The following is a 57,671-nucleotide window of genomic DNA, read 5'->3' as shown; positions in this document are numbered from 1 at the left end:
ATCGACTGCGGCGGTACTGTCGTATCCTGATTACTCTTTGCAGAGCTTGCCTTTTTGTCAGTAACAGTACTAATAACAGCCTTATCAACCCAGATATCCATAGGCTGGTTTTGACTAAAAGGAATATTGACCTGTCCCTTTAAATCAATACTATCGAGTAACACACGCCAGTGATCCCTCATCGTCAACAGTGAGACATTTATTTTTTTCAACGCTTGATCTGCGGCAATCAACTTATCAACACTGAAGTTACGAACCGTGACTGGCTTAATTGCAGGTGTACTCTTGCTGTCAAAACCAGCCCATAGTGATTGCCACTGGCTAACATTGAGCACAGGTAACCAACCTGCTACCTGAATACCTCTGGGTATTGGAGAAATCAACCCACTTCGTCCAACCAGCAAATTGGCTGAGACTACCCCCTGTTTTCCCAGCAGCAATGCGGCACTGAGCTGATTGTGCAACATCACCCTAAGTAATAGAGGCTCTTGAAAGCTAATGTTCAACTGTAAAGGACGCTGCTCATAAGGTGACTTTTCAAAAGGCTCGGGTAGATTTAAAGCAATCCCTTGTAAGTCAGTTTGAATACTTAACTGTGGAGCACGTTTTTTAGTGTCATAAACATTGAGTTCAGCCGTAATATCCGTTTGGCCTTTAACCCATTTTTGAATAGGTTCTGGTGCTCCTAACCAGCGTAATAGCGGCGTTGTTTGTATTGGAGCTTGCAGCGAAATACTTTGCACTAACTGTTTTTTTTCTTTTTTAACGTCAAGCTTTGCTGTAAAGGTATTTTCTAAAAACTTGCCTTGTAGTTTCTGAGCAAACATGCCCTGCCCAGCTTCGTAACGCAATGCCCCATGAATCTGATCAAATGCGATATCTTGTTGTGGGAGTTTTATTTGACCATTATGTACAGCAATATCTACGGTACCTTTTGGCTGAGCCTTTTCTTGCAATGGTATGCTTAAGCCTAATTTGACATCATAGTCACCAGCAACAGTCCAAGGTACTTCAACATCATTTAGCGCATCTGCAATAGGACTCTCATGAAGTAACTTATTGGCCTCCTCACCTCCCACTTTTGCATTGCCCTTCAAATGTAGTACTAAAGGTTGGTCATTTTCCAGCTCGGTAAAATCTGCGGTGACTTGTAACCCATCAATTTTACTTTTGCTGTAAAGCCTTCCTTCTTCAACCTCAACATTCAAGTGATCGCTACTGACATGTACCAGTGCATTCAACGCATTAGCGGTGGGCCAGGCAGGGTCATACTGTAAGGTTCCATGACGAATTTTGAAAAACAAACCAAAGTTACTGGCGGCTGCCAAATCATCTGGGTCAAGCGACCCGTTATAAACAAAGGCACCTGACTCAATATCTGCTTTCTTAATACTCTGATCAAGCCAGGTGACCAACTCCTCAGACATCGCGCCTCGTGCGGGCAAATACTGACCAGTGTATTGCGCATCCCCTTCAGTCACACCAACCGTTAATGCCATTTGTGGGGGTCTATCATCAAAGGGAAATTGAAGCCGGAACTGTCCTTTGAAATGCCCATCGTCTCCTGTTAAGGCAACATTATGTGTATACAACTCATATTGGTTATCAAAAATACGCCACTCTAAACGCCCTGAGGCCTGGTCGTAGTACCAAGTCCGACGAAACAAGCTCTCTAGCCCCAGACTAAATCGCTTAGCGTCCAACAAAATCACACCTTTTGTTGGCGTGATCAGTGTGTAACCAGAGATACCTGATCCTGAAGGGGCATTCTCCCAAGCATCAACACCTACTTCATGCAGACGTGCACTGGCCACAAAAGCTGAAGGTTGACTTGGCTGCCAGTCCAACCAAACTTGTCGCAGCTTCCCTACCGGATTTAACGTACTCAGCAACTGATGTGCTTCTTTAGGGAGCCACTGCGTGGAAAGCGTTATTTTTTTCAGTGCCGCCAAATCAATCTCAGATAATGCCAACGTAATTCTTGAAGACTGCGTATCAGATGACTTAAGAGGTGTACCTCCCTCAGGACGACTATCCAACGAAATATAGGGTAATGTTAATGGTGGTTGATCATTAACAGCCAGCGCTAAGTCTTTTGCACGCCACTGCCACTGTTGATTAGAAGACCATTGAATTTGACTGTTCTTCGTTCTGAAGTGTTGTATTGTTGGTAGTTGGTGATTAGCCCAATGCCCAGTCACTTCAGTAAAATCAAGTGCACTGTGAGCATCTAACTGTTGACCATTCCAGGTCAGCCAAAGCTTCCCATCAAGCTGCTCGATATTTAACTGAGTTGACTCAGGAAGAAACATTGCCAACCACGGGGTTAAGTGTATATTTTCAATATCAAGCATGGCGGAAAGCTTTGTATCCTGCCAAGTATTACCCCATTTACTCAATTTTACCGCAACCGAAATTTCCCCAGAGCGCTGATCTGTATAACCATCCTGAAGAGAGCCCGTCACATGAATACCCTGCTGGGTATTTTCAATAGTCAGCTGCACATTTGTCAGTGCTTGAGCCGAACCTTGTTCAGGCTCAAAGACGACGGTACTGTCCAATAAATGCAGACGGTTTTGCTGTAAAATAAGGCCTGAAATCAGCTTAAAATCACTTTTCTCTGATGGTGCTGCCTGGAAACCACGCAAGTGCCACTGTTTCGTTTGTTCTTTCAGCTGGATATTAGCCCCTGTCACTTCCAGCTGTTCAAATACCAAAGACCCCGCGAGAATAGACCCTAACGTATCAAACGATAAAATAAGTTGCTTGGCGGATAGTGCATTCTGCTGAGGATCTTGTGGACTTTTAATCACTACATCAGTAGCAACCAATGCTGGATTAAATCCACGCCAACTACCGGCTAATTGTCCTATCGATACCTGAGTATTAAGGTATTCAGCAAGTCTCTCAGACAGTTCTTCACGATAGTCTGTTAATCGAGGTAACAAAAAACGTCCAGCACTGACATAAAGTGCCATAAGCACAATCAAGGTGACCACAAGCCACCAAACAATTCGAGAAAACCAACGGGCAATCCAAAGCATTTAGCTATCCAAAACAAAAACACCAGGCTTGTAAAAATTACACGCAATTTGCCTTACACGAGAACAACATCAAACTGTTCCTGGGTATACATAGGCTCAACTTGAATACGTATATTTTTTTCAATAAATTCTTCCAAGTCAGCTACGTTGCCAGAATCTTCTTCCAGTAAACGATCCACAACGGTTTGTGCAGCCAACACCAGGTAGGTATCACTATCATAAGCCCGGGCTTCCCTAAGAATCTCCCGAAAAATTTCATAACAAACAGTTTCTGGCGTTTTTAAGGAACCACGTCCCTGGCAAGTGGGGCAAGGCTCACACAAAACATTTTCCAGGCTTTCACGGGTCCGTTTGCGGGTCATTTCAACTAATCCTAACTCAGAAACCCCTGTAATATTGGTTTTTGCATGGTCCCGCTCCAGGTTTTTTTCTAACATCCGAAACACTTGCCGCTTATGCTCTTCATCTTCCATATCAATGAAGTCAATAATGATAATCCCACCGAGATTGCGTAAGCGGAGCTGGCGTGCTATTGCCGTTGCTGCTTCCAAATTCGTCTTAAAAATAGTCTCTTCCAGATTACGGTGCCCAACAAAAGCCCCCGTATTCACATCAATCGTCGTCATAGCTTCCGTCTGATCAATAATCAGATGACCACCTGATTTAAGCGGTACTTTTCGGCTCAGTGCTCGCTGTATTTCATCTTCAACGCTGTATAAATCAAAAATAGGGCGCTCGCCTGGATAGTATTCAACACGATCTTCAATTTGCGGAATTAATTTCTTAACAAATTTAAGCACCTTCAAATAGGTTTCTTTAGAGTCAATACGCACCTTTTCAATGATAGGCTCAACCAAATCTCTTAAGGTACGCAAATAAAGAGGAAGATCTTCATAGACTGCAACAGGCGCTTTGGTAGAAGCAATACTTTCAGAAATAGAGTCCCACAAGCGGTGTAAGAAAAAAATGTCATTCAGAATTTCCGCTTCGCCAACACCCTCTGCCGCTGTCCGTAAAATAAAACCGCCTTTATCCTGAATCCCATGCTCTTCAAGCAGCTTTTCCACCATGACCTTTAAACGCTCACGTTCCTGCTGGTCCTCAATGCGTAGAGAAATACCGACATGATTGGTATGAGGCATATACACTAAGTAGCGGGCAGGAATAGAAATATGAGTTGTTAATCGAGCACCTTTTGTACCTAATGGGTCCTTCGTAACCTGAACCACAATGGACTGCCCTTCATGGACTAAATAACTGATATGAGGCTCAGATTCATTGCTTGAGGCTGTTTCGTTCTCCTTTGCATCATTATTTTTAGGGATAATCTCACTGGCGTGAATAAACGCGGCGCGCTCTAAGCCAATGTCGACAAAAGCTGCCTGCATCCCTGGCAATACTCGGACTACTTTGCCTTTATAAATATTACCAACAATACCACGACGTTGAGTGCGTTCGATGTACACCTCTTGCAGTACACCGTTTTCTACCACAGCCACTCGAGACTCCATGGGTGTGATATTCATCAGTATTTCTTCACTCATCTGCACGCTCTAGTTGTTTTCTCCAAGATGAAAGCCCTGTGGGAACATCCATTAACTGGAGTAGCTCAGCCGTTTCGGTCAAAGGCAGCCCCATCACTCCAGAGTAACTGCCCGCTAAATGTTGTACAAATATGGCTCCTAGCCCTTGTATAGCATAGGCACCTGCTTTATCTAAAGGTTCACCACTGCGGATATAGGCTTGTACATCAGTATCTGTCAGCGCACGAAAAGTGACATTGCTGACACTCAAACGGGTTTCCATCTGCCTACGGTTTTTTAAAGCAACCGCTGTGATTACCTGGTGAGTTCGATTGGACAAACGCATTAACATCGCCTTTGCGTCTGACTCATCTTTCGGCTTCCCCAAAATACCGCCATCAACAATGACACTGGTATCTGCCGCCAAAACACAAGGGCTGTTCTCTGTTGAAGATATAATGCTCTTTTTCTCTGCATGTAATATCTGCCATCCAGCCTCAGCCTTTTCCTTAGCCATCCGCAGCACATAGGCATCACCTAGCTCATCTGTATAGGGAGACTCATCGATAGCAGCAGGAATAACGATATAATTAACACCTATCTGCTGTAACAGCTCTTGCCGTCTGGGTGACTGAGAAGCGAGGTAAATCATCAATGCCTCTTTGCGCAAGCACAACCGTTATTTACAAAAATGTTCACGAACTGTATACGACTAACCAGTATAAAATACGACAATTCTCGCCAATACACCGCATACCCTGCCAACTAACAATTAATCCTATGAATATAGAAATAGGGCAAATGCTCAAGCACGAAGCGAGTAGACTATAGATTTAACGCGAAAGTAACGGAAAGAACAACTAACAATGTTCCCTCAAACAATACTCAACGTACTGTATAACTAGCCCTGGTATTGCTTATCCTTGCACGACAGGCAGATTGTGAGGGAACGCAGTTTAACAAGCCTAGGACACTTTATAGCGTCTTCTAATATCTCGAAGAATAATAAACAACCATGGCCACAACACAGCACTGACCACAGCAGGCATCATAAACAGTAAATTAGGCGGCATACGACCAACCACAGATCGAGCCCATAAACTAATCAACTGATAAATACCCACTAACACCAGAATAAAAAGTGACTGCTGTAATAAAGGAAAAACACGTATACGACGATGTAAACGTAATGCGACATATGCCACAACCACCATACCCAAAGCATTTTGCCCCAGCAACACCCCCTGCATAACATCAAGCAAGATACCCAGTGTCCAAGCCGTGATAATGCCAATGCGTTCTGGCAGTGCCATTCCCCAATAAATAACAACCATGGCTAACCACTCGGGCCGGCCAATAGCTAACCAGGAAGGCATGGGTAATAAACACAACACGTAGGCCATAAATAAAGTGGCCCAGATAATCCAAGAGCGATTAGCTTTCTGTAGCGTCACGTTGGTTTTCCTGTATAAACTCATCAGCTAGCGCTTGTGTTTGATGATGGGTAAACACCAACAACACATGTCGACTACGGTCTAACTTAGCAGCGGGCCTCACTTTTATCACGGCAAAGGGTTTACCAGGATCATGAACGACCGAAATCACTTCCCCCACAGGATAACCCACAGGAAATTTTTGCCCTAATCCAGAACTCACCAAAATATCACCTTGGCGAATGTCTGTAGTATCTGGCACATGTCTTAGTTCCAACTCATCCAGCTTACCTGTCCCCACCGCAATAGCACGCACACCATTACGATTTACCTGCACAGGAATACTATGGTGAGTATCGGTTATGAGCATAATTCGGCTGCTAAAAGGACTGACTGAGATAACCTGCCCCATCAATCCCTTAGCATCCAGCAGTGGCTGCCCAACATACACACCATCAAGCGAGCCTTTATTCACAATGACCTGATGGGTATAAGGATTAGGATCTATGCCCATGAGCTCAGCAATAAGCACTTTTTCATCAATGGAACGGGAAGAATTCAGTAGCTCACGAAGCCGAATATTTTGTGCAGTCAACGCCGCCAGTTTTTGCAACTTTCGTTCTAATATAAGATTTTTGGCTTCCAACCGTGCATTCTCTTCCAATAACTCAGCACGGGTTTGTAATGCATTATCCGCCATACCCCACATCCGTGCAGGAATATCCGCTACCCACTGAACGGGTGTCACTATCACTGTCAGCCAGGCACGTACGGTATCCAGATAATTATATTTGTGATCAACGACCATTGACGCCACTGAAAGCACAACACACAAAAACAGTCGTGCAGTCAAAGACCGCTGTTTAACAAATAACGACTTAATAGGTAAGACCTCTTAATGATCAAAAAGTCAACGGATAAAAGCCCAATACCTGATCGCCAGATATTGGGCAGTTAATTATGGTCTAGATGAGCAGCCAGATGCACAAACCTGACTCCATTCAAACATACTACTATCGTCTAGTTTTTACGGGGTAAATAGCACTGTCTATCCAGATACCCATAACGTAGGGTATAACTTACTCAGTTGAGAGCAGATCGATAGCATGCTTATCCATAATTTCGAGCGCTCGACCACCACCTCGTGCCACACAGGTCAGGGGATCTTCAGCAACCACCACTGGTAAACCAGTTTCTTCACTCAGCAGCTGGTCAAAACCACGCAATAATGCACCACCACCGGTCAGCACCATACCTCGTTCAGCAATATCCGATGCCAGTTCTGGTGGAGATTGTTCTAATGCACTTTTAACGGATTGCACAATGGCAGACAATGATTCTTGCAGCGCTTCCAGAATTTCATTGCTGTTTAAGGTGAAGCTACGTGGTACACCTTCGGCAAGATTACGACCACGGACGTCTATTTCTCGTAATTCTTCTGTTGGGTAAGCACAAGCGATTTCTTGTTTAATGCGTTCTGCCGTTGCATCACCAATGAGGCTGCCATAATTACGACGCACATAAGTCACAATAGCCTCATCAAAGCGATCCCCCCCAACCCGAACGGATTCAGAGTAAACAATACCGCTTAAGGAAATAATCGCAATTTCAGTGGTACCACCACCAATATCCACCACCATAGAGCCCCGCGCCTCTTCAACAGGCAAACCAGCACCAATCGCTGCTGCCATAGGCTCTTCAATCAAATACACTTCGCGAGCACCAGCGCCAAGCGCCGACTCACGAATCGCACGTCGTTCGACTTGCGTGGACTTGCAAGGCACACACACCAGCACTCTGGGGCTAGGTTGAATAAAGCTGTTCTCGTGTACCTTATTAATAAAGTGCTGAAGCATTTTTTCAGTCACATTAAAGTCAGCAATGACACCATCTTTAAGCGGCCGGATAGCCGTTATATTGCCAGGGGTCCGGCCAAGCATTCGTTTCGCATCCATCCCCACCGCAGCAACACTCTTTTGGTTACCATGATGACGAATCGCTACCACCGAAGGCTCATTCAGTACAATACCTTTATCGCGAACATAAATGAGGGTATTGGCGGTCCCCAGGTCTATCGACAGGTCACTGGAAAAAAATCCCCGTAATTTTTTTAGCATGCGTCGCTATCTTCCCAACAAAAAAACTAAAACCAATGCTGCCGAACTCTAACAACGGCAGCAAGTTTGAGCAAGTTCAATACACATTCATCGAGGTATAGACATTTTTCGGCTTGAGATTATGTATTAATACCCCTAAATTAAACTGCTTATATCATTCGCTGTGGCATATAAGAGAGTGGATGAGTTATTCACCGAATAGGCTCACACACTCATAAATCATGTAATAACTATATATTCAAATTTCGTACTGTATCTGTATGCTTTTCACTTTAGCCTGCAGGCATAATTGTCTATGATACGCAATTCTCAACCTATTTTGTGGAGATACTCATGGCGCTTGACCGCTCAGATGTGGAAGGTATTGCCCACTTGGCTCGCATCGCGATCAATGAACAAGACATTGAAAACACCACCGCTACCCTTAAAGACATTTTACACATGGTTGATCAAATGCAGGCTGTCAATACTGACAATATCGAGCCTTTAGCCCACCCGCTTGAGCTTGTTCAGCGCTTGCGTACTGATGAGGTAACTGAAACAAACCAACGAGACCACTTTCAACAGCTGGCCCCTCAAACTGAAAATGGGCTATACCTGGTGCCTAAAGTGATCGAGTAAAGCGTTATCGAATAACCGAAACCAATATGTTTTAACATTACCGCAAAGTAATTACCGCTACACCAAAGATAGATAAACCATCACTTTTTTTCATCTAGCTGTTACATACCCTACTCGTTGGGTAATTTATAGAGTGAAATACGGCACTCACCATCACTCAATGAGCTACTGCTAAAAGCAGCTACTGATCAAAGGCTAATGGTTCAACAGGATATTGCTGCAATGCACGAACTGACAATCGCTGAGCTGGTTCAAGGTCTGGCTGATAAAAAATTCTCCAGCGTCGAACTTACGCAACACTATATCTCCAGAATTAATCAACTTGACAAAAAATACAACAGTTTTATTACGGTTAACGAAGATGAGGCCCTAAATCAAGCCAAACAGGCTGATCAGCTCAGAGCGAATGGTCAAGCGAATCAATTTGCAGGTATCCCCATTGCCCATAAAGATATTTTCTGCACCAAGGGTATAAAAACAACCTGTGGTTCAAAAATGCTGGCTAACTTTATTGCGCCTTATGAGTCGACCGTCACAGAAAAGTTCAGTCAAGCTCACTTTATTACCCTGGGTAAAACCAATATGGATGAATTTGCCATGGGTTCATCCAACGAAACCAGCCACTTTGGCTCAGTTTGTAACCCCTGGGATACCAAACGTGTACCTGGAGGCTCATCCGGTGGTTCCGCTGCAGCAGTAGCAGCACAACTTACTCCCGCTGCGACAGGAACCGATACGGGTGGCTCAATTCGCCAGCCAGCAGCACTGTGTGGAATTACGGGCATTAAGCCTACTTATGGGCGTATCTCTCGCTGGGGAATGATTGCCTTTGCCTCTAGTTTAGACCAGGCTGGTCCAATGACGCGTACCGCAGAAGATGCCGCACTGCTGCTTAATGTGATGTCTGGTTTTGATAGCAAGGACTCAACCTGTGTTGATCAACCCATACCAGATTATACCGCATCACTCAATCAGCCTCTGACCGGTCTAACCATTGGCTTACCCAAGGAATATTTTTCTGCAGGTATTGATAGCAACGTCAGCACAGCTATTCATGCAGCACTTGATGTCTACCGGCAGTTAGGTGCCACCATTAAAGAAGTCAGTTTACCGCATACAGAATTATCTTTACCGGCTTATTATGTCATCGCGCCTGCAGAAGCTTCCTCTAACTTATCACGCTTTGATGGCGTTCGTTATGGCTACCGCTGTGAAAGCCCAGAAAATCTGGAAGATCTTTATAAACGCAGCCGAGGTGAAGGATTTGGCGCAGAAGTCAAACGTCGTATTCTGGTAGGAACTTATGCATTATCAGCTGGCTATTACGATGCTTACTACATCAAAGCTCAAAAAATCCGTCGTCTGGTAAAGCAAGACTTTACGAATGTATTTAATGACGTAGATGTCATTATGAGCCCAACGGCCCCAACTACAGCCTTTACCATTGGCGAAAAAATGGATGATCCCGTTGCTATGTATGCCTCAGACATTAATACCATCGCCGTGAACCTGGCCGGTTTACCCGCCATGTCAGTTCCCGCAGGTTTAGTAGATGGCTTACCTGTAGGTCTGCAACTGATTGGTAACTACTTTGCTGAAGCCAAGCTGCTCCAAGTTGCCCATCAATTCCAACAGGCCACCGATTGGCACCGCCAACGCCCAGTAACACTGGACTAATCCAACAAGGTAAACAGGTTTAACACGAGGTTATAGCAATCATGCAATGGGAAGCGGTTATTGGGTTGGAAGTTCACGTACAGCTTGCAACTAAATCAAAAATTTTCTCTGGTGCCAGCACAGCGTTTGGTGCTGAACCAAACACGCAGGCCTGCGCGGTGGATTTGGGCCTGCCTGGTGTATTGCCTGTACTCAACGCTGAAGCGGTGCGTATGGCAGTGATGTTTGGCTTGGGTATCCATGCACACATTAATCAAACCAATATATTTGCTCGTAAAAACTACTTTTATCCAGACCTCCCCAAAGGCTACCAAACCAGCCAAATGGATTTGCCTATTGTCGGTAAAGGCTATGTGGATATTCCTTTAGAAAATGGTGAAATGAAGCGCATTGGGGTCACTCGGGCTCACCTGGAAGAAGATGCAGGTAAATCACTCCATGAAGATTTTCATGGTATGACCGGCATTGACCTCAACCGTGCAGGCACACCGTTGTTGGAAATTGTGTCTGAACCAGAGCTATGTTCAGCGAAAGAAGCTGTGGCTTACTTGAAGTATATCCATGGCCTGATTCGTTACTTAGGCATTTCTGATGGCAACATGGCTCAAGGCTCTATGCGCTGTGATGCCAACGTATCCATTCGCCCCAAAGGCGAAACCACCCTCGGTACCCGTGCCGAAATTAAAAACGTCAACTCTTTCCGCTTTATTGAAAAAGCCATTAACTATGAAATTGAGCGGCAAATTGATGTGTTGGAAGCAGGCGGAAAAGTAGTTCAGGAAACACGTCTTTATGACTCCGAGCGTGATGAAACGCGTTCCATGCGTGGCAAAGAAGAAGCCAATGATTACCGCTACTTCCCCTGCCCAGACTTGTTACCCGTTGTCATTAGCGATGAGGATTTGCGATCAATAAAAGCGGCATTACCAGAACTGCCTGAACAAAAACGCCAGCGTTTTATGGATATGTTTAAACTAAGCGAGTATGACGCAACAATCCTATCGGAAGAGCGGGAGACTGCGGAATATTTTGAACAAGTAGCAACGCAGTGTGGCGACGCCAAACTGGCAGCAAACTGGATGATGGGTGAATTAGCGGCAAGGCTGAACAAAAACAATTTGGAAATTACTGAAAGCCCAGTACCTGCTGATCGCCTAGCACAATTGCTCAGCCGTTTAAAAGATCAGACCATCAATGGCAAAGGGGCGAAAACAGCATTTGAAGCTTTATGGGAAGGTGCAGATGATGTTGATGCAATAATCGAAGCAAAAGGATTAAAACAAGTCACCGATACCAACGCCATTGCCGCTATCATTGATGACATTATTGCTAAGCATCCTGATCAAGTTGAACAGTATAAAGCTGCTGATGATGTCAAACGGAAAAAAATGATTGGCTTTTTTGTGGGGCAAGTAATGAAAGCCTCTAAAGGCAGTGCAAACCCAGGTCAGGTGAATCAGCTTTTACAGCAAAAACTTTCTTAACCAGAAAGTTCGGATTAAACCGACTTTAAAGCCTGCCAATAAGCAAAAAAAAAAGAGATACCATAAAAGGTATCTCTTTTTTTTCATCACTAGAAAAAGTGTTTTTTAACGATGGCCTATATTCGTTCAACGGAATAAATAGCACCAGAGGCTTTCATTGCCTGCAACTTGCTGATATCAATATAAAAGGGTTCACTATCATAGTAAGCATCATCTAATGCTTTATGACTACGAATATCCTTTCTTACCCCCGATGCTTTGTTATAAGCCATTTTACTAATTTTAAGCTCCATTTGTGTCGAGGATAAGTGATCTACTCTCATCACACCATACTTATAAGTTGTATCAGCATCTTCAAAGATTTTTGTGAAATTAACAATATAAAGATCATTGACTGCTGGCTGTTCAATCATCGAAGTTTCTTTAACATCAGATTGATGTGAAGCGTAAACTCCAAATAAAGCAATACACGCAATGATGATTAAACCAGCAAAGAATGGAAGGGTATTTTTTTTAGTAAAAACGTGAGATTTAATTTCTTTCGCCAGATCCTTAGGGATCTCTTTATCAACGAATGCACCTTTGCAGTGCGTGCACTCAATACCGACCTGTTTCGAAGTGACGAGTGTGGGAATCCAGTACAAATGAAAGTAACGCAAAACACCAAAAGTAATAAATTCGTCTTTACCACAGGAAGGACATTCAATGCCCTGAATAACTTGGCCTGCTACCGTCTTTCCTCTTGTACCAAATATAATCATACTTCCTCCACAACGACTACTTATGAGATAAGCAACCCTGATTACTGGGTTGGCAAGCCAAATACACGTTTTTATAAAGAACGATGTCTAGTCTATTCTGACAAGCATAAAGGTGCGCAGATAATAATACAGACACTCATAAATTAAAACAAAATTATTGTTTTTAATTGACCAACATCAGCTATATTAATCCACTATATAGCCAGTGCGTTTTTATGAAGAGAATTTAATGAGAAAAAATAATAAGATTAAACGAAGTGATCTAAACCCAACCGTAGTCATTTATTTTTGGAGTTAATACAACAAGTAACTCAAATTATTTATTTAACCAATCTATCGCATCATTTTTATTTTCAAAATACTGTACTTCACCGGTTACAAACCAAGAACCTATTTTAGCCGCCGTCTTTTGCCAGTTTTTATTACCATAAATAGCCACCTTCTCAAACTCATTTCTATGTTTTAAACCAAGCTTCAAATCATCCCACATTGCTCTAGGCTCAAAGCCTTCCAGCTCAGTAGTATCTATAACCGCTTTTATTTTTGCATCTTTGGCATCAGCCAGTGCAGAATCAAGCTCAGGGTTAAATTTTTCATAGTCGTCATGTGTCAGCTTTCCAGTCGCTTTAAGTGATAGGTAAGCGTTCTCATCATAAGTGACTCTATTAATGGATATACCATGATCATCGTGGTTCATATTATGACTACCTTCTAATGCTTGATAAACAGTTCCCCCCTTAAAAGAATCCTTTCTATTTAAGGCTTAAACCATAGTCGCTCGTCATCCACAGGCGTTTCAGGCGGCAACATAGGATTCGTTATTTTAATAATACGCCGATTTGCAATATTTGCTTTACTCACCGCATCGCCACTGTACTTATTAAAAATATCATCAAACGAGCCATCCGCCATCATGGTATCTAGCCCTTCACGTAAACGATCTGCAAGTTGAGTGTCATTTTGATTTGTAAAAAAATAGTATGGCCATGGATAAACGATTAAGAGTTTTTGCTCAATCGCAATATTTTTATTTTCATCTTTCCTAGCCTCATACTCAGCAAAAGCTTCATTAATGCCACGGGGAAACAAGTCAAAGCGATCAGCATTAAGCATTTTAAATAAAGACTCATAACTCGCTGTTCGCACTTTTATGTTATTTGCCTCATAGATAACAACATCCCCCCAGCCCGTACCTTGGCCTATCGTTACTTTTTGCAAATCAGCAAGGGTATTCAATTGGTCAATTTTTGCTTGATTACTTTTATTAATTAACGAAACCCGATAACCTAAAATACCTTTACGTAGAGGAATCCGTATAGGTAATAACTCACGCTCTTTATCTGGAGATGTTGAAGACCAGATAACGTTGACACTTCCTCCTTTTTTAAGCTCTTCAATATAACGAATTTCCCTCATGACCGTTTTATAGGGCATTAACTCAAAACCACCATACTTGTCTTCGGTCTTTTTGAGCGCCATTTCCAGAATCTCAATTAAATCTGAAAAGCGCGTATCATTTTCTGACTCTGGCGGAGGATATACAACCTTTACTGCTGCTAAACTTGGTAGAGAAAAAATTAAAAAGCAAATTGTTAATAATCGCCTCATAGTGTATACAACCTCCCAATTTACTACTAAGCACATATATACCCTGAACACTAATATTCCCCAGTATATACCCTTCACGAATCATTTTTAGGGTTTGTTGTCTGCGATCTTCACCCCAGTCACTTATTAATATAACCGCCCAGCAGCGCTGTTATATCAATTAAAGTCGCTACCGCAAGTTTCACAGTAGTAAACTTGCCCTGGGGCTTCATCACTTGACGGCCGCACCCTTGTGCCCTAGGGGTATAAAAACCCTTCGTTATGGGTATAGAATAGTAAACTTAAACAATGTCAGTATTGTAGTGTTCAGGTAAAGATAATATTAGCCTGCAATCCACTCTTTACGAAGTCGTATCACCTTAAAAACCAAAGAGAAGGGTCATCTAGGGGCGTCTGCTTAGGTAAAAGCGGATTTTCAATATGGATGACGTGCCTTTTCAGCAAGTTTGCTTGCTCAATGGCAGCCTGGTGATATTGATGAAAAATTTGATCAAATGATCCATTTTTAATCATCATTCGTAGCCCATTTTCAATCCGTTCTGCCAGGCGATTATCTGCTTTATTCGTAAAAAAGTAATATGGCCAGGGATATACAATCAAAAATTTTTGCTCAACAACAAGATTTGGATAACTGGTCTTGAAGCGTTGGTATTCATCAAAGACTTCATTGACACCTCGTGGAAAAAGATCAAAGCGTCCAGCATTCAACATTCTAAACAATAATTCATATCGAGCCGTACGTACTTTAATATCATTCTTTTTATAGACAGCTATATCTCCCCAGCCGATACCCTGCCCCACTTCAATCAAACGTAACGCTTCAATAGTTTTTATTTTTTCAATCTTTGATTGATTATTCTTATTAATTAATGAAATTCTGTAACCTAATAAACCTTTACGTAAAGGAATCCTTATGGGACGTAAGGTTTTTTCTTTCTCAACCGAAGTTGAACTCCAGATAACATTCAGGCCTATGCCACTCTTTAAACGCTCAATATAACGGCCTTCGCTTATTATATCTTTATCAGCAACCAGCTCATACTCACCATATTCAGGCACAGTGACTTCCAACGACTGCTGTAAAAGTGAGATTAAGTCTTTATAGCGTACATCATCTTTAGCTACAACAGGATAGATCACTGTAATCGCCATAGCCTGATGTGAAAATACCCACAGCAATATACAATAAATTAAAAAACGAATACTCTTTTTCATAAATATGGATAGACAAATAAATTTCTCTATCCATTAACTATATACCTTTAACTTATCTTTTCACTAAACGGTATTCTCTGGGCAAGGTATCCCCCACTGATCATTAACCTTTGCGGTTAAAATATGATCGCGCCACTGCCCATTAATGTTCAAATAAGCCTTTGCATAACCTTCTTTTTCAAAGCCAAGACGTTGCAAAAGACGTCCACTTCGCTCATTCTCTGGAATATAATTCGCCATAATTCGATGCAGCTTATGTTCTTTAAACATATATTCAATGGTATTGGATAACACCTTAAACATCAGTCCCTGCCCTTGATAACGATAATCCACAGAGTAACCTAAGTGGCATGCCTGAAAGGCACCTCGGACGATATTACTATAATTACAAACGGCCAAAATCCGTTTACGTTCCGCATCAAATACTGACCAGTATACGCCACGATCCGCCTGATAAAGAGCCAAAAACAACTGAAGACGGTTTTTCCAAGCCTGTAAGGTATGATAACGACTCTCCCGGATAGGCTCCCACTGAACCAAATGATCGGTATTATCCAGATAATACTGTTGAATAATACTTGCTTCACTCGGCTCAGGAAGCGTTATGATTAAACCATCCATAGTAAGGTAAGGTACTGGCATCGTCGTCACTCCATTATACTGCTTTTGTTTATTTTCTATGCTAATTAATTTTATACCAAGTATACTGAAGTTTAATTTGTGAACTCAACTAATAAATGCAAGACACTTTTAACAATGACTTTACTGCTACTCCCTTGCTTACCGTATTTTAACTTATTATTAATCTTTCTTTAATGTCATCATAAATTGATAGCTTAATTTTCTTTTCTAATTAAGTTTAATTTCTAAGTTACCTTTATTTTCCTACTTAGTAATATTCTCCTAATACATAACTTTCTTTAACTATTCATGCTATTGACACCCAGCACACATCAATTCAAACGTTTGTTTACCCTTCAATTTGACATAACTACTAAGCACTCGAATAATTTTGATATATTACTTTACAGATGGTATTAGCATTCTTTGCAGGGTAAAAAACAATCAATTAACTATTGTCATCATAGGATAATGATCAAAAAGTGAACTCAACCACCTCCTCAGCACCAATGTCCACCTCATCCATATGGACCGCCAGACTCGCCAGTTTAGTCATCATAGCGGGATTATTTATTGGTTGGAACAGCCTATGGATTTACCCTTTCCAAATGTTAACGGTCTTTTTCCATGAACTTTCCCATGCCATTGCTGCACTCTTAACGGGTGGTGAAGTGCTTGAGTTTTTTCTTGATCCTCGTCAAGGAGGCCATGTCATTCATCGGGGAGGTAATTTGATTATCACCGCGACCGCAGGTTATCTTGGCTCTTTAATCTGGGGAGTAGTATTGTTTTGGGCTGCCCATTTATCACGCTTTGATAAAGTGATTAATGGTTTTCTTGCTTTGATTATTTTGATTGTTCCTTGGTTGCTGAAGGGACAAGGGTTTGCATTAATATTTTGCTCTATTTTTGGAATCTGTTTATTAATTACCAGTATTAAAGCTTCCCAATGGATTAATGATTTTTTGCTCAGACTAATTGGACTTTCGTGTGTATTATATGTACCTGGTGATATTTACAGTGATACCATTGCACGTAGTGGTACCATCATTTCAGATGCGACACATATTGCAGAGCTGCTGGGAGGCAGTACTATGCTTTGGGGAGTAATTTGGTTAGTGATATCGCTTGTCATACTACTCATTATGTTTATTCAACTATGGAAATCACCTGGCGCTAATTAAAAATACGTTTACCCTTCGTATAGATTTACATCGAAGGGTACACAGTACTCATTTATATCTTCTACTTGATACCATTCTCTCAATCCACAGTAGCAATCAAATATATTGATTTGTGTAGCACCACATCTATTGTGTTAATTTGCTCTTTTATTTAAAATTTTTCTTTAACTTCAAAAAAACACACCATTATTTGTGTATTCAATCGCGTCTTACCTCGTTATTTTAATTTAAAGTAATGGATATTGTGATCTGTAAAAGCCTGTTACACTTCAAATCCATCATCGATAAATTTTGGTAGTGTATAAAACGAGGCTTCAAGTGTGGTTACTTGTGGCACAGTAGGAGGTGCAACAGAAACTTACTTTTTATTCATGTAGTTTCTGTCGTTCATCATTTAACGGACTCATAGACACAGTTCAATAAAACTGTAAATCAGATCATAACTTTGTATCACAAAAAACGTTAAGTGCTTCTAGATATATAAACTGCATTAGGCATTTTTTCGTACATCACAATTTATAAGCTGAAGAGTCCACTATGAAGAAATCGTTATCTCAAAAAAAATCTGTAATACCATTAGTTCCATTACTTTTAACAACAGCAATTCAAGCCCCTATTGCATTAGGAAACAATTCTTCGTCACAGGCTATAGCCCCTACAGAATTATTTTCCAATGAAAATAATGTTTCCTCAACCGCAGCTTATACCCATAATATTCACAGCTCTTTCGTTAAACATGCCGATTATTTTCGCGAAGCTAATCTAAAACTAAAACAAAGTAATGGCAAGTACTATTTCCCTGAACAAATCACACTTAATTTATTTTCGGGAGAAGCATTTGACTTGCGGGTTGTCAACCGTGAAACCACTAATGGTTCTCTTGAAGTCATTTATGGTCAGGTTTTCGATAGTGCTTTTAGCCATCTGGAAAACTATAGCAATGCCATTATTACCTTGAACCATTTAACAGGAAAAATAACTGGTATTATTGAAAATGAGTTAGGCACCTATCTCATTCAACCACAAGAAAATGGTCGTTACCTGCTTATAAAACAAAAGCAGCCTGAACATTTTGACGAAGTATTACCTCCTACCAGTCAGTCCGCGCTGTTTTCAACAGCAGAAGCCAAAGAAGCGAAAGGTGAAAAAGATAAAAACGGTAATATTGTTATTGACGTTTTTCTAGGTTTCTCAGACTCTGCAGCCAAAGAAGTGGGAGATATACAGGCCACAGCCACCACTTATGTAGCCTCAGTGAATAATGGTCTGAAAAACTCTGGCATTAACAATATCAAGCTACGTCTTGTTGGTACGGGTGTAACTAATCATAATTTGGGTATTATTCCTGACGTACTTGGCAAAGTAGAAGAGTGGTTTAAAGCAGACATTGATAAGTTGGCTCCAGACTTAGTGGGTGTTGTTCAAACCCCAACGGATGCACCAAAAAGTGCTGCGGGATGGGCTGGTGTAACGGGCTATACACAAGTGGTTGGTGCACCTTGGCCAAACGCTTGGCGTCATGAAGTGGGTCATAATGTGGGAGGCTTACATTGTAGCAAAGATGGTGGCGCTCAGTGGAAATATGCTTATGGCTTTGACAACGGCAAATCACGCACTCATATGTGTGGTAACTCATCTAATTTTTACTCTACCCCACTGGTTAAAGATGCAAATGGCTTAGCATTAGGCGATACCGAAACCGCTGACATGGTTAAACTGTGGAAAGAGCGCGCAGCGATTATGTCCGAACATCGCACACATACTGTACCTTTCCCTGATGAAGATCCCGATGGTGATAAACCTGGTGATGGTGATAAACCTGGTGATGGTGATAAACCTGGTGATGGTGATAAACCTGGTGATGGTGATAAACCTGGTGACGGTGATAAACCTGGTGATGGTGATAAACCTGGTGACGGTGATAAACCAGGTGATGGCGATAAACCTGGTGACGGTGATAAACCCGGTGACGGTGATAAACCTGATGACGGCGATAAACCTGATGACGGCGATAAACCTGATGACGGTGATAAACCTGATGACGGTGATGGCGATACTCCAACAACAACCTGTCCCAAGCCTGATTTATTAAAAGACAACATCATCCAACATCCTGATTTTAACCAGCTCACACAATGGCGAGCTTATTACACATCAGATGTAAAACTTGAACAAAAATCTGAAACCAAGGACTGTGGTACTGATTACAAAGTCAATATCACAGGCCGTAATAGTTACTACGACGGTGTTATTCAGAAAATACAAACTCCACTGAAAAAAGATACTACCTACCATTTCAGTGCTAATTTCCAGCTTGCTGCCGACCAGGAAAAAGACTTTGGTTTAGCCGCTTTAGCACTTAAGAGTGAGTTAGGCATTTTCTACTATCAGTACTTAGCGATCGATCAAATAGATCAAACTGAGAAAAAACTCAGTGGTGACTTCCAATTAAATGCTCTGGGTGAAATAAAAGCAGCTCATTTATTGCTCTTTGGACCAAAAGGTAAAAAGTCACTCATAATTGATGAAGTAAAAATAAGTGAAAAAGATAATAACGTGCCAGATCCAAATATCGTTTTCGAACACAGTTTTGAAACAGATACTCAAGGATGGCAAGCCGCTTGGAAAATGGGCACATTAAGCCAAAGCCAAGACCGTAGTAAAGATGGTCAGTTTAGTTTACATATCAATGAACGAGACCATTGGTATGCTGGCGGTCTTCTCGCAGGGACTGAGCTTATTGAAGCTAACCAGGCTTATACACTCTCATTATCTGCCAGCTTAGGAAAAGACGTTAAAGAGGCTCAAAAGCTGGATATTCAAATATTTTATGTAGATGATGAAGGCTACCACTGGCAACGTGTTAATACCAGTAAAATACCTGTAGGTGATGCTTGGTTTGATATTGCCACTGACTTTGCCATTAAGCCAGAGGGTACACTAAAACGTGCTGATTTGTATGTCTTTGGTCCAGAGCCTGGTACCGATTTCTATATTGATGCCGTGAAACTGGTTAAAACAGATAAAGACCCTGGTGGTGATGACACGCCAGATGACGGTGATACACCATCCGACGGTGATTCTGATAATGGAGATACACCTGATGATGGCACAACACCTAGCGATGATAAATAACCCAAATACTTTTGCTCTTGAGTGAAAGCTATCAGTAAAAATCGTCAAGAGGTACTCAGTTACCTCTTGACGTATTTTTACAATGTATCCTTCACTATCAGCATATTTAAAAACTAGTCTTTACGCTATATGGCTTTTTTAATGAAAAATAATGTCTGCAAATTTACCTTATTGTTTTCACTGGTCTCCCTAAGCCTAATGACTAATGCAGGCTCTTCTTCTCTCTATACTTATACCCCACAATTTGACCAATGCATGCAACAATCAAATTATGCACCAGAACGTGAACTTCAATGCATTGATCGAGAATATTTTTACCAAGATGGTCAAATGACAGAAATCTATAAATATCTTTTTAGAACACAACCTTATAATGTACGCAAAGCATTAAAGCGATCACAAAGCTTATGGTTAAAATTTCGTACCTATCACTGCTTAGTGTTTAAAGCGCGGGATGGCCATTCACTGCCAAATAGAGACTTAGCCGCAAAACTGGCAATACGTCGTTGTGAACTAAAAATGACTGTCACTCGATCAAATGAACTGGCTGAAATCTCTCCAAATAAAACAATTAATATCCGTTAATGTAACTAATAATCACTAATGATCTTTATTACACAGCTTATTGAGCGAGCATCTCTAAATTTATACCTACCATTTTCGTAGTACTCACCTGATAAGACAATCAATAACAACAACCGTTGTTTTAAAAGCGTTCGCAGAGCTGTCAAAGTAAGCACTAAGGATAGTACACACAAAAATCATTCGTGAAAGGTATATTCAAAATTCATCTCTTGTTCAACCGATCTATACTTACTCTTAATTCATTATGGAGGTTTATTTTGAATGTCCGAAGAACATGGTATTGAACAACGCCGGCACCCCCGAAGAGCGGTAAAATGGAAAGCGCTTATTCGCAATAAAGCTAAAGAAGTCACGGTAGGACGAACGATAAACGTTTCTGTAAGTGGAGCACTTATTGAAGTTCCACAAAAGTTCAGTATGAATGAAACAGTCGATATACAAATCCAGGCCAACTACCTTGGTAAAATTGTAAAAATCCTCACTCGCGCCTATGTTCGTCACACTGTCGTTAGAACCTCTGACTTTCAAATAGGTATTGAGTTTAATGGCCTAAAACCTGAAATGGAGCAGTTCTTATCTGACTTTACTTCTGGCATGATTTAATATGTATTTTTTTTCGTTTAAATTATGTATAACCTTTCTTTAGTTAACGTATTTTCTGCACGATGCATTATACATAATAATTCAGCAGTACTTCATCTTATACATATGATATTATTAATGTTTTTCAAAAAATGTAGCATAAATGCATATAAGTATGAACAAGTTTACATAGTTAAACATCCTTCCTCGTTATAGTCTCATCACGCATATGCCTTTGGCAAAGTTTATTCCTTTGTTAATGGTATCAACAAGCCTGTATTTTACCTTTTTAGGTAAAATACAGCAGAAATAAATAATTAAAAACACATACCCTCAAATAAAGGGTATAAAGAAGATACGAGCCGTATAATGAAATACTCATCCTTGCTATTGATTGCGTCATTAGCATCAAGCTGTGTGCTAATGAACAGTTATGCCGATAATCTCCATCAAACTGAAACACTCAAACCCATTAAAATTGCGGATAAAATTGACTCAAACTTATCATTAAGCCCAAAACAAGGATTTGATTCTAATTCCACTTTCACCGTTTCAGAACCTGGTGCCAGTTACATTAAAGTTCACTTCGCAGAATTTAATATTCCTGATGGTGCCGTGGTTGAAGTTCGAAGTCCAAATGGATCTGAACGATACCGTTACAGCAATGCTAAACGTGATGGTTTTACCTACGACCCAGAGCTGGGTGAAAATGGAAAATCATCGTGGGCCAGTATGTCAATCTCTGGCGATACAGCTATTATTCAGCTCATAATGCCTGAAAACCTAAAAGCATCGAATGCATGGGATGATACCAAACATAAAATTAAAATCGGCCACTATATGCGCGGCTTCCCCGAAAACGTTATTGAAAACTTAATGACGCAGGAGTTTTCAACCTGTGGAGGTAACGAGCGTAAAGATGCTGTGTGTTATAAAGACTCTCACCCTACTGAGTTTGCTCATAGTCGCCCTATAGCACGACTGGTGATGCGCGGCAGTTTATGTACAGCATGGCGGGTAGGGCCTGACAACAAGATGTTTACCAATAACCACTGTATTAGTACGCAGTCATCAACAACAACATCAGAAGTCTGGTTCAATTACCAGCGCAGCAGTTGTGGCGGCAGCAAACCCAATAACATAACCAAAGTTGCTGCAGATAAAATGCTCACAACCAGTCGTAGCAGCAGTCTCGACTATACCCTCTTTACTGTAAAAGATTTTAGCAAAATAGCTTCTTTCGGTTATTTAGGACTTGACCCCAGAGATGCGGAAAAAGGCGAACCTATTTACATTCCACAACATGGTTCAGGTAACCCCAAAGAACTTGCGATTGAAAGTGATTCAAATGACGGCAACCGTTGTCAAATTGATGCCCCCAATAGCAGTAGTAAAAACCTTGGCTATTATTGCGACACCATCGGCGGTAGCTCTGGATCTCCCGTTATTGCCAGTAACACAAATAAAGTCATCGGTTTACACCACTGGGGTGGTTGTCCCAATGGCCCAAACCAAGCAGCACGAATCAAAGACATCTGGCCTGAAGTAGCACAATACTTCAATAACAAAGTACCAGGCAGCAGCCCAAATGGTGATGACGACCCAGGTAAACCAGACACACCCGATAACCCAGATGATCCTAACAAGCCTAATTACTCACCGTTAATGAACAAGTTAAATGCTTGTTTAGGCTCTAAATCAAGCAAAGTCACAGCCTCCCAATGTGACAACAGCAAAGCTCAACAATGGCATATAGACAGTAAAGGGTTAATGCACCCCGCAGATGCACCCAACAAATGTCTCCAGTTACCTTCTTGGTATAAAGGCACTAACCGTGCTGTGGTTGGTAGCTGTAACGAAGATAAACTTGATATGCGCTGGGTAATGGAAAACGGCAGAATTCACAATGTGGCTTACCCAACACTTTACCTTAACCATTTTAAAGCCTACGGCGAATGGATTGGTGTTTGGACACAAAAAGAAGATGATAAAAACGAGCAGCTTTGGCAGTGGAAATAGTCTGCAATTGATGACTACCCAATGTTGATGTGAAATTCACTAATAAAAAATTGAAAACAGGTGCCCTATTGGCACCTGTTTTCTTTTAACGGTATTCACAATCAATATCATGCCATCTATCGAACAACGTCATCATCGGTATGCAGAAAATTCGTTTCACTTCTCATAGCTAATTCGCTTCAGCACACACCTCGGAAAATACTTAAGCTCTACGCGTTAAAACTACGTAAATTACAGATACCACTTGCAACATTCTGCTTACAAACAGTGACATTTCATTAACTGAGTTACAAATTCAGCAAGTGGAATAGACGAAAACTGTTCCCCTCTTTACTATACCCTTCGCAAATAATTTTTATTGACTTAATTTATAGCGTCTCATTAACACAAAATGTTAAAGCACGCTTTGTTATACCCTTCCCTTAACCAGTACAGGGTATACAACCCAGTAAGCATTATTAAAGGGTAACCAACCAGGTTAACGTAGACTACCATCGATTGGTTGTTGGAAAAGGATGCCGATATGAGAAAGCAAGCTTTTCACTTTGCGCTTTTTATTTCTATTTTTATTATGCCTAGTGCGCTTCTTGCCTCTCAGCTTCATCGCGTCAATGTAGGCTTCTTTTTCGACAACATTAACATTAAAGAAGATAAAACCGTTGCAAGTTTTTTACTTGAACGCGCTAATGCAGAATTAGAAATACAGGATATTCATCAACGTTTACACTTGATGTACACAACAAAACGCTCCCAGGAACTTTCAAACGAAACCCTGCTACATATACAGACAAAGCACCAGCTTGATCTGATGATTATCATCTCTCCTGATACCAATAAATTTATTGCCTTAACAGAAACCCCTGGCACCCTCATTTTGACGCCTTATGAAGTCACTTTTAACTTTGCCCAAAACTTATTTAATGCTTTAGAAGAAACAGCGACAAAGCAGTGGGGGTCAACGACACTCACTGCATCTGAAATATCTTCTCACCGTTGGAGTGAACTATCTCACTATGCCAGCGAGATTTTCGAAAGATTTATTGCATTACCAAACAATCAATTGTCCATTGATGAGCATGATGTTGAGCAACATTTTTATGAACTCAGTATTAATTGCCAACAGCTTCAACAACAGTCCGAAAATTTAGTCAAAAATGGGGATTTCAATCTAGGTACAGATTACTGGCAAAATATTTTCAGAAACAATGCCATCATTCATATTACCCCTAACCAAGAAGAAACACCTTGTAATAACAATGTTGCTCGTATCGTTCACCGTAAACATTACAGTGATGGACTTCAACAATATGTAGAGCTTGAACCTGCGCAACAGTATCAGTTATCCGTATCTGCACGCTTATTAAGTCGCCAAGAACAACATGTTCGCGACAAACTTGCTGCAGTTATGCTCATTGAACTGAAAAATGGCTTATTTGATTATCAGTTTATTGATTATTTAAGTATTACGAATCAAGAATTTTCAACACTCAACACCATTTTTACCTTTAATCCCGCACTGAATAAAAGTGAAATAGCTAAAACATTACTGCTTATTTATGGACCCAATCCAATCTATGATATTGAAATTGATAATGTGTCATTGGCGATTGCACCCAAGCTATAGGTTCCATTCTCAGTAAGATAAAGGTGTTTTTTTACACTTTAAATTATACAGTGTTACAATAAATTTGTGATGCCACTCCACCTCCCAAAAACGCTACTCTGACTTCATTTTACCTATTTGGTTAATTACAAAATAACGTGAACTCAAAAATAACGCACAATGGTTCACTTTATTAAACAAACCAAACTTTCCTCATGTTGTGGTTGTGAATTACTCGATTATTTAAATGTTTACTTATCCCTATAATCCTCTCACTCACATTAAGTACTTTCTACCACATTTAAATCGAGCATATTTTGCATCACAAAATCAAAAGGATTTTCCATGAAGAAGCCAGTCTTAGCATGTCTGCCTATGCTAAGTTTCTTAGTTACCACACCTGTATTGTCTGATGACAACACAGGCCAACCTTCACTTGTCGATAAATGGGATGCTTGGGTTGCCGTTGATGGGTTATTAACATCAGATGAAGATGCCCTGTCTGTTGACTCTATGTTACCTGTTTATGAGGAAGACGATGGCCTCGTCTTTATTAAACTAGAGGCCAGTAAAGGGAAAGGTAACTACCAAAGCTATAGTGTTGGTAGTGGCTACCGTCATATGCTGGATGATGATCAAATTATCGGGGTATACGGGTTTCTTGATTATCAACAATCAGAAAATGGTAATGGCTTTCATCAGTTCAACCTAGGTGCCGAATACCGTACCGTTGACTGGGATTTTGGCGCAAACCTTTATTTACCTGTGGGTGGTAATAAAAAGAAAGCAGGCTCGCATACCATAACAGGTGCTGATGGCCATACCTATATCGAACATCAGTATGAGCGCATTCTACAAGGCGCTGATGTAGAAGTAGGTTATCGTCTGCCTTTCTTTACTGAAAATGAAGAACAACAGTTAAGACTCTATACCGGGGTTTATCACTTTAAAGGCGAACAAACTAAAAGCTTTACGGGGCAAAAACTTCGCCTGGAATATCATATGGAAAATGTGATCAACCAACTGCCAGGAAGCCAGTTAACGCTTGGTTCAGGTGCAAAACATGATTCCGTTACAGGTAATGAAGGCTTTGTGTTTGCGCGCTTCACCTTACCTTTTGACTTTATGGATAGTGGCACTAAACGTAATCACCTGTCACCTTTTGCAAAACGTATGACAGAACGTGTACGTCGTCAGCCTGGTATCGTGGCCATTGCTGAGCCTGAGTACAGTGCAACTGATGATACTTCAGAACCACCCGTGCCGCCTGAGCTACCTGAACTTCCAACAAGTGACGGTCCAGGCTAAGCCCACTCTTTTTTTTCGATATGTCACACAAGTGGCATATCGAGTCTCCCTGCTTTTTATAGATATAACCTTTGGTCAGCCTATTTCTCAACGGCCAGCCTCATGACCATCTGGTATCACTAATTTTCTAGCCAAAAATATGCGAATTGTGTCACTATACTTACGCATAACCTTAGCCTTAAGGTCATACCATCAACAGGGAGAAGTCGAATTTAATGGCTGCGTTAAAGCAATCGGTTGGTCTGTTTTTTGTTGTTTTCTTCAGTACCTATGTAAATGCCGGAGGTAGTGTCGTTCAAACCTACTCCCAGTGTTTCTTTGAGGGGAAAAGCCATTTTCTTAAGCCAGGCAAATACTCAAAACAAACATTACAGTCAATGGGCATCAATCCTCGAAAAATACGCTCTTTACAAATCACGCCAGGTTATCGTTTACGGGCTTATAGCCACAGCACTTTTTCTGGAAATTCCTGGATAATACCCACTAGCGAATACTGTCTTGAAACCCCTCAACACTCTTTAATCAGCTCTATTGTTATTGAAGAAAATAAACCGCAAAATACCCAACCTCACAAACAACTTGTCACCACACAAGATAACGCACCGGAACAATTACTGTTTGGCTTACTACAAACCGCTCTCACGCAACACCAAGAGCGTGAAAAACGCCGTGAAGAAAAAAAAGCGAGAGAATATCAAGAACAACGCGCCAGGCAGTTACGTATTGAACAGGAAAGAGCTGAAAATCGATATACCGAACGACGCATCTATCACGAAACACGTCATTATGAAGGCTCTCCACCAAAACAAAGCAATACACATGCGTATCAGCAACAGCAACAGCAACAGCAACAGCAACAGCAACAGCAACAGCAACAGCAACAGCAACAGCAACAGCAACAGCAACAGCAACAGCAACAGCAACAGCAACAAGAGAATTCGTCATCTCAACAACAACGTCAATCCTCAAATCAACAAAACGCAGGGCAATCCTCCTCACAGCAAGCAGATAATCAATCTAAGGCTGAGGAGTCCAGGGCCAAATCACAACCCAAAAGTCAGCAAGCTCAGCAAAACCAACCCAATGACCAACAAAACAATCTCCAAAATAAAAGCCAAGGACAACCTGATCAAGCCAAAGAAGCAAGTGTTGATCAGCAATCTAAACAAGGAAACCAAAAGGAGAACAATGAATCATCTGCTGGAAAAAAAGAATCGCAAGCAAGTGCCTCACAACCTGACGATTCAAACCCAGAAAATGGTCAACCTGTCAGAGCTCTAGAAACTGAATCAGATGATAGCCAGACTGAAAATAAGCAAGCGGTGGAAGGCTGGCTTCGCCAAATACCCGATGATCCAAGTGGTTTGTTACGCCGTAAATTTTTGTACCAACAGCGCATGCGCAATCAACAGCAACAGGAAGATGACACGCTATGGTAAAACATAACTTCCGCTCCGTGTTTTGGTTATACCTTCGCCTAAGCCTTTTACTTTGCTGTGTCGGTAGTTTGGCCTTACCCTCTTATGCATCGCTGACCGCATCGGTTGATCGCACCACAATCACCGAGAATGACACGGTGGAACTAACATTACGCAGCGACAAGCAACAGTTTTTCAATGAACCTGATTTAGCCCCACTCAAGGAACACTTTAGTGTTCTATCAACCCAACAGCGTAGCCAATTCCAGTCTGTTAATGGTAAAAGCCAAGCCTGGACAGATTGGATCATTACCCTTAAACCCAAACGCCGTGGTTATGTGATTATCCCTCCTATTGAATTAGATGGAGAGCGTAGCCAACCCATTACTCTTGATGTTAAAAAAAGCTCTGCAAACGCCAACAATGGTACCGTTGATGTTTTTATGGAATCACACGTGGATAAAGAAGAGGTTTTTGTCCAAGGCCAGGCTTTACTTACGGTACAAATCTTCCACTCAGTGCCATTTTACAGTGGCAGTCAAATCACTGAGCTAGATATTCCAGAGGCCATTGTTAAACAGGTGGGTGATCCTCGTACGTTTGAACGTATTATTAATGGCAAACGGTTTGGGGTTATTGAGGTACAATACGCTATTTTTCCTCAGAAAAGTGGTGAAATTACTATACCCCAACAAACCTTTACGGCGACAAAAGTTTTCCGTCAGCAGCCTTTTGATCGTTTTTTTAATAGTACGCTGGGTAAACCAGTACAAGTAAATTCAGCCCCAATCGACTTATCAGTACTTCCTACGCCAAAAGATTACCCTAAAAAACAACCTTGGTTACCCGCATCAGATATTACTCTAAAAGAAAAATGGAGTGGCGAGCGTGAACAACTGCAAGTGGGTGACTCTATTACTCGAACCATTACTGTTAACGCTGATGGGATGAGTTCAGCACAACTTCCTCCCTTACCTACATTAGATATACCAGGATTAAAAACGTATCCAGATCAAACTAAAACAGAAGATCATGCAACAGCCAATGGTATTGTTGGACGCCGGCAAGAATCCGTAGCGATAGTGCCCACCAAACCAGGCACATATAATCTCCCTGCAGTTAAATACACATGGTTTGATACTGCTCAGCAACGTATTCGAACAGCAAAACTGCCTGCAAGAACATTACAGGTTATCGCAGCCCCTGGCAGCCAACCAACAACAACACAACCTACGAATACAAATGCTACAACCTCTACAGCTGATCAAACAAGTCAAACCAATATCGCTCAAAATTCACAGTCAACAGATAGTTCGACAACTTCGTCTATTGATGCGCCTCAAGCGACAGGATGGATGTGGTTGACGCTATTATTTGCCATTTTATGGTTCTGTACACTACTACTTTGGTGGTTTAAATCCAAATTCACATCGGCTTCAGAAAATGACTTGCCGTTTAAACAAACGACAAAATCTGAATCATCCGCATTTAACTCATTAAAAGAAGCCTGCCAACAACATGACTTTCCAATGCTCTGTCAGGCTTTCCTGACGTGGAGCCAATACCATTTGAATGCCCAACAAGCTACCACACTCATTAGCTGCTTACAGCTATGGCAAGATAAAAAACTGGAACAATTATTTAGCCAATTACAACAATCTCGATATGGTAAAAATACCCTTATCGAAGAACCTAAACAGCTTTATGAACAGTTGTTGCAACAAATAAAACAACTTCGATCTAACCACTCTCACCAGGAAGACAACACCCTTCCCCCACTTTACCCTCAGCCTCAATAATGTTTCATCCAATAAAAAAGGCACCATTAGGTGCCTTTTTTATTGGATATCTTTTGTATTAGAACGTATATTGGACTGAACCACTGATAAAATCGACGTCATCACCTTCAACATAACGGTCATCACCCACGTTGTTAAAACGTTCGTAATCGAGCCCAAGTGAAAGTTGATTTGTTAAATGAATATTAACCCCTACGCCGTACATTAAATCTGTACCGCGCTCGCTGTTATCATAAGAAAATACAGCATGATTTGCCGAATAGCCTGTCGCAGAGGTATCAGATTGCCAATGGAAAGCCCCAATCATTGCTTTTATATCAAGATATTCATCTGCAGGATAAAGTGTCACTAACTGCAAGGCGTAACCTTTAATTTCACGCGAGCCATGACCTGTTTCCCAGCTACCTTTATAACCATTTTCTGCATCAGCCGTGGCTTTCCCTAAATCATAATAACCGCCTTGCAATGCAAAAAAGTCATTAAAACGATAGCCCGCAAATGCTTTGTAGCCTTGGTCTTTTCGATCACAATCTGTTATTGATGATGAAATACTTGAATCGACACCATCACAGCCATCCTGATATTTAGCTAAGCCATAACCACCACCAACATAAAATCCTTCTCGTTTTGGCAAAGAGAAAACATCATCAGCATTGACTGCTGGAGCGATCAAACAAGGTGCTATTAAAAGACCCAGAAGTGTTTTTTTCATAAAATGTACCTATACAACAGCCAGACCACAGCTCGTCAGCTATTCCTTTGACACTGAGTATTCCCTGTTACGACCCACTTTTTATAAATTAAAAAACTTTTGCCTTAGGAACCTCTAAACATGCACTTTTTTAGAGATTCCTTTTAGTTATTTTTAAGAAAAAATACTTCGTAACAGGTGTAATTATTCCAAATAAAATTTGTGCAGCACATCAATTTAAATAGGCTTTACTTAGCTTTTTATATTTCATGCACAAACAAGTTGCGAACCCAAAAACAGCTATTTCACCAATTAAGTCACAACAAATTACATCTACACTCAACCACAAATTCGCACAAACTTCGTAATATTTATAACCTACAATATTAGCCATTTTTAATCTGGTTTAATTTAACCAAATAATTCAATCAACTGCATAGTCAATATTTATTTTTAATACTTCAGTCAAGATTAACAGATAGAAAACTTCACTATTAAAATAACAACTACTTCACTTAACCTACTGTTCGACTTTTATTTATAGCAATAAAGCACATATAAAAAAGGATATTGAACATTATTTTATGTGACAAAATACTAAGGCCCGTTAACACTATCAAAAACAACGTTAAAACAAGCAGTTCTACTTAAATAAAGGGCACCTCTAAAAATAGTGATATTTTTGTGAGAGCAAGGAAGCACTGCACGGAGGACCACAGTGTATAAGGCATATATGAGGGCTAAACAGCGACTGCATGTTTAGCGATAGCAGCCTCAAGTGTTTATTAGTGCTAGCAGGGTCATGAGTACAGCGCTGACACAGCTTTCACGGAAAAAGTGCATTTTTAGTGGAGCTCTAAAGATAATTAACAAATCAAATGAGAACCACCTCATCGTATACAACTTTATCTTTAAGCCACTTTTTAAAACACCTTTGCCCAAATCTGCTATAGCAAAATGTGGCATTGCAGTCCTTGAATAAGTTTGTGAAACAGGTGCTAGGAGGCACTGTGAGTAGAAAAGACCAGGAATGTCTTCTGCTGCGGGAGGAACAAATTAATTGATGTACTGTATGAGCATAACCTATCTATATTCATCACGAACACTTTTTATATGCAATTATCCAGTCTCACTATTCGAGAAACTGAGCCGATAATTGCAATTCCATGGGTAGCGTTAATTGCCACCGATTGAGTTCGTGCTGACTAAAGACTAACTGTCCATGCTCAGGGGTAACCGGTAATATTTCTTCAGGTAATGTGCCCGCCAATACTCGCTGCGCTAATTGACCTGCTGCCATTCCTTGCGAGTTGCCTGTCATCACATAACCTCCTATCGTTTTTCCTGTACCGACAGCAAAATCCCATAAGGCAAACAATGGAACCTGACTGTTCCTTGATGTCCAAGCTAATACTTCTCGGTGATCTACATGCTGTTGCTTATCGAAAATGGTAAAATACAACCCCACCCAAACAGCATCATAACCTTTATCTTTGGCGACCAATAAAGTTTTACGCCATTGATCAAAATTATTTGTTGAAACAAGATGTATTTCCACACCATTATATTCTAAATGCTCAACGCCTTGAAATAGGTCTTTAGCTGCATATTTAGACGTTGGGCTATCATCAAACATGATAAGTACACGCCTCATGTTCGGAATGATCTTTTTCATCTCAATAATAGATCGTCGATATAATGGCCGTTCTAATACTCCAGTAATATTCTTATATTGAAATAAACCTGTCTGTCTCGGATTAGAATTAATACCAAGATAAACGGCTTTATACTGACTTCCTCCTATTCGAGCCGCAAGATAACTTAGTGCATTATCATCGCCTAAAATAATAAGGGCAGGGTCTACCCGCTTGATAATATCCCATGCAATATCAGCACGACTGGCAAACTGTTTCTTTGGCAACCTTTTAGTATCCATTTGAAAAGTCACTAAGTTATAATGAGGCAAGCTGTAGCGAAGGGCCAATAACCAGTCAATATCCCAACGGTATGTACTATGATAACTTTCAATAACCACAATATCTTTTTCCCCTGCACGAACTCCACCCACTGCCAGTAACAGAAGAAACAAGAATAATATGGTTTGAGTGTTCATATTAACTAACCCAAACATAAATACAGTGTAATAAGTACAAAGTATATACCACAGAGATTAATATTCAGGAGGATTTATATTTTTTGAAGATTTATTATACAAAAGAAAAAAACAAACAAATGGCATTTAAAATATTTAAGTATTCTTCTTAACACATAACCTACAATGAACTGCTGTATATTCACAACACGCATTGCAATTCACTGTAGGCGTTGAACAGCGTATAACTTTATTCTTAAAGATTAAAAACTACTTATTAAATATATTATTGAGTTTAAACTCATTAATCGTTATACGTTTTCCTGTTTTTTTGTCGATAACCTTTGGCAGTTTAACTTTAAGCTCCTGCCGGAAAGGTACAATGAGACAGTCAGGCCCATCACTTTTCACAATGCTTAAAGTTACTGGTGTAGTGTCTGTATTAGCATATACCTTATAGAGGCCTGCGTTACAACCATAAACGGCTTCTGTAACAAGCTGATTACCTTTAATAAAATAACCACCATATAATTCAGTAGACCTTAAACTACTAAGAGCACCCTCTGTAGCCATAACACTGGTTGATAGCAATGCGCCGACAGCCATTAATACTTTAACTTTCACAAATCAATTCCTTTTTGTTTAGTTTTATTTTTACTACAAATGCATTAGAACGATTTTTTAAATGTATTTGTTAAAACAAACTTATCTGCCACAACAAAGCTACCTGTTTCTTTATCCTTGACTTTTGGTAATTTTAATTTAAGTTCATGAGGATAAGGCACCATCATACAATCAATTCCATCTCCTGTTTTCACTACCGTCAACTTAAGAGGATCACGAGTGGTATCAGCATATAACTTGAATAATCCCGCATTACAAGCATATACAGCCGTAGTCACCAGCTCCTCTCCTTGAATAGAAAATCCACCATATAACGTTGCTGGGCCATAGCCATTTGTCACTGTCACGTCTTGAGCAAATGCTTGAGTAGATAAAACGCAGCATGCAGCGATGAGAGATTTAATTTTCATTGGTTAGTTCCTTCCATTCCATATTAATATTATGTGCACTATAAAAATGCACTTTTTTATGCCAATATGCTTACATCTTGTATAGCATAGGGCTTACTACAAAGACACAGTCCCCCTATGCATGACAAAAGCATACACTCACAAATCAAGTATTTTTTAAAATGCGTATACAGACTACTTACTTATTTTATTTTTCAAAATAAACGATGTAATCGTCGTTAAAGCGCCCTCTTCTTTATTGAAGAGTTTGGGTAATTTAATGCGTAATTCATGACGATATGGCATCATTCGACAATCAATGCCATCATTGGTTTTTACGACCATTAATTCCATGGGCTGTTTGGATGTATCAACCATTGCTGTAAATAAATCAGCATTGCAGGGATACACGGCTTCAGTAACTAACTCATTTTTATCAATCGAGAAGCCACCATAAAGCGTTACTGGTGCATAACCTTCGCTGATTCCTTCTGCTGAAGCTATACTTGCTGATACTGCCAATGAGGATAATGCGACAAAAAGTATCCTTTTCATTATTTTCTCCTTGCTTGTTAACAGCAGGGGCCATTATAGACACACGCAAAAACAAAACAACCGTATTAATACTTATACGACACTCATCGTTTATAAAAATTATTTTGAGATAAAATAAAGTATTAAACTTTCACAGTTCGTTTTAGCGACAAAAATAACAAGCACACTTAAACCAAAAGAGTCAACCGAAATTAACTTCATTGCAGGTTACAAGATTAATGTTTTAAGACAAACAATAACGTCAGTATTTATGCAATAACAATTTTTGCATGATCACCCTTTAATCGATATACAAATTTTTTCTCTATTTTTATTCTTTTTTACTTACTTTTCTCAAGCATAGCCGTTTCATCACTTTCATAAATATTACAAAAAATAAGCTTATACTGATTTCAGCCTAACGCGTTATCAGCTGTTAGTATCAGGAGGCGAGGTTGAAAAAACTGATTATCTTTACAGACTTGGATGCGACCTTACTTGATCATAAGCATTATGAGTTCACAGCCGCTCAGAGTGCCTTAAACATCATTGCAAGCCATCAAATACCATTGATTCTCAATACCAGCAAAACGGTAGCTGAAACCCATGAAATCCGTAACAAGCTGAATATATACCATCCTTTCATTATCGAGAATGGTAGTGGTATCTGTTACCCTTCTGACTATTTCTCAACGACTCAGCATAATAAAAAAAGCCATGACTGGAAAGTCCACTCGCTTGGGCAAAATGCTCAGGATATTCTGGATATATTGGCGCATATCAATCAAATTCAGCACTTTAACTATCAAAGTTTCAATCAATTAAGTGCTGAACAAATTGCTGAACTCACTGGTCTCTCAGTCCATCAAGCACATCTGGCTAAACAACGCAGTTGTACTGAGCCCTTTCTTTGGAAGGACACACCCGATCATTTAACTGCTTTTATTCAACACCTGCAAAATCACCATTTACATGTTACCCAAGGAGGACGCTTTTATCACATCAGTTCACCTTGTGACAAAGGAAAAGCCATGCAACAACTGCTTGCTGATTATCAACAGGCTTACCCAACCATTAATTGGCTCAGTATTGCACTTGGTGATAGTCCAAATGATTACCCTATGTTAAAAGCTGCAGATATTGCAGTGGTTATCAAACCATCAACCGCTAAGCCTCCACTTTCACTCACCAACCACCCACAGGTTATCTATACAACCAAACCAGGTCCTGAAGGTTGGCAGCAAGCAATGGAACAACTTTTTAACCAATTTGTACTTCACTAAAGGAGATAAGCGATGTCTGATTTTTATCAAAATGGCATTGTTACTACATTACATAATTTATCATCTCGCTCTTTCAGAGAGCTGGAAAAAGAATTGGTTTCTTTTGCCCGACACCGACCTATGTCACTTGTGTTACCCAGCCTTTACTCAGAGTTGGCTGAACCTGCCCTTGCCAAAATTGTTGATGAACTGTGTGAGGTCCCTTATTTAAGCGAAGTAATTATTGGCTTAGATATGGCTGATAAAGAGCAGTTTAATCATGCTAAAGAGTATTTTTCGCGTCTTAATATTCCTCATCGCGTTTTATGGCATGATGGCCCTCGCCTCAAAGCACTGGATACTTTATTGAAAGAAAAAGGACTGGCAGCAGTGGAACGAGGCAAAGGGCGCAATGTGTGGTATTGTTATGGTTATGTTCTGGCTTCTGGTAAAGCCGAAGCCATTGCTCTTCACGATTGTGATATCAAAACTTATTCAAGGGAAATGTTAGCGCGGCTCTTGTATCCAGTAGCTAATCCAAAGTTTAATTATGAATTTTGCAAAGGCTATTACCCAAGAGTGGCAGACGGACATATCAATGGTCGCGTCAGCCGATTACTGGTCACTCCCCTGCTACGTGCACTTAAACAAACTCTAGGACAACTGGATTATTTAGAATATTTAGATAGCTTCCGTTATCCATTGGCAGGAGAATTCGCACTCCGTGTTGATGCTTTAAACGATTTAAGAATACCGAGTGACTGGGGACTGGAAATTGGTGTCTTATTAGAAATAAAGCGAAACTTCGCGAATAATAGGATTTGTCAGGTTGACATTGCTGATAATTATGACCACAAACACCAGCCTTTATCAATGGAAGATCCCAGTAAAGGGCTTGCCAAAATGAGTATCGATATATCCAAAGCGATTTTTCGAAAGCTCGCCACGCGAGGTAATATTTTTTCGCTAGAAACATTTCGCACGGTTAAAGCAACATACTATCGTATTGCGCTAGATTTTATCGAATCATATTACAATGATGCATTAATTAATGGCCTTGCGGTTGATCGCCATGAAGAAGAGCAGGCCGTAGAATTATTTGCTCAAAATATTATGGCGGCAGGAGAAGCATTTTTAAATCATCCCATGCAACGGCCATTCATTCCAAGCTGGAATAGAGTGACAAGTGCCATACCCGATATTCTTGAGCGCTTCTACGATGCAGTTGAAACCGATAATGCAAAGTAAATTAAACGGCTACTCCTTAACCAAGGAGTAGCACATACCTGACCATTTCAGTTTTCTATTAATGGGCACTATTCAACCGTGTCCTTATGAGGATGACTTACCTGCAACCATAGACATTGATAAGGTATTATCTTCAGCATATCCTGACCTTCACTATTACTACTTTCCCCCATTAAATCAGCAATAACCTGCTCACCTTCATCTAATAAATCACTCACCGCCAACTCAACATTCACCGCTGACACATTACACAGCGCATATATAACCTGTGCTCGATCTAAACTCACCCGTTTAAGAATAAATAATGCTTTATTCAGGGATTTAACGGTTTGCCCAGCATCAGGATGAAAAGCAGGCTGCTGTTTGCGAATTTGCAATAGCCGACTCAAGGTATCAAACACTTCAGCATTAGGTGTATTACTGTTTGCTAAACGCGTTTCTAAGTCATCAAATTGCCAGCGCGTTCGATTAATTGATCGCATACGTCCTGTACGTTCAACATTCGCCAAATCATTGGGGGTTGCCGTTAAACTATGAATGTAAACGGCAGGAATACCTTTCATTGACAACATAATCACCTGAGAGCAAATAAAACGGGGAATTTGCCATTCATCTGGTCCACGTCGACTGCCCATTAACGCATCAAATAACGACACATTCATTTCATAGGGTGATTCTGTACCATCAGTATTACTTTTCATCGTCACAAACCCACCATAACGACGTACAGTATCAATCATTTCTTCTACTTCATTGGCTGGCAATAAATTTTCTACCGGTCTCACACCAATTCCATCATGCGAAGCTGTAAAATTTAAATAAGTACAACCAGGAGGCAATGGTGGAATTTGTTGAGCCCAGCTCGTCAAATAAGCCGCATTACCTCGATAAAGTGCGTGTAAAACCATGGGGGGCAAGCCAAACTGGTAGACCATGTGCGCTTCATCACCCATGCCAAAATAACTAATATTTTCCTCAACAGGCACATTGGTTTCTGTAATTAATACGACTTCTGGCGCCACTCGCTCCAAAACATCCCGCATTAGTTTCACCACTTCATGCGTTTGTGGTAAGTGTATACACGATGTACCCAGTGATTTCCACAAATAAGCAATGGCATCAAGGCGAAGGAAACGAGCCCCAACCGCCACATAACTGAGAAAAATATCAATAAGCTCCAACAGCATGGAGGGGTTTTTAAAGTTTAAATCGATTTGGTCTTCACTAAACGTTGCCCAAACATGTCTGACCCCGCGACGGGTATGCACAGGGACTAGCAATGGCGTATTTCTGGGTCTCACCACCATGGATACATCGGTTTCTTTATCCTGTTCAATAAAAAAATCACGCCCTGGCGGTTGATCATTGACAAAGTCCATAAACCACACACTTTCCCTGGATGCGTGGTTTATGACTAAATCAATCATTAAATCAAAATCATCATTAATACGACGAATATCATCCCAAGTACCAAACTCAGGATTTACCTCACGGTAATCAATTACCGAAAAGCCATCATCAGAACTAAAAGGAAAAAAAGGTAGAATGTGAATTGTCGTAAATATATCACGACAATATTCACTCAAAAATTGCTGAAGCATCACTAAAGAACGCTCAGCGTCTTTAATAATACTATCAGCATACGTGATTAAAAACGCATCTTTTTCAGTCCAAAGGCAGTCAGGTCTTTCCTTTGTTAAACTTGCATAACGCCTCACTAAATCACAAATGCGTTCAACAATAACTTCCGCTTCATCATCACCATACAGAAAACGTACACGCTCCAGCACACGCTGCTCAAAAGGTGTCATAGGCTACCTATGGCATACAAATAATGCAAACACTCACTAAAATAAATCATTGTAAGCACAATACCTTATGTCGTATGACTATTTATTACGCTAAATTAACTAGCACGCTAGGTTAAGGCTTACAATAAGAATAAGTCATTTGTTAGTGTAGACGTAAACGGTACAGATTCAGTCAATTTCTGCAAAAAACCTTGGCACCACCTCACTCGCAGGGCCATAATGCTGCTCTTTAAATAAAGAGCCAGATACAGAGGGTTCCAAATTCAATTCGACAGTATGTGCACCATGGTGAGACGCTTCTTGAAAAAAACCCGCTGCTGGATAAACATTACCTGATGTACCAATCGCCACAAAAAGATCACATGAAGCTAGTTCAGAATAAATCGCTTCAAGTTCCAGAGGAATTTCATTAAACCAAACAATATGGGGACGTAAACTGCCTGACAATTGACAGCGAGGACAAGGTGTCGTTACCAGCAAGTCATCTCTATATGAAAAGATTTCACCACAATCTTCACAACGGGATTTTAATAACTCACCGTGCATATGAACAATTCGCTGGCTACCCGCTCGTTCATGAAGGTCGTCAATGTTTTGAGTCACCAGCAAATAGTGTCCAGCAAAGCGTTGCTCAAACAAGGCTAATGCCTTATGAGCCGTATTAAAGGTTATTTCAGACGATAATAACTGCTTACGACGGGTATTATAGAAGTTATGCACCAGTGTTGGGTTCCTCCTGAACCCATTAGGTGTCGCCACATCTTCAATACGATGCTCCTCCCATAACCCATCACTCGCCCGAAATGTACGAATACCGGACTCAGCAGATATACCTGCCCCCGTTAATACAACAACGGATTGATAGGATGACATATTCACCTCAACGTCGATGAGTAGAACGATATGTTACTGTCACTGTTTCCTTAGCAGGAAGTACTACTTGCATACGATTATGACCAACCGTTTCGGCACCTTTTACTGAAGAAATTGACAACAATGAGGCATCCTGATCTGCAAGTACTAATGATACTTCTTCTGTCTTACTATTTTGAATTTCAACTTGCCAGTCAACTTGTAGTGTATTTTTATCAATTTGTTGAACATCTTGTTTCTTACGTTGAATGTCAATATCAAACGACTCTCCTAACCGCAATTTAACCTTTTGCCCTGCCCCTGTATCACTAATGGATGACTGACCAATCCATTGAGAGCGACCACGGCTATCTTGCTGGAAAACACGCACATCACCTGAGGGTAAATCACTTTCAGTGGTAAATTCATACAGAGTTACGGGCCGCTCATGTTCACTATTCATCTGTCGGCTAAAGGGAGAAGAATAAAATAAATGTTCGTAATGACGCTGATAGGTGACACCCTTTTCAGCCAGCAACGTCAACTGTTGTTCTGAATGTGCAGGAATATCAAAAGCCTGTTTAAAATGATAAAAATTCAATTCACCTAACGCCTCTGGCGGTGCTGCGCCTACAGCATCAGCCATTGCCATTTCCATCTGAACGCGCTGTTTCCGTGGGGCATAGGTTGACGTACCTAAATCGCCTGCAGCTAACGTAACTTCAGCCTGATTAAATTGCGTGCGTGTTTTGTTGGCTAAAATCGTATTAACGGTAATATCCAGCTTATTTTGCTCAGGCTCAATCGCAATAGCATAATGGTTGGAATAGGATAAACCTGTCGTCAAGTAGCGCACTTTAGCTTGTTGTGTTGTATCCTCACCCTGCCACTGAGCCATTAACTGTGGCGTAAAATTGGCATTAGGTAACGTATCTTGAGGTAACGCTATTCGTAATCCATTTGGATCACGCAAGTCCACTATAAGGTGCCCACCATCTGCAACGGATACAATACCCAACTTATTTTCATAGGCAAGAAGCGTTCCCTGTCGGCTACTGCTTAGATAGTTGCCTGACTGATACACGGAAACCGATTTTCCCATAACACTTTTCATTAACTGATCATACGTCAATGGTTGTCTTGTCAACTGCACAGACTTGACATAACCTTGACCATGAATAGTCAAACTATCGAGTAACACCTGATCACTAATATTTTGTAAGACAATGGTTTGTGCACCTTGCTTGATTGACTTACTAAAACCCTGTTCAATCAGTGCTGTATTCGGGTAAAGGGTCAATGCGGTATGTTCAGCATCTTCGGCCGCATTAAGTGACAAGGTATCAGCAACCGCTAATGGACTCATCACCATCACAGTGGAAATGCACATCAATGGTTTGAGCTTATGTAATTTAACTAAGGATTTATTGACCTGCTTTTTTTGCAGTAACAAGGACATAAAAGATCGCATTCACCACTCCTGTTAATTTCACAACCAAGATACTATTTACAGTCAAGGGTTTATTCAAAACTAGGGTACAGCTCATTGCTGAAGTACTATAGGCATGAAAAGGTTAAATCATGATTAATTTCCATTAATCAGACCACGCCAGTGGTGTTTAGTTGTCTTTGATAACCATTCAACGTGTACCAAAAAAGCAGGCACAACCAACAAAATCAATACGGTACCAAACGTCAAACCAAATACAATGGATGTCGCCATTGGAATCAAAAACTGTGCTTGCAAGGATGTTTCAAAGAGAATGGGGGTAAGTCCGGCAATAGTGGTAAGCGATGTTAGTAAAACTGCACGCAATCGTCGACATGCCGCTTCCACAATAGCCTCATGTATCCCCATACCTTGTAAACGAAGCTGCCGGTAAACACTGAGCAACACAATTGAGTCATTCACAACAATGCCAGTTAATCCAAATAGGCCAAATAGCGATAAAATCGTTAAATTCATGCCCATGATAAAGTGCCCCAAAAAAGCCCCTGTAAGGCCAAAGGGAATAGCCATCATTACCGCAAATGGCCAGCTATATGAGGAAAAAACCCAGGCTAAAATAATATAAATCAGTAACAGGGCAATAACGCCGCCAAATACCATATCATTCAACGTCTTATCCTGCTCTGCGGTTTGCCCTTCATAACTAAGGCGAATGCCTAGTGTAGCGGTTAACTGTGGAAAAACCGTTTGCTGTAACTGACCCAGAATCTCATTGGTATTAGCACTATTTTCATCAACATCAGCACTGACAATAATAGCTAATTCACCATCCACACGATTTAAACTGTCTACTCCTCGCCTGCTTTCAAATTCAACAATATTACTTAATATTTCTGTTGACCGATCAGCTAAAACCACAGGCAGTTGTTGTAATGCTGATAGGTAGTCTCGCTGCACATCCAATAAGCGTAAGCGAACTTCAAGTTCTTCATTTGCATCATGAAATATTTGCACTCGCCGACCATCCAATGCTGCCCTTAAATAAAGTCCCACTTCATTAAGCGTTAAACCCAATGCATACCCTGCGGGTGTTAAGGAATAAATGAGCTGTTCCTTACCAAAGGGCAAATCATCCTCCACATTAGTCACCCCCTGAAACTGCCGCAATTTCTCCTGTATTTGTTGAGAGCCTGTTTTGAGGTCTGCTAATGAAGAACCTGTCAATTTGATTTCAATCGCTTTTCCTGCGGGACCCGCACGTCGTTGTGTTAAGGTAAATTTTTCGACACCTGCGGGTAATACAATATGCTGTCGCCACTGTCGAATAATCTCTGCATCACTAAACTGTCGTTTATCAGCAGAACTTATTTCAACTTCAATAGAGCCTAACTCATCACCATCGGTTTCCTGTCCACGAAAACCAAATGAAGCGGCTCGATGAATCACTAGCACTTGATCAATAAAGGGTTGATCAAATTGCTGCTCAGTAGAGTGCAACTGTTGTACGAGATAATTTAAAAATTGGCTCACTTCTTGTTGAGAGGTTCCTGCCGTAAACTGCACATTAGCCCGTAAGTTATTGCCGTCAATCGTAGGAAAAAAGGTAAACTTAATATGATTGGTAACCACTAAACCCACACTTATTACCAACAAGCAACATGCCGCTGTCATTGTCAGCCCTCGATAACGAACAGCGTGTTGAATCAAACGGCGAAAAGGCCCATTACGAAACTGACTAAATCGATTATCAATTTTCTCACGCAAAGCATAACGATGAGATGATAATCCACTTAAACTATGGTGTAGGTGACCAGGTAAAATAAAAAAACATTCCAATAACGATGCCACAATGACACAAATTACGATAATGGGAATATCCCGTAAAATATTGCCAATATCACCTTCAAGAATCAGTAATGGTAGAAATGCCGCAATTGTCGTCAACGATGAAGCCACAACTGGGGCTAACATTAAATGTGCACCACTAATCGCCGCATGAAGAGGAGTATCACCGCCCTGAATACGTTGCAGCGTGTTTTCCCCAACCACTATCGCATCATCAACAATGATACCCAGTGTCATAATCAAGCCAAATAAGCTGACCAAATTGACCGTACCGCCTATTAAATAAAAAACGGCCAATGCAGATAAAAAAGAGACTGGAATACCTAATGTCACCCACCACGCAACACGGGCATTGAGAAATAAAAATAGCATGATAATGACTAAACATAATCCTCCTACCCCATTTTTGAGTAATAAGGAAATACGTTCTTGCAAATACTGCCAACGTTCATTAAACACATGCCGGGTAATCCCTTCAGGTAATTCATGGGTTGATGCAGCCAACCATTGATGTAATGTTTCAGCAGCTTGAAGCGTATCATCACGCTCCGTTCTAAGTAATGTCATCTCAACCGCAGGCATACCTTCACTGGTTAACCTGATTTGATCATCTTTAGGTTGCCTGACTACCTCAGCAATATCTCCTAACCTAATTAAACGGCCAGCAGAGTCAATAACTAAGGGTAGTGCCGCTAATGCAGCAGGATCTCGTGCCTGACTTAAGCTACGTACTGGCTTTGCACCTTCTTTTCTTGCGGCCGTACCAGCCGGTAAATCCACACTACGCTGAGTGACTAAGGTATACAGCGCTTGCAGTGTAATACCCAGTTCATATAGTTTTTCAGGTGCGACTTTAATAGCAATTTCTTGCTCCGGTAGACCTCTAAAGTCGATCTTGCGAATACCTAAGCCTAATAACTCTCTTTCAAAACGGTAAGCCAGTTGTCGTAACTCATCAAGACTGACGTCTCCCCGTATCATAACTTTCGCAATGGATTCATAGCGTACCAGAGAGCGTATTTCTGGCTGCTCAGCCGCTTCAGGCCAGTCCCGCAGATTATCAACCGCTTGCTTTACATCCTCTAGCACATCCGATAAAGCAACCTCAGGCTGAACTTCTATTCGTATTAAGCTCACACCATAGGTTGATGTCGCATAAACTTTATCAATGCCATTTAAGCCTTTTAATGCCTGTTCAATCGGCATCGTAATACTGCGTTGTATATCCTCAGCCGTTGCCCCACTCCAGACAGAAGAAACGGTAATGACATCAACCTCAAAAGAAGGAAAAAACTGAGTATTAATATGGCGTAATGCCCAAAGCCCAACGATAATAGCAAGCCCCATTAACAGGTGCGCTGCAACTCTATGACTTGCAAATAACGGAATAAACCCAGAAGACGAAGACTGACTAGTCTTCATTGATGGCCTGTTTAATACGAATTCCCACTATTATCTACCTTTAAAAGTTCATGTGCTGTCAGCATTCATGTCTTTTAATAATAGTCAGCCATCAGCAATTATCACTTGCGAGAATTCAAAGCAGGTGTAAGCAGAAAAGGGATTTATAGCAGACAGACTTATACATCCTCGAGAAACCAACACGTTTCATCAGGGTAATGCTTACGCCAAACAACAGCTTTCATGTTTTATTCATAGTAGACTTTCATGCTTAGAAAGTGGCTAATTTGACATAAACTGTCTTATTGGACTATTTTATTGCACTTTTATTGCGCTTTCTAATTTAAGATATCTCCTGCTGATTTAAGATGCAGCTTGAAATATAGCATCTCCTTTTCTCACTAAGACAGACGCTTCATAGTGTATACTATCCAGCCGGTCCCAAGGCACAATTTTTCCTTCTAAGTAAACTCCCACAGGAACCATATCTGGCTGTGAAGTGCCTGATGATGCACTTGTTGAGTCCTGGCCAACTTCAGGCTCATCAGGGTTTGAAGGTAACGCAGCAATGGACTTTTCATAAACGACAGGTGCAATATAAAAAGCGCCTTTATACGTTACACAGAGTAAATCTTCCATGACCATAGACTTACCTCACTTTGTTAAGCCCAGCGTTATATGGAAGAAGTTAACTTTTTTACAAATCAACTTCCTTTTTAGCTTTCCCTAGTTTTACTGGCCTACACACTTTCTATTACAACCTTGTAATCTATCTCATCAAGAAGCTAACAATTAAGTGGCATGCATTGTAACTAAGCGTAATCATTATAAATATGATTATATATTAAGCTGATTTAAGTGATTCTTCCTTACGTCAGTCACTCATTTTGCTGTGAGTCAATGACGTAACTCATTTTAAATCATTACCCGCCCACTTAAATGAATACTATATTGGTATTATAGAACAGCTACCTCAGGCTTTATACAATAAAAAAATACTACAATGATGTGATGCTTCTTTTTCCATTTTCTACACGCCGTACAAAGTCTTCAATAATAAGTTCATAAAGTTGTTCCCCTAGAAAACCATCCTCAACGCCATAATCAATACTGGGATTATCATTCACTTCAATGACAGCCACACGATCATCGAGCGCTTTAATATCGACGCCATATAATCCATCACCAATCAAGTTCGCCGCTTTGACCGCTGCTTTAATCACTGACTTTGGTACTTCATAGGTGGGTATCGCTTCATAGTCACCACTCTCAACTTGTGACGTATTATGTTGATAAATTTGCCAGTGATCCCTTGCCATAAAGTATTTACAGGCATAAATAGGTTTACCTTGTAATACACCAATACGCCAATCAAATGGGGTATACATATACTCTTGAGCCAATAACAGTGCCGACTGTTTAAAAAGCTCTTTCAAGTGCATTTGTAACTCTGTGGCATTAGTCACTTTAACCACCCCCCTGGAAAAAGAACCATCAGGTATTTTTAATACCAGGGGAAAGCCAAGCGTAGCTTCAAGTTCATCAATTTGCGGCTTTTGGTTACGCATGAGCAAAATTGTTTGAGGACTTGGCACATGATGCGTTCTAAATAAGTCAGCCAAAAAGACCTTATTAGTACAACGCATAATTGAGAGTGGATCATCAATAACAACCACACCTTCTGCTTCAGCTTTTTTAGCAAACAAGAACGTATGATGATCAATGGCTGTTGTTTCTCGAATAAATAACATGTCGTACTCTGATAATCTCAGAAAGTCTTTAGGCTGAATCAGATCCACCGAAACACCGAGTCGTTTGCCCGCTTTAATAAACTGTTTTAATGCCATTTTATCACTGGGTGGAAATGCTTCCTCTGGGTTATACAAAATCGCCATGTCATAGCGGTAACGTTTGGCCAGCTTCGGTTTTCGCCAAATTTTTCGACTGTAGTCATCCAACGCTTCAGCAAACAACGTTTGTTCATCATCCGTTAAACTAGAAGGTGAGATTGCTTTCAATGATGTCACCAACCAATGGCCTATTTTGTCCTTCGCTAAAGAAAGCTGTAACACTGGACACTGAAACCGCTCAAACAACAGGCGGGCAATGGGCTGTACTGACTCCTGAGAGGTTGAGCCAAAATAACATTTAAAATCAATGTGCTCTCGGGTTTCTTTCTTTAAATGCTTTAAGGCAATATGTGCATCTGGTTCCATCAACTCCAAGTCAATGGCATAAATTTTTCGCTTACGTAAATCATTCAGTGTTTTCACTGAAGGAATAACATGATGACCCCGAGCTTCAGCAAGTAATGAGCAATAATACCCTTTACTTAAATATTTATAACCTCGACATAAATTGAGAACTCTGATTCGCTCCTTTTTTTTTGACATAGATAACGATACATAGTCCTCAAACGTAATCACATCATCACTTGGGTAAAAGTCCTTCCAATCCTTGATTGATTCAACAACGATATACAGGAGAGACATAATCGCATGAGCCTTAATTTATTTATCCGACAAATTTTCCATTATTTTGAACACGATACACCTGACAGTTTATTTTTTAGTCACATCATCTTAGGGCCTGTTAACACTAGTTGCTTTGAATACCTATTTCGTTTTAAAGTCCACAGTGCTAGCTATTCAATCCCACCAAGCCAAAACTCGCGATCTAGACTTATTAAGACACCATTAGACTAGCACTAGCAGGTAGCACACCAAACGTTTATAGTATTAAAGACAGGTGTGACAGCAGGTTAAAAACTTGAACAAATGCATACACATCGTCCTTAGTGGATATGGGTGGTTTCAATACAGTTTGGATAACATATATAACAGTTATTCGCGAAGGGTATAGCGCAGTTAACACTAACCCATTTATTGAGTCAACTTATGTCTTCTCCTAAATATCAACCTCACGACACTAACATGTCAACTGGCATCCAAATCCGCCCCGCCCACCCTAGTGACTTAAGTGAGCTGTTGGCAATTGAGCAAATATGTTTTACCAGCGATCGACTAAGTAAACGGAGCTTTAAACATTTTTTACGCTCATCAACTGCTTTGTTAGCCGTCGCCCAAAGCAGTCAAAGCAGCCCAATTCTGGGCTATGTATTAATCCTTTATCACCGAGGCACCTGTTTAGCGAGGTTATATTCAGTCGCTGTCCACCCCCAAGCCCAAGGTCAAGGCATTGCTCAACAATTAATGCACTTTAGTGAGTTACAGGCAGCCCAAAGGCATTGTACTTTTATGCGCTTGGAAGTTCGCTTGGATAATGAAGCAGCCATCCACGTTTATCGGCGAATGGGATACAAATCATTTGGTATCTATAAACAGTATTATGAAGACAAAGAAGATGCGCTTCGGCTACAAAAGCGAATCCTCTACCATCAACAGTCACGGCAGTTTCGTACAATTCCTTATTACTCACAAACAACCGACTTTACCTGTGGCCCTGCAGCCTTAATGATGGCAATGCAAGCGTTAAAGCCAGAATTTTCAGTAACCCAGCATCTTGAATTACAACTATGGCGTGAGGCAACAACCATCTTTATGACATCAGGTCATGGTGGCTGTGGTCCACATGGCTTAGCTCTTGCTGCTTGGCAACGGGGCTTTGATGTTGAAATGATGATCAGTCATCAGCAACCTTTATTTATTGACTCGGTACGAAGTACACATAAAAAAGAAGTGCTGACACTGGTTCACAATGATTTTTTATCACAAATAGCTAAAACGTCGATTCAAGCTCACCACCGTCCCCTGACGATTAATGACATTGAGCATGCCCTTAAACAAAACCAAGTAGCCGTTGTGTTAATCAGCACCTATCAATTAGATCGGTGTAAAACACCCCATTGGGTGGTTGTAACGGATATTGATCAATACTTCGTGTATATCCATGACCCATACATTGATGAAAAATACCATAAAACAGCATTAGACAATCAACATTTACCTATCCGTCGTGAAAGTTTTGGCCGCATGTGTCAGTTTGGAAAAGTAAAATTGCGCACTGCATTATTTCTCAATAAATCAGGCTAATTTATACTCAATATAACTATTTTTATTTTTTGATTGGTGGCTGTATAAAACCGATGAGCTGTTCTATTTAAAATTAAATGATCTTATTCGCAGATATACACATACAAAAAGCCTTGTTTTAGGCGCTTTGTAAAAAAATAAATAGCTGGGCAGACTCATCACTTACCACTTTATATAATAGATTTCCACTATATAATAGCTTCCCCGGTAAGCAACAAATCTGCCCGGTACAATCGTACCAGCCGGCACAATACTGATATTAACCATAAATAACAACTACTTTTAATTAAATTTCCGAAGAAATTACACAGTATTGTATTTACTGCACACATTATTGGTAATTTTTTAACCAAGATAAAACAAATGTATGACTCATAAGAAAATACAGCTATAAATAAGCGGTTACTTTTGCTGGATAATTGGCATAGGTAAAATAACCAGGTGTAACGTGGCAATAACAACGCCTAAATTTGTTCATGAAATGCTTTTTTAGGTCACTCATCATTATAATGAAAACACGATTCAATTATTTCACACAATTTAAATCAGTAAATTATGAACAACTATATAGATCCATTTAACACGAAGAGAATTATATTGTTGAAATAAAGGTATAAACTCATTAGTAGCCCTATTTAAGCAAGCAATGATGCATATCATTCGATATACTCTATTGCTCACCTTTCTATATATAAAGCGGCACATGTCAAGAAAGGTGCTAGGCTCATGTTTTTTTATATCGATTAAAAAAGTTCTGCATACGGAAGGCGGAAACCATAACACAATGAAAACTTACTCTATTTTTTCACTTATCAGCATATCATTTTGTTTTTCTCAGCATGGAGTCAGTGATGAACCATCACACACAATAACAGACCCTTATTTAAAAAGCCTGGTGAATATAACACCAGAAAAAAAACCGTTTCCTCCTGACCCAACCCGTTATGGAATGAATCTTAAGACGGGTAAATTCAAGCACCCCGACTTAACACCCGAACAAACTCAACCACAGCCGTTCCCTGGACAACTCAATTACTGGGATACCCATAGTTACATCCACAATATGACAGTTGAAGCCTATTATCCCATTACTGTCGAGCCCTTTCATACATGGCAAAATATTGTTGATTTCGATGGTCGCCGTTATTTATATCAATATGTTCGCCGTGATTTAAAAATCTTTGATATCACCTATCCCAAACAGGCAAAGTTACTATTCACCAAAGGCAGTACCTGGGGAAAAGAAGGCCCCAGTCCCGAAGTAAACCCCTTTCCACCAGGAGAGATGATGGGCGCCAGCACTATTCAATGGGACAGCAAACGACAACACTACATTATGGTCCAAGCCTATGAAGTTCAACGATTTGGTTTACTGCATGATAAATACCAGGAGCCAGAAAAAGTAAAAGCTATTCGTGCTGCGCCTCACTTAAAAGGCTTTAAGGTTTATGCTATGCAGGGTCCTTTACCCGATCAATGGAAACTGTTAGCAACACGTACGACAGATATTACCCATCCTGATGCGCCCATTGGTCAACAACAAGGTTCCGGTGTTCGAGATATTCCAACCTTTTCTGGCAAACAGCTGATGTTTGTTGCCGCAGCGCCAAGTGCCGATTACGCTTTAACTGAATATCCCAATGACTTGTACAATGCAGGCTACCAGTCCTGGGATATGAGCGACCCAGAAAATCCCCTATTTTTAAACCAGCTTACAGTTCCAGGTCAGCGAGTAAATAATCGTTGGCATGCGCTTGTCTATCAACAGAATCCTCGTGCAGGAAATCGAACCTCCTGGATGGGGGCACGTATGTCGTTATTTATCCCTCCAGCGGCTACATCACAACCACCTCAATATGGCTACGCGGCAATGGGTGGCCTTGGCTTTTATAGTGTTGATATCAGCAACCCCAGACGTATGAAGACCATTGCTCACTTAAATTTTCCGCCAAGTGTTGCAGGCACAGAAGGTGATTTTATTGATATCAGCCAAATCAACCACACTGGACATGTTTATTACAGTGGCTATCCCCTAAACGAAGACTGCTGGGAGCCCTATAAACACATTTATCAAATTGATGTCAGTAATCCTCTTCAACCGACAATCACAAATGTTCTCCCTCGGCCTCGTCCTCCCAAACAGGCTATGTTTACTGATTTTTGCCAACGAAAAGGTAGCTTTGGCCCTAAACGAACAGGTGCTTATACTCAACCAGGAAGAGCACGCAAAGGTATTATTCCCTATAATTTTTATAATGCTGGCTTACAGGTATTTGATGTATCTAACCCGCACAAGCCATTTATCAGCGCATATTTTGTTCCTCCTTACGCACCTGACCGTGTCCATCCGTCAGCCATGGGGAATCTGTCACACAGCGTTTATGTTGAGTACGATCGCAATTTATTTTGGCTATTTACCAATCATGGATTTTATCTGCTCAGCAGCCCCGTATTAGGGAAGCCGCAATTCAATGCACCCACATCACCTTGGCCTCCTCATGAATAACTGACGACAAAGACCAAACAACCTTTCAATTATCGAGAGGAACCTGCTCCATAGTTTGTGGAGCAGGAATCAAATCATCAGTGATAATATCTTTTGGAAAATAGCGATGATAAATCGACTTCACTTGACCATTCTTCAACCACAAATAAAGTAAACGATCATAATTAACCCGCCACTTAGACAGTAATGGATGCGTTGAAAACTTGCTGGTGGGATTATAATAAGCCTTTGAACTCAAAGGCTTAGATAGATAGCTTATAAACTGATTTAACCCACGCTGATGAAGTTCTACCAACGTGGGCAATGTATTCATAGGTACAACATCAATACGGTTTCGTAATAACTTTTCAATATGCAAAAGATTATTGGTTTCTACATGCAGGTTTAATGGGGCCGACCAGAAAGCCTCCGTGTATGACCAATCCTGCGTGGCACCCACCCGTAACGACTCCAGGTCTTTGAGCGTTTGATACTTAATACGTGTTGCATCATCACGACGGATAAAAAAATTCCAGGTAAACTGGCTATAATACTGTTTTGGGTAGCGCAAGTACGCTAATCGATCAGACTTCTTTGAAAAGCTCAGTACTATATCCACATCACCAGACTGAGCCATTTTGATAATACGAGAACCAACAGGCACTAAGCGAATCGTATAATTAAAGTGCATCGCTTTCATAACACCCTGAATAATCTCAATATCAATACCTTTCAATTCGCCTGTTTCATCTTGATAGCGATAAGGAATCTCAGGTGTACCAACCACTAACAGTGGCGGAGCTGAGTCTGAATTCAGGCTGACTGCCAAAAAAAACCAAGCATAAGTCAACATAACAAGCCAATCAAACGCTCATATAAAAAGGTATGCCCAATTCCTTTTGTCCATCCTAGAAAGAAGATCAATACATTGTAACCTTAATGATTATATACCCTTCACGAAAGATTTTTAGCCATATTTCAATCTATCCCTTTTTTTATCCATATTTATAGTGTTGACCTAAGCGAACATCATAGCCAAAAACTAACATTTCTTTACGCCAGTAAATTTAAATTGGCTATTGATTTAGACAACAAAATATGTATTATTGGCCCCAGTCATCATCCTGGTGACAACATTATTCGAGCAATAATATCTCAGGCTTAGACTTGGTATCAAAAGCAGTAAAACACCATTGGCTGTGCATAGTGGTGATTATTGCAACACTAAGCTCAAGATGTACAGGTACTGTACTTAAGCACACTCAGAATAAAAGACAGATTTATTTCTAAATATCAGGGACGCAGTACTAAGTCACTTACATGTACACAACAAACAAGAATACTGCTCTTTTGGCTAAAGTAAAACGATAGTTAGAAATAAATTAATTCCTAAAACTCTCTTTTTTTGGGACAGGAAGTTCAACATGAAATTTCGCCACATTTTACCTATCGCATTAATGTCCGTTGCAGCTAGCACTGTTTTTGCAGATCCTATGGATAATTTCACCAAAGACTTTAAACCCCAGGTTTATGGAGCTTATGCTGGGTGGTACAAAAAAGATATCACTAACTACTCATATATTTATACTTACTCTTGTTTCTGTATGGATGCGGGCGTACCCTTCAGAGTTGACGTGCTTGACAATGAAGTAAAGAATGTTGTCAACACAAGTACTGGAGCAGTTGTACCAGAAGACAGAAGAGGTATGTTTAAAACAATTGATAACTTGTTTGCTGAGCTGATGCAAGCCAATGGCAATGCGCATATTATTAACGTCAAGTTTGACAAGCGCTGGGGTCATCCAAAAGAAGTATATATTGACCGTCATCCCCAAATTGCTGATGAAGAAATTGGTTACACAATATCTAAAATATATCCCATGATGCCATAGTCAATCATTTTTTCATTTAGCTTAAACTAACTTAGGGATATCTAAAGACAAACCTCTTTTAGCATACCCTTTGAAAAAAAGCGACATAACTCATTACCTATGAAATGTCGCTTTTTGACATTTTCCCACTTTTATAATTTATGCTGAATAAAAAAATATACTGTTGATACTTTTTTATGCTATTGACTTAAAACAGTTTTTCACACCCTGCTTTTTCGTACACTTCAATCTCAGTTAATGAGCAAATATTTTCATTTAATTATTAGTTTAATTTCATATTAATTATTTTTTCATTATTTACAATTACACTTAATAGAAAACAGTTTATTCTTACTAATCTATGGCAATATACATGCCTTTTTTATCTTGATAGTTAGGATATCACGATGAAGTTTATACGAGTAGTACTCCTTATGCTTTGTGCTTTACCTTTACTCACTCATGCCAGCTCACCATTTTCAACCATCATTTTTTTTGGTGACAGTCTCTCTGATGTAGGCAATAAGCACCAAGTAACCACAGTTCTGGCCAATGCCTCGCATCAGCGTCTTGGGATACGAGCTCAGTCTCCCTATTTCAAAGGCCGCTTTTCAAATCACCTCGTATGGACTGATTACCTATGGGTTCATTATTTTAATGATCATTTATCTCCCGCTCGCCAGCTCATAAAAGGCACGCTTCAATTTAATAACAAGCTATTTTTTCCTTTTACCATTAGTGCGCATAAGGGACAAAACTGGGCTATTGGTGGCGCTCAAGCAGGATCGGGATATTTTAAAGATATTGATGTCACAACAGATGACACGCTACTTGGTGGTGCTGCTGTCATGCCTAATATCGGTCAGCAAATCGATGACTGGGCTCATAAGCACACTTATTTTGAAGGTAGCGAATTAATCAGTATTCAAGGAGGCGCTAATAATCTTTGGTTCACCCTATTTGGCGAACTAAATCAGAATGGCGAACAAGCAGCAAGGCTTCTGTTACATCACATTGACAAGTTACATCGATTAGGCGCAAGACATATTCTCGTCAGTAATATTCCTGCTTTAGAATACGCACCTCTACTTTCTACACATCGTGCTGAGGCAGAAAACTTTATTAACACATTTAATAAAGTTTTAGCGTCAGGTATTCATATGCGTCAACAGGATAAGCTCTGGCAAGCAGTCAATATTTACTACTATGATAGCCATTCAGCCTTTCAAAAAATTATTAATACCATTCATCAGCATAGTCGCTATACTCATCAAACACTCAATATAACCTTGACTAATTATACTGACTCTGCATGGAATTTTACACAAAATAAAATTGTCGATAATCCTCAACAGTATCTATTTTGGGATGGTTTACATCCAACAGATGCCGTACATCACCTGATGGCTAATGATATTATTCAGCTACTATCTACTTCAGCTAACCACTAGTACACCACCTGCTTTAACCTACCGTTGAAGCAGGGGTTCATATTGCCTATTCAGTCCGTTATTATGCTCCTGTTAACGATATTTGTTCAGTTAAAAATACCCACAATAAATATCAAAGGTTTAACGTATATTTACCTTTAAATCAGCATGGAGCAGTAAATGAGCCATAATAACCAGCCACTAATAATCCGCCCAGCTACCTCTGATGACATACCAGTTATTCTTAACTTTATAAAAAACCTTGCTCAATACGAAAAACTGAGTCATGAAGTCGTTGCTACAGAAGACAAACTTAAAGCCACACTGTTTGGTGAACATCCCGCAGCGGAAGTGATCATTGCATTTCTAGGTGAGGAACCTGCAGGTTTTGCTTTATATTTTTCCAGCTACTCAACATTTTTAGCCCAGCCCGGTATGTATCTGGAAGATCTTTATGTGAATGAAACATTACGTGGTCACGGTATTGGCAAAGCCCTGCTACGCCAATTAGCACAAATTGCTCAATCTAGAAACTATGGCCGACTGGAATGGTCTGTGTTGAACTGGAACCAGCCTGCAATTAATTTTTATGAGTCTATTGAGGCAAAACCGCAGGATGAGTGGACTGTCTATCGCCTAACAGGAAAAGCCTTGAGTCAATTAGCAGAATAATATGGCGATTTATACAGCGCAAGGAGCGCGCTGTTTTATTAATTGATTCCCTACGCTGTAGCCCTATCCCTCCTAGCAACAAAATCTCATTACCGTGTCCAAAGCGTATATACTGAATTTAACAGGTCACTGTATACCAAGTGATTTGTATCGCCTGCTTTCATAGACAATGTTGTAAGGTAGCTGTAGATGTCTGATGAACCAAAATCTTTCTGGGGTAAACTCGCGGTTATAACGGCGTTCCTTACCGCCCTTGTCAGCATCGTTACTGTAATGCAACAGTGCACCGTCACTGATACGAGCGATAATAATTCACAATTCAATAATGCTATCAACGACCGAAATAGTGATCCTGTGGATTTTGACAGCTATGAGCCAAACAATCCAACGAAGCGCACAACAAGCTACCCCCCAGATAATAACAGCTCATATAACCTTTACTGTTGTGACATGTATGGCAACAAGTGGTGTCAAATCGTTATCAACCCTGGCCCCTTAGGCACCCCCTGCTTTTGTGCTGGAGTCACAGGTACTGGCTATATTTGTCAGTAATACAACCATGGTTAAATGAGCCCTAATTGCAATTTACCCGCTTCTGAAAGTTTACTTCGATCCCAGGGTGGATCAAAGACCAGGTTGACATGAACAGCATCCACATTGGGTACTCGCTCTACTTGATGCTTCACCTCGTCAACTAACACAGGCCCCATACCACAGGCTGGTGCGGTCAACGTCATGTCAATATGCACAACTTGTTTTCCTGTTTTACGCCGAATAATTTCAACCTTGTAAATAAGCCCAAGATCCACAATATTTAATTGAATTTCTGGATCATAACAGTGCCGAAGTACGGTCCAGACATGAGCCTCATTAACCCCTTTACCCTCAAACTTTTTACTATCCTCACTTCCATCATAAGTTTCGGGGCCAGCATCCGTCTCGGGAAAAGATAAAAGGGGAATCTCTTTGCCCAAAGCATCAGCATCGTCCCCTGCAATGCGAAACAAGTTACCACGTAACCTGATCGTAAAAGACAACCCCATACTTTGAACAAGCTCAACGTCTGTCCCTTTTTTTAAGCGCACTGATTCCCCAGCAGGCACATGGATAGCTTTACAGGCTCGCAGTAATTTGATCACTTCATAACGCCTACTTGAGGGAAAAGCATCTGCTGCTCCCACGTTAATAACATGAGTAGGAATAAGAGAAGCTGAAGACATCTTTTTGGTCATGCTTTGCGCTCTTTATTCAGTGGTAATTGCTTGCCCATCATTTGCCGACAACACATGCTCTAGCGCATGCCAAGCCAATGTGGCACATTTTACGCGCATAGGAAAAGCCTTAACGCCACTGAGTACAGCCAGTCGTCCCATATTTTCTGAACTTTCCCCAGACATAATTAACTGATGAAATTTTTTAAACAGTGCCAATGCATCCTTGACTGATTTTCCCTTAATCTCTTGGGTCATCATTGATGCCGATGCCATTGAAATGGCGCAACCGTGCCCCTGAAAAGCTACTTCCTGTACCACACCGTCTTTTACATTGAGGTACAAGGTAAGCTGATCTCCACACAGGGGGTTATCCGCTTGCTGCATATGCGTACAGGGAGAAAGCTTACGAAAATTGCGGGGCTGGCGACCATGATCCATGATGAGTTCCTGGTATAGCTGCTTCAACTCAGGATTCATTGCCAGAACTCCATCGATTGCTCTAATCCTTTGATCAGTCGTGCAATATCTTCAGTGGTGTTATAGATTGCCAGTGATGCACGTACTGTTGCAGGAACGTTATAAAAGTCCATCACAGGCATTGCACAATGATGCCCTGCTCGTACGGCGATACCACAGTGATCTAATAAAGTACCTAAATCGTGGGGATGAATACCTGCTACTGTAAAGGAACATACCGCCGTTTTTTCTTTGGCCGTGCCGATTATAGTGACCCCTGATAAAGTCTTTAATTGCGCCTGCAGCTGATAAAGCAGTGTGGCTTCGTGCTCCCACAAGGGTTGCTGACGGTAATGACTAAACCACTGCAATGCAGCCCCTAAACCAATCGCCTCAGCAATCGCAGGTGTACCAGCCTCAAACTTATAAGGTAAGGTATTAAATTCAGTATGATCAAAGCTTACCCGCCGAATCATTTCCCCACCCCCTTGATATGGTGGAAAGCGGTCCAGCCACACTTGCTTGCCGTATAACACGCCAATTCCTGTTGGACCATACACTTTATGACCCGAAAACACATAAAAATCGCAATCCAGCGCCTGTACATCCACTGGGGTATGCGCCACGGCCTGTGCACCATCCACGAGCACAGGTATACCATGGTCATGGGCAATTGAAATTATTTTAGCTACGGGATTAATCGTACCCAACGCATTACTGATATGACTAATCGCCACTAACCGACTACGTTCAGATAAGAGTTGCTGAAATGCCTCCAAATCCAGCTCTCCTGAAGGATGCATAGGAATGACTTTTAACACCGCCTGTGTTCGCTGACACACGAGCTGCCATGGGACAATGTTAGAGTGATGCTCCATAGCCGAAATCACAATCTCGTCACCAGCTTGCAAAATACTTTCTGCAACACCATGAGCCACTAAATTAATACCTTCTGTTGTCCCCCGGACAAAGATCACTTCCTCCCGGCTGGCGGCATTAATAAATTGCTGAATAGTATCTCTCGCTGATTCCATAGCCCAAGTTGCCCGCTCACTTAAGGCATGTACACCGCGATGTACATTAGCATTATCACAACGATAATAGTGGTCAAGCGCCTGCAATACCGTATTAGGCTTTTGGGTTGTAGCCGCATTATCCAAGTAAACCAATGGCTGACCATGGACCTGCTGATGTAGTGTGGGAAACTGATGTCGTACCTCATCAGTCAAACAATGCCTACCCGAAATCACTGTCGACTGACGATCACTCTGTTGCGGTTGAGAAGGTTGCTCAGCCATCATACCTCCCCCATTTGTTCACTGACTAAGGCAAAACCAGGTGTAACGTGATGATTGAGCCATTCATATAATGCTTTGGGTAGCGATTGCCAAAGCGTCAGGATAAAACCTGCTAACAACAGCTGTCGCGCATGGGCTAGCGCAATACCTCGACTGCATAAATACTGTAATGCCTGTCGATCAAGCTGACCAATCGTCGCCCCATGAGCACAACGCACAGCATCATGATAGATTTCCAGCTCAGGTTTTGTATGCAT

The 57,671-nt window shown here is 40.7% G+C and carries 47 protein-coding genes (2 of these 47 cut by a window edge); 20 read left to right on the top strand and 27 right to left on the bottom strand.

Annotation, left to right across the window (positions count from 1 at the left end):
* The 6 genes from ACQ96U_RS02295 to ACQ96U_RS02270 form a co-directional block, all read right to left on the bottom strand.
* A protein-coding gene (locus tag ACQ96U_RS02295; RefSeq protein WP_431719609.1) for a YhdP family protein crosses the window boundary here: on the bottom strand, window positions 1–3,044 show its 5' portion. 835 nt of this gene lie to the left of the window's left edge; the window shows 3,044 of its 3,879 coding nt (coding positions 1–3,044); the start codon lies at window positions 3,042–3,044; the stop codon falls past the left edge of the window.
* A gap of 53 nt (window positions 3,045–3,097) precedes the next feature.
* On the bottom strand, window positions 3,098–4,588 hold the full coding sequence (gene rng / locus ACQ96U_RS02290; protein ID WP_431719608.1) for a ribonuclease G: 1,491 nt from the start codon (window positions 4,586–4,588) through the stop codon (window positions 3,098–3,100).
* Window positions 4,581–5,219 (bottom strand): Maf family protein, encoded by a 639-nt coding sequence (locus tag ACQ96U_RS02285; protein WP_431719607.1) that lies wholly within the window; start codon window positions 5,217–5,219, stop codon window positions 4,581–4,583. The genes rng and ACQ96U_RS02285 overlap by 8 nt, the downstream gene beginning before the upstream one ends.
* A 313-nt stretch (window positions 5,220–5,532) precedes the next feature.
* On the bottom strand, window positions 5,533–6,021 hold the full coding sequence (gene mreD, locus ACQ96U_RS02280) for a rod shape-determining protein MreD (RefSeq protein ID WP_431719606.1): 489 nt from the start codon (window positions 6,019–6,021) through the stop codon (window positions 5,533–5,535).
* Window positions 6,002–6,883 (bottom strand): rod shape-determining protein MreC, encoded by an 882-nt coding sequence (mreC, locus tag ACQ96U_RS02275; RefSeq protein ID WP_431720125.1) that lies wholly within the window; start codon window positions 6,881–6,883, stop codon window positions 6,002–6,004. Before mreC ends, mreD begins: the two co-directional genes overlap by 20 nt.
* 196 nt (window positions 6,884–7,079) lie before the next feature.
* On the bottom strand, window positions 7,080–8,117 hold the full coding sequence (locus tag ACQ96U_RS02270; protein WP_215818246.1) for a rod shape-determining protein: 1,038 nt from the start codon (window positions 8,115–8,117) through the stop codon (window positions 7,080–7,082).
* Between the two features lie 333 nt (window positions 8,118–8,450).
* Here ACQ96U_RS02270 and gatC point away from each other — a divergent pair, with 333 nt between their 5' ends.
* The 3 genes from gatC to gatB all read left to right on the top strand — a co-directional run bounded on the left by gatC (window position 8,451) and on the right by gatB (window position 11,899).
* The gene (gene gatC, locus ACQ96U_RS02265) at window positions 8,451–8,738 is read left to right on the top strand and encodes an Asp-tRNA(Asn)/Glu-tRNA(Gln) amidotransferase subunit GatC (RefSeq protein WP_431719605.1); all 288 of its coding nucleotides are present in this window, start codon (window positions 8,451–8,453) and stop codon (window positions 8,736–8,738) included.
* A gap of 222 nt (window positions 8,739–8,960) precedes the next feature.
* Window positions 8,961–10,415: an Asp-tRNA(Asn)/Glu-tRNA(Gln) amidotransferase subunit GatA gene (gene gatA / locus ACQ96U_RS02260; RefSeq protein ID WP_431719604.1), complete on the top strand. Its 1,455-nt coding sequence runs from the start codon at window positions 8,961–8,963 to the stop codon at window positions 10,413–10,415.
* Window positions 10,416–10,456: 41 nt separating this feature from the next.
* Window positions 10,457–11,899 (top strand): Asp-tRNA(Asn)/Glu-tRNA(Gln) amidotransferase subunit GatB, encoded by a 1,443-nt coding sequence (gene gatB, locus ACQ96U_RS02255; RefSeq protein ID WP_431719603.1) that lies wholly within the window; start codon window positions 10,457–10,459, stop codon window positions 11,897–11,899.
* A gap of 116 nt (window positions 11,900–12,015) precedes the next feature.
* On the opposite strand, the gene ACQ96U_RS02250 is transcribed toward gatB, so the two are convergent.
* From ACQ96U_RS02250 to rimJ, 5 genes are all read right to left on the bottom strand, one after another.
* Window positions 12,016–12,660 (bottom strand): hypothetical protein, encoded by a 645-nt coding sequence (locus tag ACQ96U_RS02250; protein WP_431719602.1) that lies wholly within the window; start codon window positions 12,658–12,660, stop codon window positions 12,016–12,018.
* 316 nt (window positions 12,661–12,976) lie between these two features.
* Window positions 12,977–13,357 carry an STAS/SEC14 domain-containing protein gene (locus ACQ96U_RS02245; RefSeq protein ID WP_431719601.1) on the bottom strand — a complete coding sequence of 127 codons (381 nt, stop codon included), beginning with the start codon at window positions 13,355–13,357 and terminating at the stop codon, window positions 12,977–12,979.
* A gap of 59 nt (window positions 13,358–13,416) precedes the next feature.
* Window positions 13,417–14,268 (bottom strand): substrate-binding periplasmic protein, encoded by an 852-nt coding sequence (locus tag ACQ96U_RS02240; protein WP_431719600.1) that lies wholly within the window; start codon window positions 14,266–14,268, stop codon window positions 13,417–13,419.
* A 354-nt stretch (window positions 14,269–14,622) separates the two neighbouring features.
* Window positions 14,623–15,483, bottom strand: a complete 861-nt coding sequence (locus ACQ96U_RS02235) for an amino acid ABC transporter substrate-binding protein (protein ID WP_431719599.1) — start codon at window positions 15,481–15,483, stop codon at window positions 14,623–14,625.
* Between the two features lie 63 nt (window positions 15,484–15,546).
* Window positions 15,547–16,125, bottom strand: coding sequence for a ribosomal protein S5-alanine N-acetyltransferase (gene rimJ / locus ACQ96U_RS02230; protein WP_431719598.1), 579 nt, complete (start codon window positions 16,123–16,125; stop codon window positions 15,547–15,549).
* A gap of 461 nt (window positions 16,126–16,586) precedes the next feature.
* Here rimJ and ACQ96U_RS02225 point away from each other — a divergent pair, with 461 nt between their 5' ends.
* The 9 genes from ACQ96U_RS02225 (at window position 16,587) to ACQ96U_RS02185 (ending at window position 29,737) form a co-directional block, all read left to right on the top strand.
* Window positions 16,587–17,288 carry a M50 family metallopeptidase gene (locus tag ACQ96U_RS02225; RefSeq protein WP_431719597.1) on the top strand — a complete coding sequence of 234 codons (702 nt, stop codon included), beginning with the start codon at window positions 16,587–16,589 and terminating at the stop codon, window positions 17,286–17,288.
* Window positions 17,289–17,825: 537 nt separating this feature from the next.
* A complete protein-coding gene (locus tag ACQ96U_RS02220) occupies window positions 17,826–20,423 on the top strand; it encodes a carbohydrate binding domain-containing protein (RefSeq protein ID WP_431719596.1) in 2,598 nt (865 codons plus the stop codon).
* 141 nt (window positions 20,424–20,564) lie between these two features.
* Complete coding sequence (locus ACQ96U_RS02215; protein WP_431719595.1) at window positions 20,565–21,008, top strand: lysozyme inhibitor LprI family protein; 444 nt, start codon at window positions 20,565–20,567, stop codon at window positions 21,006–21,008.
* Window positions 21,009–21,269: 261 nt separating this feature from the next.
* Entirely contained in the window at window positions 21,270–21,611 is a 342-nt protein-coding gene (locus ACQ96U_RS02210; RefSeq protein ID WP_431719594.1) for a PilZ domain-containing protein, read from the top strand.
* 348 nt (window positions 21,612–21,959) lie between these two features.
* The gene (locus ACQ96U_RS02205; protein WP_431719593.1) at window positions 21,960–23,609 is read left to right on the top strand and encodes a trypsin-like peptidase domain-containing protein; all 1,650 of its coding nucleotides are present in this window, start codon (window positions 21,960–21,962) and stop codon (window positions 23,607–23,609) included.
* Between the two features lie 523 nt (window positions 23,610–24,132).
* Window positions 24,133–25,233: a hypothetical protein gene (locus ACQ96U_RS02200; protein WP_431719592.1), complete on the top strand. Its 1,101-nt coding sequence runs from the start codon at window positions 24,133–24,135 to the stop codon at window positions 25,231–25,233.
* A gap of 324 nt (window positions 25,234–25,557) precedes the next feature.
* Window positions 25,558–26,520: an inverse autotransporter beta domain-containing protein gene (locus ACQ96U_RS02195; protein ID WP_431719591.1), complete on the top strand. Its 963-nt coding sequence runs from the start codon at window positions 25,558–25,560 to the stop codon at window positions 26,518–26,520.
* A 215-nt stretch (window positions 26,521–26,735) separates the two neighbouring features.
* Entirely contained in the window at window positions 26,736–27,959 is a 1,224-nt protein-coding gene (locus tag ACQ96U_RS02190; RefSeq protein ID WP_431719590.1) for a hypothetical protein, read from the top strand.
* Window positions 27,953–29,737 (top strand): BatD family protein, encoded by a 1,785-nt coding sequence (locus tag ACQ96U_RS02185; RefSeq protein WP_431719589.1) that lies wholly within the window; start codon window positions 27,953–27,955, stop codon window positions 29,735–29,737. The genes ACQ96U_RS02190 and ACQ96U_RS02185 overlap by 7 nt, the downstream gene beginning before the upstream one ends.
* Window positions 29,738–29,795: 58 nt before the next feature.
* Here the strand turns inward: ACQ96U_RS02185 and ACQ96U_RS02180 are convergent, their stop codons facing one another.
* The 5 genes from ACQ96U_RS02180 to ACQ96U_RS02160 all read right to left on the bottom strand — a co-directional run bounded on the left by ACQ96U_RS02180 (window position 29,796) and on the right by ACQ96U_RS02160 (window position 34,088).
* Entirely contained in the window at window positions 29,796–30,449 is a 654-nt protein-coding gene (locus ACQ96U_RS02180; RefSeq protein ID WP_431719588.1) for an outer membrane beta-barrel protein, read from the bottom strand.
* Window positions 30,450–31,560: 1,111 nt separating this feature from the next.
* On the bottom strand, window positions 31,561–32,541 hold the full coding sequence (locus ACQ96U_RS02175) for an ABC transporter substrate-binding protein (protein ID WP_431719587.1): 981 nt from the start codon (window positions 32,539–32,541) through the stop codon (window positions 31,561–31,563).
* Window positions 32,542–32,790: 249 nt separating this feature from the next.
* Window positions 32,791–33,144, bottom strand: coding sequence for a hypothetical protein (locus tag ACQ96U_RS02170; RefSeq protein WP_431719586.1), 354 nt, complete (start codon window positions 33,142–33,144; stop codon window positions 32,791–32,793).
* A 44-nt stretch (window positions 33,145–33,188) separates the two neighbouring features.
* Window positions 33,189–33,554 carry a hypothetical protein gene (locus ACQ96U_RS02165; protein WP_431719585.1) on the bottom strand — a complete coding sequence of 122 codons (366 nt, stop codon included), beginning with the start codon at window positions 33,552–33,554 and terminating at the stop codon, window positions 33,189–33,191.
* A 174-nt stretch (window positions 33,555–33,728) separates the two neighbouring features.
* The gene (locus tag ACQ96U_RS02160; RefSeq protein ID WP_431719584.1) at window positions 33,729–34,088 is read right to left on the bottom strand and encodes a hypothetical protein; all 360 of its coding nucleotides are present in this window, start codon (window positions 34,086–34,088) and stop codon (window positions 33,729–33,731) included.
* Window positions 34,089–34,522: 434 nt separating this feature from the next.
* Between ACQ96U_RS02160 and ACQ96U_RS02155 the strand changes: the two genes are divergently transcribed.
* Window positions 34,523–35,350 (top strand): HAD-IIB family hydrolase, encoded by an 828-nt coding sequence (locus tag ACQ96U_RS02155; protein WP_431719583.1) that lies wholly within the window; start codon window positions 34,523–34,525, stop codon window positions 35,348–35,350.
* A 12-nt stretch (window positions 35,351–35,362) separates the two neighbouring features.
* Entirely contained in the window at window positions 35,363–36,577 is a 1,215-nt protein-coding gene (locus ACQ96U_RS02150; RefSeq protein WP_431719582.1) for a glycosyl transferase, read from the top strand.
* A 68-nt stretch (window positions 36,578–36,645) separates the two neighbouring features.
* Here the strand turns inward: ACQ96U_RS02150 and ACQ96U_RS02145 are convergent, their stop codons facing one another.
* From ACQ96U_RS02145 to ACQ96U_RS02120, 6 genes are all read right to left on the bottom strand, one after another.
* Window positions 36,646–38,388 (bottom strand): sugar phosphorylase, encoded by a 1,743-nt coding sequence (locus tag ACQ96U_RS02145; protein WP_431719581.1) that lies wholly within the window; start codon window positions 38,386–38,388, stop codon window positions 36,646–36,648.
* Window positions 38,389–38,556: 168 nt separating this feature from the next.
* Window positions 38,557–39,261 (bottom strand): Sir2 family NAD+-dependent deacetylase, encoded by a 705-nt coding sequence (gene cobB, locus ACQ96U_RS02140; RefSeq protein ID WP_431719580.1) that lies wholly within the window; start codon window positions 39,259–39,261, stop codon window positions 38,557–38,559.
* Window positions 39,262–39,268: 7 nt separating this feature from the next.
* The gene (locus ACQ96U_RS02135) at window positions 39,269–40,711 is read right to left on the bottom strand and encodes a DUF4139 domain-containing protein (RefSeq protein ID WP_431719579.1); all 1,443 of its coding nucleotides are present in this window, start codon (window positions 40,709–40,711) and stop codon (window positions 39,269–39,271) included.
* A gap of 114 nt (window positions 40,712–40,825) precedes the next feature.
* The gene (locus ACQ96U_RS02130) at window positions 40,826–43,957 is read right to left on the bottom strand and encodes an efflux RND transporter permease subunit (RefSeq protein ID WP_431719578.1); all 3,132 of its coding nucleotides are present in this window, start codon (window positions 43,955–43,957) and stop codon (window positions 40,826–40,828) included.
* Window positions 43,958–44,299: 342 nt separating this feature from the next.
* Window positions 44,300–44,581, bottom strand: a complete 282-nt coding sequence (locus ACQ96U_RS02125; protein WP_431719577.1) for a hypothetical protein — start codon at window positions 44,579–44,581, stop codon at window positions 44,300–44,302.
* A gap of 353 nt (window positions 44,582–44,934) precedes the next feature.
* A complete protein-coding gene (locus ACQ96U_RS02120) occupies window positions 44,935–46,428 on the bottom strand; it encodes a RimK family protein (RefSeq protein ID WP_431719576.1) in 1,494 nt (497 codons plus the stop codon).
* Window positions 46,429–46,833: 405 nt separating this feature from the next.
* On the opposite strand from ACQ96U_RS02120, the gene ACQ96U_RS02115 reads away from it, so the two are divergent.
* Window positions 46,834–47,988, top strand: a complete 1,155-nt coding sequence (locus ACQ96U_RS02115) for a GNAT family N-acetyltransferase/peptidase C39 family protein (protein ID WP_431719575.1) — start codon at window positions 46,834–46,836, stop codon at window positions 47,986–47,988.
* A 784-nt stretch (window positions 47,989–48,772) separates the two neighbouring features.
* Complete coding sequence (locus ACQ96U_RS02110) at window positions 48,773–50,494, top strand: hypothetical protein (RefSeq protein ID WP_431719574.1); 1,722 nt, start codon at window positions 48,773–48,775, stop codon at window positions 50,492–50,494.
* A 25-nt stretch (window positions 50,495–50,519) separates the two neighbouring features.
* Here the strand turns inward: ACQ96U_RS02110 and ACQ96U_RS02105 are convergent, their stop codons facing one another.
* The gene (locus ACQ96U_RS02105) at window positions 50,520–51,326 is read right to left on the bottom strand and encodes a substrate-binding periplasmic protein (protein ID WP_431719573.1); all 807 of its coding nucleotides are present in this window, start codon (window positions 51,324–51,326) and stop codon (window positions 50,520–50,522) included.
* Window positions 51,327–51,897: 571 nt separating this feature from the next.
* Here ACQ96U_RS02105 and ACQ96U_RS02100 point away from each other — a divergent pair.
* From ACQ96U_RS02100 to ACQ96U_RS02085, 4 genes are all read left to right on the top strand, one after another.
* Entirely contained in the window at window positions 51,898–52,365 is a 468-nt protein-coding gene (locus ACQ96U_RS02100) for a DUF6174 domain-containing protein (protein ID WP_431719572.1), read from the top strand.
* A gap of 386 nt (window positions 52,366–52,751) precedes the next feature.
* Complete coding sequence (locus ACQ96U_RS02095) at window positions 52,752–53,795, top strand: SGNH/GDSL hydrolase family protein (protein WP_431719571.1); 1,044 nt, start codon at window positions 52,752–52,754, stop codon at window positions 53,793–53,795.
* A gap of 159 nt (window positions 53,796–53,954) precedes the next feature.
* Window positions 53,955–54,446, top strand: a complete 492-nt coding sequence (locus tag ACQ96U_RS02090) for an N-acetyltransferase family protein (RefSeq protein WP_431719570.1) — start codon at window positions 53,955–53,957, stop codon at window positions 54,444–54,446.
* Between the two features lie 189 nt (window positions 54,447–54,635).
* Window positions 54,636–54,998: a hypothetical protein gene (locus ACQ96U_RS02085; protein ID WP_431719569.1), complete on the top strand. Its 363-nt coding sequence runs from the start codon at window positions 54,636–54,638 to the stop codon at window positions 54,996–54,998.
* An 11-nt stretch (window positions 54,999–55,009) separates the two neighbouring features.
* Here the strand turns inward: ACQ96U_RS02085 and sufT are convergent, their stop codons facing one another.
* The 4 genes in view from sufT to ACQ96U_RS02065 are tightly spaced (at most 12 nt apart) and all read right to left on the bottom strand, a layout consistent with a single transcriptional unit that may run on beyond the window.
* A complete protein-coding gene (gene sufT / locus ACQ96U_RS02080) occupies window positions 55,010–55,678 on the bottom strand; it encodes a putative Fe-S cluster assembly protein SufT (RefSeq protein WP_431719568.1) in 669 nt (222 codons plus the stop codon).
* 12 nt (window positions 55,679–55,690) lie between these two features.
* Window positions 55,691–56,137, bottom strand: a complete 447-nt coding sequence (gene sufU / locus ACQ96U_RS02075) for a Fe-S cluster assembly sulfur transfer protein SufU (RefSeq protein WP_431719567.1) — start codon at window positions 56,135–56,137, stop codon at window positions 55,691–55,693.
* The gene (locus ACQ96U_RS02070) at window positions 56,134–57,417 is read right to left on the bottom strand and encodes a cysteine desulfurase (RefSeq protein ID WP_431719566.1); all 1,284 of its coding nucleotides are present in this window, start codon (window positions 57,415–57,417) and stop codon (window positions 56,134–56,136) included. The genes sufU and ACQ96U_RS02070 overlap by 4 nt, the downstream gene beginning before the upstream one ends.
* Window positions 57,414–57,671 carry the 3' end of a SufB/SufD family protein gene (locus ACQ96U_RS02065; protein ID WP_431719565.1) on the bottom strand. It continues 1,104 nt past the right edge of the window, so the window shows 258 of its 1,362 coding nt (coding positions 1,105–1,362); its start codon lies beyond the right edge, outside the window; it ends in the stop codon at window positions 57,414–57,416. Before ACQ96U_RS02065 ends, ACQ96U_RS02070 begins: the two co-directional genes overlap by 4 nt.

Origin of the sequence: Zooshikella sp. RANM57 (genome assembly GCF_050749885.1) — a bacterium.
In the GTDB taxonomy this organism is placed as follows: Bacteria; Pseudomonadota; Gammaproteobacteria; order Pseudomonadales; family Zooshikellaceae; genus Zooshikella.
This window is presented reverse-complemented; position numbering and strand designations above follow the sequence as displayed.

Coding starts and splice junctions, on each gene's coding strand:
- rng (WP_431719608.1), bottom strand. CDS start 4,588: ATGAGTGAAGAAATACTGATGAATATCACACCCATGGAGTCTCGAGTG.
- ACQ96U_RS02285 (WP_431719607.1), bottom strand. CDS start 5,219: ATGATTTACCTCGCTTCTCAGTCACCCAGACGGCAAGAGCTGTTACAG.
- ACQ96U_RS02270 (WP_215818246.1), bottom strand. CDS start 8,117: ATGCTAAAAAAATTACGGGGATTTTTTTCCAGTGACCTGTCGATAGAC.
- gatC (WP_431719605.1), top strand. CDS start 8,451: ATGGCGCTTGACCGCTCAGATGTGGAAGGTATTGCCCACTTGGCTCGC.
- gatA (WP_431719604.1), top strand. CDS start 8,961: ATGCACGAACTGACAATCGCTGAGCTGGTTCAAGGTCTGGCTGATAAA.
- gatB (WP_431719603.1), top strand. CDS start 10,457: ATGCAATGGGAAGCGGTTATTGGGTTGGAAGTTCACGTACAGCTTGCA.
- ACQ96U_RS02250 (WP_431719602.1), bottom strand. CDS start 12,660: ATGATTATATTTGGTACAAGAGGAAAGACGGTAGCAGGCCAAGTTATT.
- ACQ96U_RS02245 (WP_431719601.1), bottom strand. CDS start 13,357: ATGAACCACGATGATCATGGTATATCCATTAATAGAGTCACTTATGAT.
- ACQ96U_RS02240 (WP_431719600.1), bottom strand. CDS start 14,268: ATGAGGCGATTATTAACAATTTGCTTTTTAATTTTTTCTCTACCAAGT.
- ACQ96U_RS02235 (WP_431719599.1), bottom strand. CDS start 15,483: ATGAAAAAGAGTATTCGTTTTTTAATTTATTGTATATTGCTGTGGGTA.
- rimJ (WP_431719598.1), bottom strand. CDS start 16,125: ATGCCAGTACCTTACCTTACTATGGATGGTTTAATCATAACGCTTCCT.
- ACQ96U_RS02220 (WP_431719596.1), top strand. CDS start 17,826: ATGAAGAAATCGTTATCTCAAAAAAAATCTGTAATACCATTAGTTCCA.
- ACQ96U_RS02215 (WP_431719595.1), top strand. CDS start 20,565: ATGAAAAATAATGTCTGCAAATTTACCTTATTGTTTTCACTGGTCTCC.
- ACQ96U_RS02210 (WP_431719594.1), top strand. CDS start 21,270: ATGTCCGAAGAACATGGTATTGAACAACGCCGGCACCCCCGAAGAGCG.
- ACQ96U_RS02205 (WP_431719593.1), top strand. CDS start 21,960: ATGAAATACTCATCCTTGCTATTGATTGCGTCATTAGCATCAAGCTGT.
- ACQ96U_RS02200 (WP_431719592.1), top strand. CDS start 24,133: ATGAGAAAGCAAGCTTTTCACTTTGCGCTTTTTATTTCTATTTTTATT.
- ACQ96U_RS02195 (WP_431719591.1), top strand. CDS start 25,558: ATGAAGAAGCCAGTCTTAGCATGTCTGCCTATGCTAAGTTTCTTAGTT.
- ACQ96U_RS02190 (WP_431719590.1), top strand. CDS start 26,736: ATGGCTGCGTTAAAGCAATCGGTTGGTCTGTTTTTTGTTGTTTTCTTC.
- ACQ96U_RS02185 (WP_431719589.1), top strand. CDS start 27,953: ATGGTAAAACATAACTTCCGCTCCGTGTTTTGGTTATACCTTCGCCTA.
- ACQ96U_RS02180 (WP_431719588.1), bottom strand. CDS start 30,449: ATGAAAAAAACACTTCTGGGTCTTTTAATAGCACCTTGTTTGATCGCT.
- ACQ96U_RS02175 (WP_431719587.1), bottom strand. CDS start 32,541: ATGAACACTCAAACCATATTATTCTTGTTTCTTCTGTTACTGGCAGTG.
- ACQ96U_RS02165 (WP_431719585.1), bottom strand. CDS start 33,554: ATGAAAATTAAATCTCTCATCGCTGCATGCTGCGTTTTATCTACTCAA.
- ACQ96U_RS02160 (WP_431719584.1), bottom strand. CDS start 34,088: ATGAAAAGGATACTTTTTGTCGCATTATCCTCATTGGCAGTATCAGCA.
- ACQ96U_RS02150 (WP_431719582.1), top strand. CDS start 35,363: ATGTCTGATTTTTATCAAAATGGCATTGTTACTACATTACATAATTTA.
- ACQ96U_RS02145 (WP_431719581.1), bottom strand. CDS start 38,388: ATGACACCTTTTGAGCAGCGTGTGCTGGAGCGTGTACGTTTTCTGTAT.
- cobB (WP_431719580.1), bottom strand. CDS start 39,261: ATGTCATCCTATCAATCCGTTGTTGTATTAACGGGGGCAGGTATATCT.
- ACQ96U_RS02135 (WP_431719579.1), bottom strand. CDS start 40,711: ATGCGATCTTTTATGTCCTTGTTACTGCAAAAAAAGCAGGTCAATAAA.
- ACQ96U_RS02130 (WP_431719578.1), bottom strand. CDS start 43,957: ATGAAGACTAGTCAGTCTTCGTCTTCTGGGTTTATTCCGTTATTTGCA.
- ACQ96U_RS02125 (WP_431719577.1), bottom strand. CDS start 44,581: ATGGTCATGGAAGATTTACTCTGTGTAACGTATAAAGGCGCTTTTTAT.
- ACQ96U_RS02120 (WP_431719576.1), bottom strand. CDS start 46,428: ATGTCTCTCCTGTATATCGTTGTTGAATCAATCAAGGATTGGAAGGAC.
- ACQ96U_RS02115 (WP_431719575.1), top strand. CDS start 46,834: ATGTCTTCTCCTAAATATCAACCTCACGACACTAACATGTCAACTGGC.
- ACQ96U_RS02110 (WP_431719574.1), top strand. CDS start 48,773: ATGAAAACTTACTCTATTTTTTCACTTATCAGCATATCATTTTGTTTT.
- ACQ96U_RS02105 (WP_431719573.1), bottom strand. CDS start 51,326: ATGTTGACTTATGCTTGGTTTTTTTTGGCAGTCAGCCTGAATTCAGAC.
- ACQ96U_RS02100 (WP_431719572.1), top strand. CDS start 51,898: ATGAAATTTCGCCACATTTTACCTATCGCATTAATGTCCGTTGCAGCT.
- ACQ96U_RS02095 (WP_431719571.1), top strand. CDS start 52,752: ATGAAGTTTATACGAGTAGTACTCCTTATGCTTTGTGCTTTACCTTTA.
- ACQ96U_RS02090 (WP_431719570.1), top strand. CDS start 53,955: ATGAGCCATAATAACCAGCCACTAATAATCCGCCCAGCTACCTCTGAT.
- ACQ96U_RS02085 (WP_431719569.1), top strand. CDS start 54,636: ATGTCTGATGAACCAAAATCTTTCTGGGGTAAACTCGCGGTTATAACG.
- sufT (WP_431719568.1), bottom strand. CDS start 55,678: ATGACCAAAAAGATGTCTTCAGCTTCTCTTATTCCTACTCATGTTATT.
- sufU (WP_431719567.1), bottom strand. CDS start 56,137: ATGAATCCTGAGTTGAAGCAGCTATACCAGGAACTCATCATGGATCAT.
- ACQ96U_RS02070 (WP_431719566.1), bottom strand. CDS start 57,417: ATGATGGCTGAGCAACCTTCTCAACCGCAACAGAGTGATCGTCAGTCG.